Below are 56,052 nucleotides of genomic sequence, written 5' to 3' on the forward strand. Positions count from 1 at the left end.
GGCGCCGATCAGCATGTGGCCGGTCAGAGTCATTTTGCGTCACCTTGCGACTGAAGGTTGGCGATCAGTTCGTCTGTAGTGGTGATGACATGAGCGAAGGTCGGGCCGTTGAGTTCGTGGGCGGCGTGCATCATTTCCTCTTTGAACGCGGCGGTCGCATCGCGCACCAGCGTGACGTGATAGCCGAGTTCGGACGCATAGCGCGCGGTGGCTTCGATGCAGGTGTTGGCCAGCAGGCCGACGATGATCACGTGAGTGATGCCTTGCTGCTTCAGGCGAAAATCCAGGTCGGTGTTGGCGAAACCGCTGGAGCCCCAGTGTTCCTGGACCACGATGTCGCCGTCCTTCGGCGCGAAATCCGGGTGCCATTCGCCACCCCATTCGCCGCGCGCGAAGTGGTGCATGTGCATGATCTTTTGTTGGGTCGGGGTTGGATGATCCCAGTTCTCGTAGTCGCCTTTTACCCAGCGGTGATGCGGTACGATGACGACCGGAATCGGCAGGGCCCGCACGGCGCGATCGAGTTTGCGCAGGTTGTCGAGCAGGCCGTTCTGCTCGGCCATCGGTTTGAGCAGCGGAAAGATCTTGCCGCCGTCCGAGAGAAAATCGTTGTACGGATCGACCAGCAGGTAGGCGGTTCTGTCGAGCGGATAGAGAGGTTTCGACATGACGATGTACTCCGGCAATGAGAGTGATCGATGCTCAGGGCTTGTTCCCGCATCGTGTTGATATGATAATCATAGTAACTGTGAAAGAGGCAAGCCCTGATGGCTGTAAACGATAGTCTTCCCGACACGCTGTGCCCGATTTCCCGGGCCGAGTCGATCGTCGGCGACCGCTGGACGGTGCTGGTTTTGCGCGAATTGTTCATGGGCAGCCATCGCTACGACGAGATCCTGGCCCAGACGGGCGGTACGCCACAGATGGTCGCCGCCCGTCTGAAAAGCCTGGAGGCGGACGGGCTGGTCGAGCGCCGCTTGTACAACGAGCGGCCGAAACGCTACGAGTACCACCTCACTGCAAAGGGTGAGGCGTTTTACCCGGTGGTGATTGCGTTACGTGCCTGGGGCGAGACCTGGTGCAAGTCGCCGGAGGAAGGGCTGGCGGTGAACATGACCCACAAGAACTGCAACCACAGCGCCGGCCTCGGACCGATGTGCGATCACTGCGGTGAAGTGTTGCGCCGTGAGGATTTGATCAGCCAGCCGCAAGAGGCGTACGCCGCGGAACGACAGGCGCGGCGTGAGGCGTTCAAGGCGAAATAGATGGCTCCATCCAAAACAAAAAAGGCCCTCATTTGCGAGGGCCTTCGTGTGTCAGCGCAGAACGAATGGCTTACAGACTGCCCGCCAGTTTTCCGGAAGTCAGCCGCCGACGATAAGCACTGTCACGAGTCGCCAGCCAGAAATACAGCGGCGAGGTCACCAGCAAGCCAACCACCCACGACAGGTCCGCGCCGTTGATGTGCGCCGACACCGGCCCGACGTACAGCGGCGTGTTCATGAATGGAATCTGCACCGCGATACCGATCGCATACGCCAGCAAGGCCTGCGGGTTGTAGCGGCCGTAGATGCCGCCATCGACCTGGAAGATCGAGCCGATGTCGTACTGGCCTTTGTGAATGGCGTAGAAGTCGATCAGGTTGATCGCGGTCCACGGCACCAACACCACCAGCAGCACCAGCACCATGTCGACAAAGTGGCCGATGAAGTCTGCCGACGCGCCGACCGCAGCGAAGCAGCAGGCCAGCAGCACGATGATCGAAATCACTGCGCGGCTCTTGGCGGTCGGAATCCAGCGGTAGGCGAAGGTCTGCACAAGGGTGATCAACGACAGCACCGCGCCGTAGAGGTTGAGGGCGTTGTGGCTGATGACGCTGAGCAGGAACAGCACCAGCATCAACGGGCCGATGGCGCCGGTGGCGAGTTTCACCGCGTCCATGGTGTCCATGCCCACCGGTGTTGCCAGCACGGCAACGGCGCCGAACACGAACGACAGGCTCGAGCCCAGCGCCGATCCCAGATAGGTCGTCCAGAAAGTCGCCGCCACCGGCACATTCGCCGGCAGGTAACGCGAGTAGTCCGACACGTAAGGCGCAAACGCGATCTGCCACAGCGCCGCCAGCGACACCGTCGCAAGCCAGCCCGAGATGTTGAAGCTGCCGCGAGTGAGGAAGTCATCGGTCTGGATGTGGGTGAGGATGTAGCCGAAGCCGACCACGATGCCGATCCCCAGCACCCAAGTGCCGATGCGGTTGAGCACGTGGATGAAGCGGTAACCGATGATCCCGATGATTCCCGAGCCCAGCGCGCCGATGACGATGCCGACCGGCACCGGAACGCTGTCGACCACGCCATGCAGCGACTTGCCGGCCAGCACGATGTTGGAGGCGAAGAAGCCGATGTACATGACGCCGGCAATCAGCACCACCAGCAATGCGCCGAGGGAGCCGAACTGCGCGCGGCTCTGGATCATCTGCGGAATGCCCATCTGCGGGCCTTGCGCCGAGTGCAGCGCCATCAGCACACCGCCGACCAGATGGCCAACCAGAATGGCGACGATGCCCCATACCAGATTCAGGTGAAACAACTGCACGCCGAGGGCGCCGGTGACGATGGGCAACGGCGCGATATTGCCGCCGAACCAGAGGGTGAACAGATCCCGAACCTTTCCGTGGCGATCTTCGGGCGGCACATAGCCGATCGTATGTTTTTCAATGAGCGGTGCGGACGTTGTTGCAGAGGTGGCCATGACGAACTCCAAGGCAAGGACGAGTACGTGGACGTACTTCAGTGAGCGCCGGCACGGACGGCGCATTTCTTGTTGGGGTTGATCATGGGCAAGGAAAGGGGAGAGATAAATTAGTAGTTTTGTTGCTTCAGGCGTTAAAAAAACGAGGCTCTCCGGTCAGGTTGAAACGCTCTGTTTCGGGCGTTTCAGCGCCATGAACGACAACGCAGCTGACCTCCATCGGAGCAGCTGTCTGTCGGTGTTATTGCGGCTCGGCTGCGGACTTGATCCAGCAGCCAGACCGGTCTTTCAAAGGCGAATAGACGCCAACATTCGATGCAACATTTCATCGCAGGCCGTGAGCTGATCGACGCTGACGAACTCGTCCGGCTTGTGGCCCTGATCCATGCTGCCGGGGCCGCACACCACCGTGGGAATCCCCACTGCGTCAAACAAGCCACCTTCGGTCCCAAACGCAACAGTACCGAAATCGTCCGAACCACAGAACGTGGCGATCAATTGCGCAGCCTTGCTTCGGGCATCGGTGGCCAGCCCCGGATAGGCCGACAGTTCGCTGAAACGGATATCGCTCTGCTCGCTGACGGCCCGCATGCGCGGCAGCATTTGCTGTTCGGCATAGGTCTTGAGTTGCTGCGCGACGACCGCCGGATCCTGCGAGGGCAGGGCGCGGATTTCGAAGTCGAAACGACAGTCGGCGGGGACGATGTTCAACGCCTTGCCACCGTTGATCACGCCGGTTTGCACCGTGGAGTACGGCGGGTCGAAACGCGGATCGAGGTGCTCGTCCTTGAGTTGCCGGCCGATGCGTCCCAGCTCGCCGATCAGCTCGGCGGCGCACTCGATGGCGTTCACTCCGAGCGGCGCGTAGGCCGAGTGACAGGCATGACCCTGGACATCGCAACGCATTGCCAGTTTGCCCTTGTGCCCGAGCACCGGTTTGAGTTCGGTCGGCTCGCCGATGATGCACAGCAGCGGTTTGACCGGACGCTGCTCCAGCACCTTGAGCAACGAGCGCACGCCGAGGCAGCCGACTTCTTCGTCATAGGACAAAGCAATGTGCACCGGCAGTCGCAACGGTGCTTCGAGCAACGACGGCACCAGCGCCAGCACGCAGGCGATGTAGCCCTTCATGTCCGCCGTGCCGCGACCGTAAAGCTTGCCGTCACGCTCGCTGAGTTCGAACGGCGGCAGCGTCCACGGCTGGCCATCGACGGGCACCACATCGGTGTGCCCCGACAACACGATGCCCGGCTGATCGGCCGGGCCAATCGTGGCGAACAGATTGGCCTTGCTGCGCTCATCGTTGTAGATCAGCTCGCATGGCACGTCGAAACTTTCGAGGTAGCTGCGCACGAAGTCGATCAATTGCAGGTTGGACTCGCGGCTGGTGGTGTCGAACCCCACCAGCGTCTTGAGCAACGCGACGCTGTCGCTCATCGGTCGTCTCCGGCAACCCCGTAGCCCGGCGCCTTGGCCGGATCGAGGGCGCGGTCGATGTAGTCCTGCAACTGCGGGCGATAGGCGTCCCACAGTTTTTGCAGTTGGCCGATCGGGTCTTCATCGGCCCAGTCCACCCGCAGGTTGACGATGGGCCAGGTCAGTTCACCCACCACGACCACGGCTGCCGAATGCACCGGACCTGCTTCACCACCCAAGGCCTGGGCGGCGTGCAGGGCTTTGATCAGGCGATCGGCCAATTGACCTTCGCCTTCTTCGAACGCGCTGACCATGGCTTCGATCACCGAGCGCCCGGCGAGCATGTTGCCCGCCGCCACGCATTGCTCTCCCGACACGGCGTTGTGCACGCCCAAGGTTTGCGCGCCGCTGAAATGCGCGGTCTGGCCGAGGTGGTTAATGGCCGTGATCTGCCGGTACTGACTGTAGCCGTTGCGGGTCAGCACCTTGTCCAGCGCCGCCTCGGGCGCCAGACCTTGCTCCATCAGGGCGAGCACTTCCGGGCCGAGCGACGGCAGAGTGATGTTCTGGCTCGACACCGCACCAACCCCCGGCAACAGCCACGGGCAGCGGGCGCCGACGGCGATGCTGGAGGAGCTGATGGCGATGCCGAACTGACCGGTTTCGGGGCAGCGGGCGGCGATGGAAAATGTCATGTGTGGCCTCCTTTCGCTAAGGTCGAATTACTCGGGAATCACCGCAACCACATCAATTTCCATCAGCCACTGCGGCTGACCCAAAGCCGACACCACCAGCCCGGTGGAGATCGGGAACACGCCCTTCAGCCATTTGCCGACTTCCTGATACACCGGCTCGCGGTAGCGCGGGTCGATCAGGTAAGTGGTGGTCTTGACGATATGGCTCAGGTCGCTGCCGGCCTCTTCGAGCAGTTGCTTGACGTTGCGCATGGCCTGTTCGGTCTGCGCGCGCGGGTCGCCGAGACCGACCAGTTCGCCATCGAAATTGGTCCCGACCTGACCACGGACATACACGGTGTTGCCGGCGCGCACGGCCTGGCACAGGTCGTTGTCCAGGGTCTGGTTCGGGTAAGTGTCCTTGGTGTTGAACATGCGGATGCGGGTGTGGGTTGGCTGACTCATGTGCGGCTCCTGACGAATTCGGACCCGGCGCGACGGGCGCCGGGATTGAAGAGGGAAATCAAGCGTCGACGGTGTCGACAGCGTTGTTGTGCAGCGCGGCTTCGCGTTGTTCGGCATCGCGATAGGCCAGGTATTTGCGCTGGGTGGCGATGTGATCGGCCACGTGCTTGGCGTCGTGCCACACGCCCCAGATGAACGACGAACCGCGTCGCGACTGCCACGGCAGACCGAGGAAATACACGCCCGATTCGCTGGACACACCGCGCTGGTGTTGCGGCTTGCCGTTGTCGTCGAACGCGGCGACTTTCAGCCACGAATAGTCCACGGCAAACCCGGTGGCCCAGATGATCGAGGTGATACCGGCGGCGGCCAGATCGAGATCGGCCAGCGGGTTTTTCACGCATTCAGGATCCGGATAAGTCTCGCGGGCTTCCGGTTCCAGCGGCAGGTCGAGGCCGTTGCGTTCGATGTAGGCGTCGGCGGCATCCAGCAGCGCGAGGTAGTTCTCGTCGCCACGCTTGAGGTTGTCGCGCAGGTCCTGTTTGAAGGTCACCACGCCGTCGCTGAACGATTCGGTGACGCCGACCAGGGTCATGCCGCGATGGGCCAGACCACGGAAGTCGATGGTGCGGCCACCGTGGGCACCGCTGACGGCGATGGTCACGTGCTCGCGGCCGGGTTTCATCGCGGCTTGATCCCACTCGCCGAGCACGCCCAGCCACCAGCAGAAATCACGGTTGCGGTAAGCGCGGGGAGGGCGGTCGTGGGCGCCGACCGAGAGGTAAACCTGCTTGCCCGAGCGCTGCAATTCATCGGCGATCTGCACGCCCGACGAACCGGCACCGACCACCAGCACTGCGCCGGCCGGCAACTGCTGCGGGTTGCGATAATCAGCCGAGTGAATCTGCAGCAGACGCTCATCTTTCGGTGCAATGGCCGGGATCACCGGACGCTGGAACGGGCCGGTGGCGGCGACGACGCGGGCCGCTTCGATCACGCCCTCGGAGGTCTCGATGGTGAAGCCCGGGCGACCGACATTACGCACTACGCTTTTCACATCGACGCCGGTGCGGATCGGCGCGTTGAATTTCTTTGCATACGCTTCGAAGTAATCGGCGACACGTTCCTTGTGGGCAAAACCGTCCGGATCGACATCATCGAATTCCATCCCCGGAAACCGGTCGTGCCACGCCGGACCGTTGGCCACCAGCGAGTCCCAGCGCCCGGTGCGCCAGCGTTCGGCAATGCGGCTGCGCTCCAGCACCAGGTGCGGCACACCGAGTTTGCTCAGGTGTTCACTCATGGCCACACCCGCTTGACCGGCGCCGACAACAAGCGTGTCTGTTTTTATTATTTCAGTGGTCATCTCTGATCCCTTCTCACGAGGCCGTTGGATTCAGGTCGCTGTCGACCTGTTCTCTGTGCTTGGGATCAGACTAGGGAGGGGGTGGTTATCGGTAAAATATTATTAAGCTGGCATGTGAAGATAAAAACGTGATGCAGAGGCCTGAAAGCTCCGTAAATACGGGGCTTCACCTTGGCACCGGAATCCGAGACAACAAAAAAAAGGACCGCCGACAGGATAGTCGACGGCCCTTTTCAAGGCGTGTTCAGATCACAAGGACTCAGCGATCGAGAAACGCCAGCAGGTCTTCATTCAATTGCTGCGCATGAGTCACCGCAAAGCCGTGCGGCGCACCTGCGTAGACTTTCAGTTCAGCGCCCTTGATTTGCGCGGCCGCTTGTTTGCCGGTGGTTTCGAACGGAACAATCTGATCGCCATCGCCGTGAATCACCAACGTCGGCACATCGATTTTCGCCATGTCCGGGCGGAAGTCGGTTTCCGAGAATGCAGTGACGCAATCCACGGTGCCTTTGAGCGAGGCCAGCAGGGCGATGTTCAGGGTTTGGGTCAGCACGCCATCGGAGACTGTCTGACCCTGATTGGTGCCGTAGAACGGGGCATTGAAGTCCGCGATGAACTGCGCACGATCCTTCAGCAGGCCAGCCTTGATTCCGTCGAACACCGACTTGTCGACGCCTTCGGCAAAGTCCGGTTTCTTGCCGAACAGCGGTGTCACCGCGCCCAGCAACACCAGTCCGGCAACGCGCTCGCTGCCGTGGCGTGCGATGTAGCGGCTGACATCGCCGCCGCCCATGGAGAAGCCGACCAGGGTCACGTCACGCAGATCCAGGTGCTCGATCAGTTGCGCGATGTCATCGGCGAAGGTGTCGTAGTCGTAGCCGGTCCACGGCTGCTCGGAACGGCCGAAGCCACGACGGTCAAAGGCGATGGTGCGATAGCCGCGGCTGCTCAGGTATTCCATCTGGTATTCCCACATGTCAGCATCCAGCGGCCAGCCGTGACTGAACAGCACGGGCTTGCCGCTGCCCCAGTCCTTGAAATAGATCTCGGTGCCGTCTTGGGTCGTGAACGTGCTCATGAAAACTCCTTGGGTGTGGGCCTGCGAGGATGCCGTGATGGCAGCGTTCACTATCGCGACAAAGGGCATTGGCCACTTGTACGCAGGTGCTAAGTTTCGAGCCGCACGCGTTAACGATTTGACGGCATGAGTTGTAAGATGCAACCGCATCGAACCTGCCGTTTTGCCGGAGACACCCGAAATGAAGCGCAAAAGCCTTGCGGGCAATGCCTGCCCGATCGCCCGGACACTCGATCTGATCGGTGACTGGTGGTCGTTGCTGATCATCCGCGATGCGCTGGAAGGCATCAGTCGTTTCAGCGATTTCGAGAAGAGCCTGGAAATCGCCAAGAACATGTTGAGCACCCGGCTCAAAGGGCTGGTCGAGCGCGACATCCTGCGCTTGGTGCCAGCGTCCGATGGCAGCGCTTACAAGGAATACGTGCTGACCGAAAAGGGTCGGGCGTTGCAAACTGTGATCGTTGCGTTGTCGCAGTGGGGTGGGGAGTTCATGTTCGAGCCTGGCGAGCCGGGGTCGGTGATGGTGGATGCGCAGAAGCGTCAGCCGATCAGGAAGCTTCAGTTGCTGTCGGCCGATGGTCGGGTGCTGGCGCCGGAAGATGTGGCGACGAAACTGGCGGTTGAGCATTGAGATGATGTGATTCACCGATTCCGGAAGACTTTTACTGATGCCGCTGGTCGGCAATACATATTTAGTAATGACAAAAATTGACGTCAGAATAGTGGCTCATTACTATCGCGCCACTATTCTGATATCAGTTTCCGTCTCGAGGGATCGAACATGTCCTCACCCGCCCTCGTGGCGAGGTTGTGCCTGGCTTTGCTATGCCTTTCTCCACTCCAAACCGCACTTGCAGCACCCACCCCCGGTGAAACCGACCTGATCCGCGAACGCCAGAATCGTCTGCTCGAAGAGCAGCAGCGGCGGCTCGAAGAGCTCAAGGATCTGCCCGGTAAAGAGGCCAAGCCGGCGCAGCCGGAAGCCCCCGCCGACACACGTTGCTTTCAGATCAACGACATCGAGCTCAAAGGCGCCGACAGCCTGTCGGAGAACGACAAGAGCCGTTTGCTCAAGCCCTACATCGGCCAGTGTCTCGGTGTGCCTCAGCTGAATGAAGTGCTGAAGGTCATCACCGATCACTACATCGAGAAGGGTTGGGTGACCAGCCGTGCTTATCTGCCACAGCAGGATCTGTCCGGCGGGCACCTGAAAGTGCTGGTGGTCGAAGGCAAACTCGAGGGCTTGAAAGGCGCCGACAACAGCAAGCTCTCTGAGCGTGAGTTGTCGATGGCGTTTCCCGGCAAGGCCGGTGAGCTGGTGAACCTGCGCGAGATCGAGCAAATGGTCGATCAGCTCAATCGCCTCCCTTCCAACCAGGCCAAGATGGAGCTGTCGCCAGGCAAGAACGTCGGCGGCAGTGAGGTGCTGGTCACCAACACCCCGCAGAAACCATGGCGCGCCGGACTGTCGCGCAGCAACGATGGCCAGCGCAGCACGGGTGAGCAGCAATGGGGCACGACATTCGACTGGGACAGCCCGCTGGGTCTGGCTGATCAGTTGAGTCTGCGCGGCGGTCACGATGCGATGACCGATCACCAGCACACCTCCAACAACGCCATGCTCAACTACAACCTGCCGTGGGGCTGGTGGAACTTCAGCTACACCTACAGCCAGAGTGAGTACCGCTCGCAAATCGCGGCCAACGGCTACAACTTCAAGCAGACCGGCGACAGCGAAAACCATCAGCTGCGCGCCGAGCGGGTGATCCACCGCGACTCGGTCAGCAAGACCTCCCTCAACGCCGGCCTGTCGTATCTGCGCACCAACAACTTCATTGAAGACAGCAAGCTCAAGCTGAGCAGCAACCGCATCAGCGAAGCGCAGTTCGGCTTCAACCACGGGCGGCGTATCGGCAGCGCCTTCGTCAACTTCGACGCCGGCATGCAGGAAGGCATCGGTGCATTCGACGCTCAGGGCAGTCACGACCCGGGCCCCGGCGAGCCGGATGCGCGTTACCGCAAATACACCGCAACCCTGAGCTATCTGCAGCCATTCAAAGTGTGGGGCGAGTCCTTCACCTTCAGCAGCCTGATGACCGGCCAGCGCAGTGAAGACGTGTTGTTCAGCCCGCAACGTACCAGCCTCGGCGGGTCGTCTTCGATCCGTGGCTACAAGGATCAATCGCTGTCTGGTGACAGCGGTGGCTACTGGCGCAATGACCTGCGCTGGTCGCGCCCGATCAACGCCGAATGGCTGCGCCCGGTGTTCGCGGAATACGGCACCAGCCTCGGTTACGATCAGGGCGTGATCCGTGGTGACCGCTACAACGGTGACCAGCATGGGCGCATGTCGAGCAACTCGCTGGAACTGTTTGCCCGGGGCGAACACGTTGCGGCCAGCGTGACCTTTGCCCACTCCCTGGAACGCCCTGACGTGCTGACCGAGCGCGAAGCGCCGATCTATTTCCGCGTGGATTTCTTCCTCTAGTTTTTGCCCTTTCCGAGATTCTGATATGGACTTCCGCCAACTGGCCTTTCTGGCCAGTCAGCCTTCTGCTGCCGTAAAAAACCGTGAACACTTCTGGGGCATGCCCAAACGCGGACTGGCGTTCCTGCTGGCCAACGTCATGTTCTGGCAGCCGATGTGGGCGCAGGCAGACGGAATCGTGGTCAGTGCGCCCGGCACCACGCTCGACCGGGCAGGCAATGGCGTGCCGATCATCAACATCGCCACGCCCAACGGTGCGGGTCTTTCGCATAACCAGTTCCACGATTACAACGTGGATGCTCAAGGCGTCATCCTCAACAACGCTACGAGCCGCACGCAGCTGACGCAGATCGGCGGAATCATTCTCGGCAACCCGAACCTGCGCGGTGCGGCGGCGCAAACCATCCTTAACGAAGTCAACGGTGGCAGTCCGAGTCAACTGCGCGGTTACACCGAAGTGGCGGGGCAGTCGGCGCGGGTGATCGTGGCCAACCCGTATGGCATCAGTTGCAACGGCTGCGGCTTCATCAATACGCCGCGTGTGACATTGACCACCGGCAAACCTGTGCTCGATGGCGCGGGTCGACTGGACCGTTTTCAAGTCGATCAGGGCAGCGTCTCCATCGATGGCAAAGGTCTGGATGCCAGCGCTGTCGACAGCTTTGAAATCCTCACCCGCAGTGCGCAGATCAACGCGCAGATCCACGCCAAACGCCTGAACATCACCACCGGTCGCAACGATGTAAACGCCGAAACGCTCAACGCCACCGCGCGTGCCGATGACGGCAGCGCCAGACCGCAACTGGCGATCGACTCTTCGGCGCTGGGCGGGATGTACGCCGGGGCGATCAAACTGGTGGGCACCGAGGCCGGTGTCGGCGTGAAACTGGCAGGCGAACTGGCGGCCAGCGCCGGGGATATCCAGATCGACGCCAATGGCCAACTGACGTTGGCGAAGGCCACGGCCAGCAATGCGGTCGACATCAAGGCCAACATTCTTGAGGCGCAGCAGGCCGTTTACGCGGGCACGCAATTGACCGTGCAAACCGCTAAGGATCTGGTCAACCAGCAAAGCCTTGCCGCCAGGGACAGCGTTCGCCTGACCAACGTCGGCACATTGACCAACGCCGGCGTGATTGAAGCCGGAGTGAATGCGGATAACAGCCGTAACAGCAATGGCGATGTGTCCATCAACAGCGGCTCGGTGAGCAACCGTGGCAGCGTATTGGCCAGTCGCTCGCTGAGCGCAAGTGCCGCAGGTGTGCTCGATAACCAGAACGGTATCGTCCAGGCCAAAGACGTCGCGCTAAGCGCCACTCGGTTGCTCAACCAAGGGGCTGACGCCCGGATTTACGGCGAGACCAGCCTGGCCTTCAACGTCCCGGCAATCGTCAACCTCAGTGGTCTGATCCGCTTCGCCGACGGCCAGGCGGCAACGCTCTCCGTCGACAGTCTGGACAACCGCAAAGGTCGTATCGAAATCGCCGGCGGCAGTCTGAAACTCAATGCGCGGGCGCTGCAAAACGATGACGGCAAAATCATCGCCGGACGTCTGGATATCGATACCCGGCTACTCGACAACGCTGGCGGCCTGATTGCTGCCAGCCAGGGCGAAACCAAGGTCGTCGCCCACGAACGTCTGAACAATGGCAAAGGCAAGATCCAGGCAAAGACCGACCTCGTTGTGTCGGGCGCCGAGTTGCTCAATCAGGGCGGCACATTGGCCGCCGATTCGATTCGGATCACCGGCACCCGACTGGATAACAGCAGCAAGGGTGTCATCAGTGCCGAAAACGGCAATCTTGATCTGGCACTGGATCAGGACCTCGATAACCACGCTGGCAAGCTTCAAGCCTCGGATCGATTGAGCGTCGCTGCCCAGAGCATAGACAACCGTAATGCCAGCCTGACCGGCAAATCCCTTGAGGTCACCAGTCGCGGCAAGCTCGACAACTCCCAAGGCACGATTTCATCCGATGACAGCGTGCTGGCCAGCGAAGACCTGGACAACACTCAGGGCCTGATTCAGGGCAACACGTCCCTGAACCTGACTGCACGCGATCTGGACAACACCAACGGCCAACTGCTCGGCGGTGTTGTCGATGCGACGCTGGACAATCTCACCGGCAATGACAAAGGCGCGATCAGCGCCGAGACCGGCAAGCTCACGCTGGTCGTCAACCAGCACCTGAACAATGCCTTGGGTCGACTGCAAGCCAGCCAGGGTGACGTGGATGTTCACGCCGGCAGTATCGACAACCGCAAGGGTGTGGTGGCTGCGCAACAGTTGCTGTTGGTCGCTCGCAATGGCCACATCGACAACCGGGGCGGGCGGGTGATCGGCGATCGCCTCGACCTGCAAGCCGCCAGCCTCGATAACGGCGAGGGCGGTCTGTTGGCGGCGGGTGTTGACGGCGCTCGGCTGATTCTCAAGCAAAACGTTACCGGTCAGTCGCAACTGCTCAATCAAAAAGGCCGGATCCAGAGCGATGCCGACCTGTACATCGAAAGCGATACGGTCGACAACAGTGCCGGTGTGTTGCTGGGCAAAACCATCGAAGTCAACGCCACGCAGCTGAACAACAGCGACAAGGGCGGCATCGTCGGCACGGGCGGCGACATTGCGCTGAAAATTGCCGGTGTCTTCAAAAACGTCACGGGCGTGGTCGACGCCGCTGAGCAACACCTGCTGCTCGAACAACTGGTCGAACTCGACAATCGCGGCGGCACATTGCGCGGGCAGCGCCTGGACATCACCAGTACGTCCATCGACAACCGTGATGCGGGCCAGATTGTTGCCGGTAGTGATGGTCTGAAAATCGTCGGCAGTACCGTACTGAATCAGCAGGGTGCGATCCTCGCCAATGGCAGCCACGCAGAACTCGCGCTGGGCACCGGCAACCTGCAAAACCAGGGTGGCACGCTACAGGCTGACACGCTCGACATCACCAATGCCGACCTCGACAACAGCGCAGTCAACGGCAAGGCCGGCTTGATCTCCAGCCTGCTGGGCGATTTGCAGCTGACCGTGACACGCCTGATCAACCATGGCGGCAAGCTCTTCGGCAAAGGTCAGGTCACTTTCGATGGCACCCGTCTGGATAACGCGGGTGGTGAGATCAGCGGCAATCGGCTGGGTCTCGAAGCGGTCAGCCAGATTCTCAATCAGGGCGGACTGATCGAGTCGGCGACGAATCTGCAACTGATCGGCGACCAACTGGATAACAGCGCTGGCGGGCAGATACGCGCACTTGGCGGCACCTTCAGCAAGATCAAACTGAACGGCAATCTGAACAACCAGAACGGCGCCATCGAGATCGGCAGCCAGGATCTGCAGCTTGGCGGTGCCCAGCTCAACAACCTCAGCGGCAGCGTTCGTCACGCCGCGCAAGGGTTGTTTGACCTGGATCTGAATAACCTGACCGGCTCCCAGGGCAGCCTTACCGGTCTGGGCAACGGCGTCTGGGATGTTGCGGCGGTCAATGGTGTGGGCACCTGGCAACTCAATGGGGGGCTGACTTACACCAGTTCGCAGGATTTGAACCTCAATGTCGGGGATCGCATCGCCAGTGCTTCGGCGCTGAACCTGAATGTCGCCAATCTGAACAACGCCGGGCAACTGCTCAGCGATGGCGATCTGTCGCTGACCCTTGGCGGCAACCTGATCAACAGCGGTCGAGTGTCGGCTCAGCAGAAACTCACCATCAACGCCAGCGACGTGATTCAACAGGACGGGCGGCTGGTCAGCGGTGGCGATACCGTGATGACCTTGCGCGGCACGCTGGACAACCTCGGTCGGCTGATCGCCAACCAGAACCTTACGGTGACGGCTGCCCGGATCGACAACAAAGGCACTCTGGGCGCCCAGGGCAATCTCGAATTCAACGCCGCCAACGGCATCTCCAACGGAGCCGATACGCTGCTGTTCAGCGGCGGCACGATGAAGTTGCATGGCAACAGCCTGAGCAACTATTACGGCGATATCTACAGCCGGGGCAATCTCACGGTCGACGCCGTGGGTGGTGGTCGTGCTGCGTTGTTCAGCAACTTGTCGGGGACGGTCGAGGGCGAGGGAGATATCGACATCAATGCGATGTCGGTGGAAAACGCCAAGTCGGTTTTCGAAATGTCGCAGGGCGGCAGTTCCGGCTCCATCAGATGGATTTGCGGGCAGCATTGCGGTGGCCACGATGGCTGGAAAAAAGGCACGATCATTATTGATCGGACCTATAACGATGTGGTTCTCAAAGACTCGACCGCATCACGCTTCGTCGCGGGCAAAAACCTGACGATTCATGCCAGCAATGTCGAAAACCGCTACAGCTTGATGGCTGCGAACGGCAACCTAACGGTAACCGCCGACCGCTCATTAAACCTCGGCGCGGAATCGCGCTCCGGCACTTCGACAGAATCGATTGGCACGCCTGGCAGGATCGACAATAGTCTGTGGGACCGGATGGAGTTCATCGAAGTCCCGGCGTTCAACGCGCAGACGCAGCAGGGGAATTTCGATGAGGCACGCTTCAACGAGTTGGTCGCCGTAACCAATGACAGTCGCTTCTCCCACCCTAGCAACGTACCAATAAACTGGTCTCCCAATGGCAACACCTTGTATCCGGCCACCCTGCAGGCGGGAGGAACGGTAAGCCTCAACGTCACTGACTCCATCCAGAACGGCAAGCTCTACAACAATACTTACGATCAGCTCACCGGAAATCTGGACAGCGAAAAAGCCACCGGTGTGGGTGTCGTCGACATCAATCTGGGCAAGCGCAGCAGCGCCGCCAGCGTTCAGGTCGCCAAGGACGTCACTCGCATCGAAAAGGTGGATGCGGACGGCGTGAAGCAGATCAGCTTCGTCCCGGTTGATTTCCGTGGGGTGCCGTTTGCTGCCGTAGATCCAACCGCGTCTTCGACATTCAGGCTTCCGAAAGGCCCTTACGGCATGTTCGTGCAGAGCCCGAATCCGCAGAGCCGCTACCTGATCGAAACCAATCCGGAGCTGACTCAGAGCGCGCCATTCATGAGCTCGGACTACCTGCTGGGTAAGCTCAATTTCAACGCCGATGAGGCCGCTCGCCGCCTCGGCGACGGTCGCTACGAATCGCGTTTGATCAGCGATGCAGTGTTGGCTCAGACCGGCCAGCGCTTTCTGGCCGGTGGCTTGAACAACGATTACGAGCAATTCCGTTACCTGATGGACAACGCGCTCGCCAGCAAAAACGAGCTGAATCTGACGGTGGGTGTCACCCTGACGTCGGAGCAGGTGGCGGCGCTGACGCATGACATCGTCTGGATGGAAGAGCGCGTCGTCGACGGTCAGAAAGTGCTTGTGCCGGTGCTGTATCTGGCGCAGGCCGAGTCGCGCAACGTGCGCGGCGGCAGCCTGATTCAGGGGCGTGATCTGGAAATGATCGCCGGCAACGACCTGGTCAACGTCGGCACTCTGCGGGCCACCAACAACCTCACGGCAGATGTCAAAGGCAGCCTCTATAACGGTGGTCTGGTCGAGGCCAACGAACGCCTGAGCCTGATGGCCACCGACAGCATCCGCAATGCGCTGGCCGGTGATATTCGCGGTAATCAGGTCAGCCTGAGCACCCTCAAGGGTGACATCGTCAACGACCGGACCGCCGTGACTTACAGCCCGGGGCAGGGTTTGCGCACTTCCCTTGATGACGGCGGCAACATCAGCGCCCGCGATACGTTGAGCATCAAGTCCGGCCGTGACTTGACCAACTCCGGCACGATCAACAGCGGCGCCGATGCAGACCTGAGCGCGACCCGCGACATCAACTTACTGGCGGTTCAGAACGTCAACGAGATCCACACAATCGAGAACGGCGGACATCGCTCGACCGTCACCACAACCGTGGAAAACCTCGCGTCCAGCGTGAAAAGTGGCGACAACCTGAAGCTTGACGCCGGTCGCGACATCAACGTCCTCGCCAGTATGGCACAAGCCAAAGGCGATCTGCTTGCCGACGCGAAACAAGACTTGAACATGGCTTCGGCGAGCGACGAACACAATGTCGAAACCAACAGCAAAAGTGGCAAGAAACGCGTCCACGAAGAAGACAATCACACCGTCCAGAAGGCCGCTGAGTTCATCGCCGGTGGCGACGTCAAAACCAACTCCGGCCGCGATACCACATTGGTGGCGAGCAAGATCAGCGCGGGCAATGAAGCCTATGTGTATGCGGGTAATGACCTGAGTCTGCTGGCAGCGCAGAACAAGGATTACACCCTGTACGACATGAAGGAGAAGGGTGGTTTCGGCGCCAAGAAAATGCAGCGCGACGAAGTTACCCAGATCACTCATGTGGGGAGCGAGATCAAGACCGGGGGCAATCTCACGCTGGTTAGCGAGGGGGATCAGCGCTATCAGGTGGCGAAGCTTGAAAGTGGCAAGGACATCACGCTGGACAGTGGTGGGGCGATTGTTTTTGAAGGGGTGAAGGATTCTCACGACGAGAGCCATACCAAAAGCGATGGAGATGCTTTTTGGACTTCGTCAAAAGGCCGGGGCAATAACGATGAAACGCTGCGTCAGAGTCATCTGATCGCATCTGGAAAGCTTACGATCAAAGCTGTAGACGGGCTGAAGATCGATATCAAACATGTCGATCAGCAAAGCGTGCACCAAGCCATTGACGCAATGGTCGAGGCCGATCCTCAACTTGCCTGGCTCAAGCAGGCAGAAGCGCGAGGAGACATCGACTGGAGGCAAGTCAAGGAAATCCACGAGTCGTTCAAATATCAAAACTCGGGCCTTGGGCCAGCTTCGCAACTGATCATTGCAATCGTGATGGCAGCAGTTATCGGTCCGATGTCGAGCATGATTCTGCAATCCGTTGCGGTTACCGCAGCGACAAAGGCCGCCGTCAGCACCATCGACAACCGAGGCAATCTGGGCAAGATTGCAAAGGACGTTACCTCCAAGGAAGCGCTTAAAAGCTATGTCGTGGCGGCAGCAACCGCGGGCGTTACCCAAAGCCTCAACTACGACCCAGGCGCAATTGGACTGAATCCCGAGAGCTTGAAGATTGTGGCGATCAAGGTGAGTTCGGATGCCTTGATCAAAACCGCTGTTTACGGCGGCAGCCTGAAAGACAATTTTGCGAGTTCTGCAGTGGGCACCGCTGCGGCCATCGGTGGCGCCTATGGGGCCGGGAAAATCGGTGATCTTTCCCTGAAAGACGGGAGCGTTGGGAAAATCCTCCTGCACGCCGGATTGGGCGGTTTGCTGGCTGAGGCCACGGGCGGTGACTTCCGTACGGGTGCCATCGCAGGGGGCGCCAACGAAGTGTTGATCGGTCTTCTTGGAGAGAGGCTCCTTCCTAAAAATCTCGTAAAAGGAAGCGCCGAATACGCTCAGGCTCAGGCGAACCTCCTCGCACTCTCGCAGGTCGTGGGTGTGTTGGGAGCGGCAGCTTCCGATGGCGATCTGGGCGTCGCAGCGACGGTGGCGGCAAACGCAACGCAATACAACTTCCTTGGGAAGCACGACAAGGCGGAACGTGATAACGCACGTGAGGAGTTCAAGGAAACAGGAGCAATAGATCCTGCTAAGCGACTGGTGCGACTGGAAGGCGCGGATCACCGAAGTGATGATCTGCTCGCCAAGTTCCGCCTGGACAGAAATTCTCTGACACCACAGGAGCGCACGGAGTTAGCAGCTTACCTCCAAGTGTACGCCGCCCAAGAGATGGAAAACTCGACGTTGGCAGAGGTCAATGCCCGGGTCAGCAAGCTAATCAGCAATGGCCCCGAGAACCCGGAGCTATACCGTTACGCCGGGACCACCGAAGCCAAAAATGCTTTTGCCGATGCTCAGCGTGCCATGGCCGGTGGATGGTTCGATCAATTGGTCTGGACCCGGACAAAAACTGAAAACGAACTGATCTTCAAGGACGCTCAAGGCTACTTACGCATCAATAACGAACAGCAGGGTTTGTCGAATCTTGGAAATCCGGCTTTGTACGGATTGACCGGTCCACTGGGTACGAGCATTCGTATCGCTGCCGCCGTCGACGGTGTTTTCCAGATCGGATTTGGTACCAAGCAGGCGATCAATGGCGACATCTGGAACGCGGCCGGGAACATCGTAGTTGGCGCGCTCGGGGTAGCAGGTGCTGGCCTTCCGAATGTTCAAGGGCCAAAAGTTGCGGTAACTGGAGAGCTTTCTGTAACCAACTCCAAGCCCGGTAAGCAGATTGCGGAAGTTGTAAGGCCGGAAGTGCCCAAAAATGCGAACGCAACAAGCATGCTTACGGATTCGGAAACCGCTGCGCTGCTCGAGAGAAATGTAATAGGAGGAACGGCTAAGGGTGCTGCACCCAAAGTGGCGGCAGAGGGAACGGTAGGAGGACAGACCTTCCAGGACGTCAATCAAACCTCTCGTCCGCTTAATGAGGCGGACCCAAAAATACCGTCGTTGATCACGGATAGAATTGCAAACAAAGCCGCTACGAACACTGGCAAGCTTTATCCAAATGGAAATATGAAAGATGCCCACGCTGAAATCGGAGTGATTCAGCAAGCATATAGCGCTGGTAAAACCGCGGGAGCGGACATGTCCATGACAGTCGCTGGAAAGGACGTATGCGGATTCTGCAGAGGCGACATAGCCGCTGCCGCAGAAAAGGCTGAGTTGAAATCTTTAACCGTAAGCGCTATAGATGATAAAACAGGATTGCCGAAAAACTACTACTGGGAGCCAGGTATGAAGTCTATTAAGGAGAAAAAATAGATGGTGATCGGAGGGTATACGCTTAGTCCTGAACACGGTAGATTACAAATACCTCTTGTTAATCAGCCGACTATGGAAGATGTTAAATCCATTATATTTGAGTATAGTAAATTCGATGGCGTCACTTCGTTGTCTATTACCCCTGTACCTGAAGCTGGACCTTACGAAATAAATCTTTATTCTGATTCTGGAAACTACCTTCTAATGTTAAATCAATACCTGGATGATGGGGAACACGTCGTACGTACCCTTAATAATGCGTCAGCTGGAACACAACTGATTGACGTTTTGGGTGATTGCTATCAGGCGAGTTTGATTACAAGAGATATAGGGATTGTTATTTCTTGTTTTCAAGAGTTTTTAAGCTCTGGTGATGTAAGTTCATTAGTGCTAAGTGTTTAGATTGGGAGTGTGTAAGTAGGATAGAAAGAAAAGGGTGCGGATTTATTTTATTTAATTCATCTGTCCACTTTTCTTAAATTCTTACACCAATCTGGAAATGGGCATGCTGTCGTCTATGGTCCCGAACGGAAAAGAGGACGGATTTATTTGATTATTAACGCTGCTGAGCCTGGGTCTTTCAATCCTAATTGGTTAAAGTTTTGGGGGCAGCAATGATTATTAGTGGTGGTTTTGGGCGACTGGGTAAATTTCGGTTTTGGTGCGATGAGCCTCATGTTTCTGATTGTAGATGGCTCAGAGTTCATAAGTCTGATTTCGCTGGTGTAAATGACCGGGCTGAACTGGCTGGAGTGCGAAGCATAGTGCTCGAAGCAATGGAGCCTAGGGGTGCCAGGACCTTGTACGCGATGCTTGGGTTGCATTACCTAGCGGAAACTGGAGAGTTTAGAGTAAACGTTGTTAACCACTCACCGAATTCTGCAGTCTATGAGGGCTCTCTTATAGATGATTTTGAGGTGGCGTATTTTGGTTTGCCAGCAAATTATGCAGCCGCATCCGTTGCTGGCATGAAACGCGGGCTAGCGGATACCGTTGGTGCTGATGGAGGTCGGGTAGATATTTGTTGTGCGGCATATGGAAATGTTTCTTCAAGTGAACCTTTTTTTGAAAAGCTAGGCTTTACCTTGGCTCACCTTTTACGGTTGTCATGTGATGATATTTCAGAGGGTTTGATTGGTTCTTATCTTTAATTTTTTCTATTAATTTATAACTAATTAGTAAAAGTAGAAAAAGGAACAAAAGGAAAGTGGGATTTATTTGATTTGTCTTTTGATTTAATAAATCTGCCCCCTTTTGTTGCCCCTTTCGTTGCTCTTGTTGTCCGTCCCCTTTTGTCTACTCTTTTGTTTGCTTGGAGTGATTGCTAACGTAGAAACAGGAAAGCCAAGATGAAGAGCGTTCGGGATATTTTTCACGAGTTAGTGCTGCGAGGAGTGATTTCAGAGCCTAATCTTGTTGGTTGCTCCGAAGTGGATATTGCATCAGTTGAACAACATTTTGGTTGTGAAATTCCGTTGGCATATCGTGATTTTTTGACGATTGCGGGACGTTCGGCTGGTAAGATTTTTTGTGGTGTAGATATATTTTATCCGAGATTGTTTAACCTCAAACTGGAGGCGGAAGAGTTGCTTGATGAGTTAAGTCTCTCTGGCCTTCTACCTGCGGATGCTAAGGTCTTCTGCATGCATCAAGGATATGAAGTTAACTATTTTCTGCCCGTCTCTGACGATCCGCCAGTGTTTCAATTCTTTGAAGGTCAAAGTTCGATCGCTAAAGCTTGGGATAGCTTTTCAGGCTTTTTAATAACATCAATAGAAAGTCATCTTGCACAATGGCCAAACTTAAATTGACACGGCTCAAGGTATGGCTTCGAATGCAATGGTAAAGTAAAAGGGGAGCAGGTCTGTTAATTGGTTCTGGAAGTGGAAATTTCCCAGTGAAAAAAATGAAAAAATGGGACTGAAAAAAGGGGGGCGGATTTAATTAATTAAATCCGTCCCCTTTTCAAAAAGTGGCTTGTAAAATGACCAGCAAAAGCTCTTACGAAGAAATGCGTTTTTGGCTGCTTGATTGTTATTATTAGTATTGCCGGGCAAAACTTATAGGTGAAAAGCAGTGGGCTCCTGATGAGTTTGAGTTTGGGTATGCGTACGATCAGATTTATGATGCAGCTGCACCAGCACTTGAGCGACTTATGGTAGAGGTTTTGGTCATTGTTTTGGCTGCAGGGAGGGCTCCTGCTGCTGAAAAATACCATCGTCAGCAAATTGCAAATTTATTGGCTGAAACCGACTTGAAAGTGATTTTTAATGATGCAAATGAAGATGAGATAGAGGGGCTCTTACTGGATATGAAGGTCCTTCAGCTAGTGTAAAATACTACGGGGGAGGAGACGACAAAGAGGCTCGAAAAGGGGACGGATTTATTTGAATTAATAAATCCGTCCCCTTTTTTACCCAAAAACGGGAATCGCTTGCCTGGAGGAGGGCATCAGGTGAACTTTATGGATAAATCGCCTCGAACTAACCCAGAACTCTATGAAGTTGATATGGGCTCAGTGAGGTCGCTTAAGTGATAGATTTGGTTAGTGAAGTTGTTACAAGGCGCGAGTTCGGTAACGGGTTAGTGTCTGAGCAATTTGTTCGCTGGGATGGAGCTAGTAGCAGCTTTGATGAAATAAAGCAAAATATCCGGTATGCGCAAGAGCACAAGGTTGTAAGTTTTCGGCAAAAAATGGTTCTGGAGAGTGGTGCGGAGATTCATATCCCGATACTTGAAACGCTTCATATCTTACCTGGTAGGTCCGGGGTTTTAGTGATTTTTGAAAAGGAACCTTCTAGGTTTAGTGTTCCACACGCTCCTTGGTTTTTCAGTTTTCCTAATAATGCTGCAATCTACAACGTTGACGGAAAATTACGTTATCAGCTCTTTAATCCGTATGGTGAAAGTAGCTATATCGGTGCAATCCATTCAGGTGCGATGCCCGATCATCCTGATACGTTAGGTGTTTTGATCGGTACGATTGGTCATGACCCAGAGTGGCTTTATTTAGTTGACCCCGCTGGTCCAACATTAATATCTACAGGGAAGTGGATTCGTTATTAGGTCGGAGAGAAAGGGGGGCTTATTTATTTGATTTAATAAATCTGTCCCCTTTTGTTTTCAGCCAAGTTTCTGATGCTGGTAAAGGGCTTATCGGGTCCGGAAATGGGAATTTTGTCGCTCAATCTGTACCCAATAAAGCTGGAGACTTGGTTTGTTGGGGATTAGATACGGAATGCAAAATTCTAGATAATATTGCTGACCAGTTGGGGAGAAATACCTCCGCAAGAGGAACAGTAAGTATCCTTACGGAGAAAGCGGCTTGTGCCAGCTGTCTGAATGTGGCTGAGCAGTTTAAGGCAAAGTACCCCAATATTGCCGTCAATATTCTTGATAATCAGGGTGTTATGTTGCGCCCCCCGAGGAAGACGCCGTAATGGAAGATAGAGTGACTTATGGTGAAATCCGAGCTTGGTTTCTGGGTAGCTATTATAGCTATTGCAAGGTCAAGCTCAGCCACCAAAGCTCATGGGCTGAAGGTGAAAGTGAAGTGGGTTATGCCTATGGCGAGCTTGAAAGCTCATTTGAATTGCCTATTGAAAAGTTAATGCTAGAAGTTATAGCACTTATTCTTTCGGCAGGGCGATCTCCGAAAAAGGTCCAGAAATATCATCTGGATACCATCTCTAAATTGTTAGGGGAGATTGAACTGTCCTCTGTCTTGGAAGATCTGCCTTCTGATGAAGTGGCAGAATTTAAAGGTGATCTTAGGTTGTTAGGTATATATTAGGAAAAAAGGGGGGCGGATTTATTTGCTTTAACAAATTCGTCCCCTTTTTAGTCCGTCACCTTTTTGGTCCGAATATTAGGCTTTCAGGTGGTGCGCATCACGCATCACATTGACTTCATGGATAAAATCCCCCTACAACTCCTGAGTCATATGGTGATGAAAGCTTGAGGTTGTTGAAATGAATGATCTTGTTTTCTGTGTTCGGAATGAGATAGTCCATGCTGATGGAACAGTTTTTGAAGAGTTCTACGACTGGCAGGGATGCAAGACTGATTTTGAAGTTGAAATGAAACACCTTAAGTATGTAAAGGTTAGTCCAGTGGTAGATATGGTGACTTTTATAGTCGTTGAGGATGGTGAAGAGGTCCGATTCCTTGCTGCTGGTATTCCCTACATACTCCCTGATAGGACAGGAGTGTTGGTGGTGTTTGAGCAAAAACCTAACAAATTCAAATGCTCCAAGGCTCCATGGTTTTTTGGGTACCCAAACAATGCCGCGATTTATAATGCTGATGGTTCATTACGTTATCAGTTACGCAATTCGTACGGTGAAGGTAGTTATGTTGGTGCAATCCATTCAGGTGCGATGCCCGATCATCCTGAAACGTTAGGTGTTTTGATCGGTACGGTTGGTCATGAGCCAGAATGGCTTTATTTGGTTGATCCCGCTGGTCCAGCGTTAATACCTACAGGAAAGTGGATTCGTTATTAGGTCGGAGAGAAAAAAGAGAAAGAGAAAAGGGGGGCTGATTTATTTAGAGAAAAGGAGACGGATTTATTATATTTAATAAATCTGTCCCCTTTTGTTTTCTGTGAGGTAATTCCTCGTTGTCAAAACTGCATCAACATGTTCGGAGAAGAATGATGGAGATGGATCAGGAATTTTTGGAGCTCCATGATTTGGACTGGTTTGCGTCGAGCCTGGACGGAACGGTATTGCATTTCGCGACAGGTGGACGCGGTTTTGTTCCGGATTTTGTAAGGCAATCAATTTCAGCCTACGAAGAAGTATATGATTACATTCTTACAATGTCTGCTGGTTGTGGCGTTGAAATTGTTGAGAAAAACCTACCAGGGTTTAATAGCGATATAGAGCGCCAACGTTATTTGAAGTCTTTTTCTGAAATGGCCGGTAGAGGGGTCTTTAGTTATGATGTTTTTGATGACGGAGGATATAGGCTGATAGCTAAGCCGGCCGTTCCTTTAAAATTGTCGGATCTCCCAGGTCAAGTGAGGCATTGTGTTTTTCAATCCTCGATGCATGCACTTAGCATGGTTTTGCCGTTGGATATTGAGCGCAAACGGGAAAAGCGAGAAGACAGCCATTAGCCAAAGGAAAAGGAGACAGATTTATTCGATTAATAAATCTGTCCCCTTTTTTACTTTTTTAATATCGGTGCAATCCATTCAGGTGCGATGCCCGATCATCCTGATACGTTAGGTGTTTTGATCGGTACGGTTGGTCATGGCCCAGAGTGGCTTTATTTAGTTGACCCCGCTGGTCCAACGTTAATACCTACAGGAAAGTGGATTCGTTATTAGGTAGGAGAGAAAAGGGGAGGGAATTAATAAATCTGTCCCCTTTTGCTATTTTTGTTAGTTAATGTTTTTGATAATGGTGGTCTAATTCGTCCAGCCAAGAAAAAAGGAACCTGAGATGTTGCACGAAGAACGCGTTACTTACGAAGTCCTTAAGTCATGGGCGCTGGAGTGTTATTACGAGGGGTGCCGTGATCATGCAGTGAGGAAGGGGTGGCCTCATGAGCAGATAATGGGATATGTCGATTATCAATTTGAAAACGTTTTTGAGCGGCCAGTAGAGAGCTTCATGTGGCGGGTCATCTTGTTGGTTCTATCTGGCGGATGGCATCAGGAATGGTATTTTCGAGCGCGCCAACTGCTTGAAGAGCAAGTGGCAAAAAATGGAATTGATAATATTTTGGTGGGAGTGCCTGCCGGTGAATCAGAGTTTTTTCGACATGACCTGAAAGTGTTAAAACTTATCTGACGGAGAAATGATATCCGAACTATCGATTAGTTGATTCTGGTAGCACAGAAGAATGGTCCGTTTAAATAGGTGCTAAACATGATCTCAATGATACCGTCTATGACAATTGAGCTTCTTCGACGGCTCACTGGCAAGCGAGTCTCTAAGCTTGTTAGGTATAGCTGGTGGCCTGCCTCGGAAGTTTCTGCTCAGTGTGGTATCGAGGAAGAATTAGCCTTCTCATTAACTGCCGGACCTTTAGCTATCTATTTTGAGGATGGCGTAATTCTTGGCTTTTCGAGTGACCCTTCTCTGAATAGTGTCATCGTTTGGGATGAAGCAGCGAGGGTTGTGGGTCAAGGTCCGGCCTCTTTGGATAGCGATGAAGAACTATTCGCTATCTCCGAGTCTGGAAGGTTATCTACTGTTTTTTGGAAGCGATTGATCCGCTGCTGTGTAAGCAATGTAACGATACTTAAGCGTGTGCGCATGAATGCGGTGGAGAGCCAGTGCCCAAGCGAAGTTGGCTTGCGCTTTAGTTTTTCAGGCGGCAAGAGTTTTGTAGTGTCCCATGGGCTGCATGACAATTCTGATGATTTTTCAGTGCTAGAGGAAACTCAGTTGAAGGGAGTCGAGTTGGAGGAGATCTCGATAAATTAAAGGTGCAAAAGAGGGGGCACCGTATCGGTTTGAAAGGGGTAGCGGATGCGGACAGATTTATTGGTCTTAGTAAATCTGTACCAGGTTTTCAAATTTTTCATCAGTACGTGCCAGGTGAAGGTAACAATGGTCAAGAAACGAGGGTTAACCATTGAGTAATGTCGACGCGTTGAATGGGCTTTTGCGCGAATATGTTTATGTGGAAAGTCTTCATCTGGACTCGGAAGATGGACTTTCCAGTTATAACTTGTTAATGACGTTGGCGAAGTCTTCGCGTCCCGGAGCAAAGAATATAGTGATCACTTTTTTTTAACGTAGGTGGTTTGGAAATAAGGGGGTGGTGGTGGTTTGACACAGTTCATGGATCTTTATGTGTCGGGGGTTGAAGGCGGGCTGGATTGTATTCGGTATGAGCTGATTGATGAGGATGACGAGAAAATTGCCTCTGATTTTTACTCCTTCAAATAGCCCGGCGAAGAGTAGTGTAGAGTGGAATAGCCTGTGAAATGCCAGGAAAAATGTGCGGATTTATTCGATTTTATATATCTGTCCACTTTTGATTGCTACTAATCATGTTCCCTACGCATGCCAGGATGTAAATATGTCTATCGTTCAGAAGGGTGTTGTTGTCGCTGGCGAATATTCTGGTTGGAGTATTTTTGTTGTTGATGACAGTGATGGCGACACTGCTGGGTATTATCTTTACTTAAAAAGTGATGCCGAGGGGTTTGATTACTGGTTTGAGTATGAGGCCGGGCTTCAAGCTCAGCTAGCTGATTTTGAAGTGAAGTGGATGGATTGATATACGAAGGGCGAAAAAATTTAAAAAAAAGGGGTCGCGTAATAGCAAGAGTGGAGGAGTGACTAATTAATTTATTACTATGCCGCCGAGGACAAAATGATAAATAATTTGGTTTGGCTAGAGAGTCTCAAAGATTCGTTTTCTTCAACTGGCTTAGATTGTGAAGATCTTTACCATTTGATAGAGGCTGCTACGGTTAGAGGGAAGACTAATTTTCCAGCGTTTATTCACGACGCTTCGCGGGGGTATGGATTTTCAGTGAGTGAAGGCTTTTTTTACTCCCTTGATCAGGACTGGGATGATCCAGAAAATTTTGGTGAGGTCTGTTTCTTTTTGGGCGAAGTGGAGACTTCAAACATTCCGGTGGCTGACTACGTTTTCCTTATGATAATTGCAGCTGATATTTACTCTTATTTCTATCCAGACGAAAGGGTTAGTGTTTTAAGATCTGCTGAAAAATTAGAGGAGCGTTACTCAAAAAAAGGCTTTAAGTCTAGTTGAATGTTTTTTTAGATTAGAAAAGGTACGGGTTTATTTGGTTTAATAAATATGTCCCGTTTTGTGTCAATCCATTCATTCATTCAGGTGCAAGAATGATTAAGCAGTCTTCGTACTACAGCAATCTTCCAGATTCAATGTCCGTCGATGACTTGCGTGAAGAGTTTCTTTATCTTGTCGGTGGAGTGCATGCCTATAAACAGAAAGCCGTTTTTATGGAAAATCTCCTGGAGCTAAGCGATAGGCAGTGGCATACATATACAGGTTTGTGTGAGGAGTTAAAAAAGAAAGTTGAGGGGGTTCTGATCTCTTCGTGGGACGGCTTTGATTTCGATGCGGCTGATGCAGCAATTAGCGTTTGTTCGCGTCTTGGGCTCGTGAGCTTTTTTGAGTTTATGAAGAATCAAAGCGCGCTCGATATGTCACCGGATGTTTTTGCGCAAATCAAAAGCGCAATCGTCGAGTTTGGCAGCGATGTTGGTAATCCATATAACGGTATGCCAGTCGAATGAGCTGAAGGGTAGGTGACTTCACTCTGCTCCACCCAACCTCAAAATTTAGCGCCAAGAAAAAGAATAAGCTTCCGAAGCGTTGCACAAAAAAACGCCCTGGATTCTCAGGGCGTTTTTGGCAGATACAATCAGCAGAGTGGTTAACGAAACGCCGGCACCACATGCTTGATAAACAACTCCAGCGACTTCTTCTTCTCCGCATGCGGCAAGCTGTTGTCACACCAGAAACTGAACTCATCCACCCCGAGTTCCTGGTAGTACTTGATTCGCGGAATGATCTCTTCCGGCGTGCCGATCATGGCCGTCTTGTGCAGGCTCTCCAGCTCAAACTCTGGCCGTCCGGCAAATTTCTCTTCCGGGCTCGGCGCCAGGAAGCCGTTCACCGGCACTTCTTTGTTGCCGAACCACGCATCGAACGTGCGATAGAAACGTGAGATGGCTTTCGCGCCCACCTTCCAGCCTTCCGGGTCATCCGCCGAGTGCACGTGGGTATGACGCAGCACCATCAATTGTGGACGCGGCACATCCGGGTTGTTGTCCAGGGCAGTCTGGAACTTGTTTTTCAGGTCGAGGACTTCTTCGTCGCCCTTCATCAGCGGCGTGACCATCACGTTGCAGCCGTTGGCCACGGCGAAGTTGTGTGAGTCCGGGTCGCGGGCGGCGATCCACATCGGCGGGTTTGGCTTCTGGATCGGTTTCGGCACGCTGGTGGAGGTGGGGAATTTCCAGATCTCGCCGTTGTGGGCGTAGTCGCCTTGCCACAGCGCGCGCACCACCGGGACCATTTCCCGCAGCGCTTGACCACCGCTTGAGGCGGGCATGCCGCCGGCCATGCGATCGAATTCCACCTGATAGGCGCCACGCGCCAGGCCCACTTCCATCCGGCCATTGCTGATCACGTCGAGCAAGGCGCATTCACCGGCGACCCGCAGCGGGTGCCAGAACGGCGCGATGATGGTGCCGGCGCCCAGGTGAATGGTGGTGGTTTTGGCCGCGAGGTAGGCCAGCAACGGCATCGGGCTCGGCGAGATGGTGTATTCCATCGCGTGGTGTTCGCCGATCCACACGGTGCTGAAACCGCCGGCCTCGGCCATCAACGTCAGTTCGGTCAGGTCTTCGAACAGTTGACGGTGGCTGACGCTTTCGTCCCAGCGCTCCATGTGTACGAACAGGGAAAATTTCATGACGCTACCTCGAATCTCTTGGGAGTCGGCCGGTCGCTTGCCGGCCTGTTTAAGTGCAATCGTGCGGGTCAGGCGAAGGCGGGCAGGGTGCCCATCTTGCCGTGGCAGTACACCAGCGGGCCGGCGTCCTGCTGAGGGACGATGAGGTTTTTCACCGCGCCGACCATGATCGCGTGGTCGCCGCCTTCGTATTCGCGCCACAGCTCACATTCGATGATAGCTGTCGCGTTGGCCAGGATCGGGTTGCCCAGTTCGCTCAGCCTCCACTCGATGCCCTGTGCCTTGTCCTTGCCTTTGCGGGCGAAGGCATAGGCTTCGCTCTGCTGACCGCCGGACAGCACGTGAATGGCAAAACGTTTGTTCTTGATCAGGACGGGGTAGGAATCGGAACTGTAGTTGGGGCAGAACAGCACCAGGGCCGGGTCCATCGACAGCGAACTGAAGGCGCTGGCGGTCAGGCCGACGATCTGGCCGTCGTCATCCAGCGTGGTGATGACGGTAACGCCGGACGGGAACGAGCCCATGACTTGTTTGTAGACGGCAGCATCGATCATTGGTCAATCCTCGAGTGCGGTGAAGCGTGTTTTTATGTGTTTATGGGTCTGATGGTATACCGTAATACATCGATTGCAAGCGCTTTTTTGGTGAAACGATAAACGTGGTTCATCCGTTGGAAACTCAGCATTTACGGGGCTTTGCTCTAGCCGTAAACGCTGGCTATCAGGGAGGATGCCGGATCAGATGCCGTCGCAAACAGCGGATCAGTCTTGTGAAAATTTTGGAATACCATAATATGGTCTGCATCTGAGGGGCGGCCACGAAGCACCCCCGGTTTGGCTTCATACAACGATAAGAACAGACCCAATCGAGTTCATTTATATGTCCCAGATGTCCCGGCAAGATCCGTTGATCGAGAATCACACGGTCGACTACGTCCCACTCGCGGAACGCCACGGGAAGGCCCGCGACCTGTTCACCCTATGGTTCAGCACCAACATTGCGCCACTGCCGATAGTCACCGGCGCGATGGTGGTCCAGGTGTTTCATCTCGACCTGTTCTGGGGGTTGCTGGCGATTGCGCTGGGGCACATGATCGGCGGTGTGGTGATCGCCCTGGCGTCGGCGCAAGGCCCGCGCATGGGCATTCCGCAAATGGTCCAGAGCCGTGGCCAGTTCGGGCGTTACGGTGCGCTGTTGATCGTGTTCTTCGCGGCGATCATCTATATCGGCTTCTTCATTTCCAACATCGTGCTGGCCGGCAAATCCATCGTCGGTATTGCGCCGTCGGTGCCGGCGCCGTTGAGCATTCTGATCGGCGCCCTCAGCGCCACGGCCATCGGCGTGATTGGCTACAACTTCATTCACACGCTCAACCGCATCGGCACCTGGGTGATGGGCAGCGCGCTGCTGGCCGGGTTCATCTACATCTTTGCCCATGAGTTGCCGGCGGACTTCTTAACCCGTGGCAGCTTCAATCTTTCGGGATGGCTGGCGACGGTGTCGCTGGGGATCATCTGGCAGATCAGCTTTTCGCCGTACGTCTCCGACTATTCCCGTTACCTGCCGGCGGACATCGGGATCGGCAGACCATTTATCGCGACTTATCTAGGCGCCACGCTGGGCACGATACTGTCGTTCACCTTCGGCGCGGTGGCGGTGCTGGCAACCCCGGAAGGCACCGAAGCGATGGCGGCGGTCAAGCAGTCCACCGGTTGGCTGGGGCAGATTCTGATGGTGCTGTTCCTGCTCAATATCATCAGCCACAACGCGCTGAATCTGTATGGCGCGGTGCTGTCGATCATCACCTCGATCCAGACCTTTGCCAGCCAATGGACGCCGAGCATCAAGGTGCGGGTGATCTTGTCGAGCGTGGTGCTGGCGGGCTGCTGCGTGGTGGCGCTGGGCGCATCGGCGGATTTCATTTCCGAGTTCATCGGGCTGATTCTGGCGTTGCTGCTGGTACTGGTGCCATGGGCGTCGATCAACCTGATCGACTTCTATCTGATCAAGCGCGGCAGTTACGACATCGCCTCGATCTTCCGCGCTGATGGCGGCATTTATGGGCGTTTCAACCTGCACGCAATCATTGCCTACTTCATCGGCATCATCGTGCAGCTGCCGTTTGCCAACACGTCGTTGTATGTCGGGCCGTACGCCAACTTGGTGGAAGGTGCAGACCTGTCGTGGCTGGTCGGCCTGATCGTGACATGCCCGCTGTATTACTGCCTTGCGACCCGTGGGCAGACGCAGCACAGCAGGGCGGCGCGGTTGGGTTTTACCGACTGAGGGTTCGCAGGCGGTTCAAACAATGCCCGGCACTTCGTCGGGCATTGTTGTTTCCGCATTCCGGCGGTCATGCAAATTGGCCATTTCGATCCCCTTTTGGCCAACGGGCTACTGTGCCGCGTCTACGCTGTCAGGAAGAATCGAAGCCACAACTAGATGCTGCACCTTCCTTGCCCTTGGCTGATTTGCAAGCCGCTGCCGTGTACAGAACATAAAAACCATCGACTCACGCTGCATTCGGGGAAACACAACATGGTCACGATGAAACGCATTCTGGGCGCCACTGTTTGCGGGCTGACGCTGCTGGCCAGCGCCGTACAGGCCGAACAGCGCGAACTGCGGGTGTACAACTGGGCGGATTACATCCTGCCTTCGGTGCCCAAGGATTTCGCCGCCAAAAGCAACATCAAAGTGACCTGGGACACCTTCGACACCAATGAATCCCTCGAAGCCAAACTGCTGACCGGCAACTCCGGCTATGACCTGGTGGTGCCGTCGAACCAGTTCCTCGATACCCAGATCAAGGCCGGCGTGTTCCAGAAACTCGACAAGTCCAAGTTGCCGAACTGGAGTCACCAGGACCCGGCGCTGCTCAAGCTGCTCGACGCCAACGACCCCGGCAACCAGTACGGCGTGCCCTACATGGTCGGCACGGTGCTGATCGGTTTCAACCCGGCCAAGGTCAAGGCGGCGCTCGGCGAGAATGCGCCAGTGGACAGTTGGGATCTGGTGTTTAAACCGGAGAACATGGAGAAGCTGAAATCATGTGGCGTGGCGATGCTCGATTCGCCATCGGAAATCCTGCCGCAGGCCCTGCATTACCTGGGCCTGGACCCGAACAGCCAGAACCCGGCCGACTATGAGAAAGCCAAGGACCTGATGCTCAAGGTTCGCCCTTACGTCACCTACTTCAACTCGGCCAAGTACATGACCGACATCGCCAACGGCGACATCTGCGTGGCCATCGGTTACTCCGGCAGCTTCTACCAGTTCGGCAACCGCGCCAAAGAGGCGGGCAACGGCGTGGTGGTCGACTGGCGCCTGCCGAAGGAAGGCGCGCCGATCTGGTTCGACACCTTCGCCATTCCGAAGAGCGCGAAGAACGTCGAAGAGGCCCACGAGTTCCTCAACACCTTGCTCGATCCGAAGGTCATCGCTTCGATCAGCGACTTCCTCGGCTACCCGAATGCCAACAAGGATTCGCTGCCGCTGATCAACAAGGAAATCACCGGCAACCCGAACCTGACGCCGACCAGCGAAGCACTGAAGAAACTTTACGTGGTGCAGCCGTTGCCGCAGAAACTGGAGCGGGTGCGGACCCGGGTGTGGACCAGTATCAAGTCGGATAAATAAGCTCAAAGCCGAGGGAGCGAATCCGTTCGCTCCCTCGGCCGTTATTTCGCCTGACTTTCTTCAGGCGACTTGTCCTTCGTCAGGATCAGACTCAGCACCACCGACGCCAGAATTAGCCCGCCAACAATCGCCAGCGACCACTCCACCGGCATGTGAAACCACGGCATCACCGTCATTTTCCCGCCGATGAACACCAGCACCAGCGCCAGCCCATACTTGAGCAGATGAAAACGGTCGGCCATGTCCGCCAGCAAAAAGTACAGTGCCCGCAGCCCCATGATCGCGAAGATGTTCGAGGTGAAAATGATGAAAGGATCGGTGGTCACCGCGAAAATCGCCGGGATGCTGTCGACCGCGAACATCAGGTCGCTGGCCTCGATCAGCACTAGCACCAGAAACATCGGCGTGGCCCAGCGCACACCGTTCTGCAGCACGAAAAAACGCTCGCCGTGAAAGCCGTTGGTGATCCGCAGATGCCCGCGCACCCAGCGCAGGAGCGGGTTGTTATCGAGGTCCGGTTGCTGCTCGGCGAACACCAGCATCTTGATCCCGGTGATGATCAGGAACACGCCGAACACATACAGCAGCCAGGTGAACTGCGACACCAGCCATACGCCGGCAAAGATCATCGCTGCGCGCATCACGATCGCCCCGAGCACGCCGTACAGCAGCACCCGGCGCTGCAACTCCGGCGGCACGGCGAAGTAGCTGAAGATCATCACGAAGACGAACATGTTGTCGATCGAAAGCGACTGCTCGATCAGGTAACCGGTGAGGAATTCCAGGGTCTTGACCTTGGCGATTTCGGGCCCGAATTCGCCGTTGAGATACCACCAGAGCAACCCGGCGAAGGCCATCGCCAGCATGCACCAGGCGATCACCCAGGATGAGGCTTCCCGTACCGAAACCCGATGCGCCTTGCGCCCACCGAAGACGAACAGGTCGACGGCCAGCATGGCGAGGACAAAAACGATGAAGGCGACCCACATCCAGGGTTCGCCGATGTTGATGGGGTGCATGCCGTTCTCCCTGTCTTTATGTTTTTCGGGGTAGACGGGGCCATGCTAGTAGGAGCCTTCCGGCAAAGAAAAATCGTTTATTTCGTGGGTATTGTTCGTGAATAACGAAGTGTCGGTCGACACGGGCAGAGCGCGGGTAATACTTCATTCAGCACTTCTTTGCTAACCTCGCTGTCGAGTCAGTCCACCACTTTGGGAGCTACGATCATCGACACGCCAGATCCTCAAGCCGTCTGCAGCCCGATCACCAGCGCTGCCATATTCATCGTGGCGACCCTAAACGCCGAGGCCGAAGCCGCCGAAAAAGTCCGCGGCTGGTGCGCCGATATCGCAGGGCTGACGCGCTCGGTTGGCAAGCGCGTTCCTTCGGGCAACCTATCCTGCGTCTGTGGTTTTTCGTCCAGCGCCTGGGATCGCCTGTTCGGCAGTCCGCGCCCGGCGTCCTTGCATGACTTTCGCGAGTTCGGTGTGGAAGGGCGCCGCGCTGTTTCCACTCCTGGCGATCTGTTGCTGCACATTCGTGCCGATCAGATGGATCTGTGTTTCGAGCTGGCGACGCAGTTGCTGTCGGCGCTGGATGGCGCCGTGACGGTGACCGACGAGGTGCAGGGTTTCCGCTATTTCGACATGCGCAGCATCATCGGTTTTGTCGACGGCACGGAAAATCCGGTCGGCCGAAAGGCCGAGCATTTCACCCTCGTGGGCGATGAAGATCAGGTGTTTAGTGGTGGCAGTTACGTGCTGGTGCAGAAGTATCTGCACAACATGAAGGCATGGAATGAGTTGCCGGTCGAAGCTCAGGAACGGGTGATCGGGCGCACCAAACTGTCCGATATCGAACTGGATGATTCGGTCAAACCGAGCAATTCCCACAGCGCGCTGACGACCATCACCAAGGACGGCGAAGAGGTGAAAATCCTGCGCGACAATATGCCGTTCGGCCGGCCCGGTGCGGGGGAGTTCGGCACTTATTTCATTGGCTACGCGCGTTCGCCGGAGCCGCTGGAACAGATGCTGGAGAACATGTTTGTCGGCAAGCCGCCGGGCAACTACGACCGGTTGCTGGACTTCAGCACGGCGGTCACCGGCAGTCTGTTTTTCGTGCCTTCGGCGGATTTGCTGGAAGAGTTGGCAGAGCGATAAAAAAACGGCGGGATCAATCGATCCCGCCGTTTTGCATTTACTTGCCTGCCGCCAGCGCTGGCGTGCGTGGTGGCACCAGACGCATGGAACCGGTCGCCTCAAACGCCGCTGCCAGACGCAGCAACGTCGAGTCGTCATAGGCGCGACCGGCAAACGTCAATCCCACCGGCATGCCGATGTCGGCCATCACGCCCATCGGCACGGTGACGGTCGGCACGCCGAGGTGGCGGATTGCGAGGTTGCCGTTGGCGACCCAGATGCCGTTGCTCCAGGCGATGTCCGCCGAAGCCGGGTTGACGTCAGCGTCGGCCGGACCCACGTCGGCGTTGGTTGGGAACAGCACAGCGTCGAGGCCGAGTTTATCCATCCAGTCTTCGAGGTCGAGCTTGCGGGTCTTCTCCAGACCGCGCAGGCCGTCCGGCAACGTCGGGATCTGATCCCACGGCGTGATGCCGCGTTCGGCCATGCGCACGTATTCGTCCATGCCGGCAGCGAGGTCGCCTTCACGGTTGGGCAGGGTGCCCGGGTCGTGCGGGAAGATTTTCGGCCCGTCGACGTCTGCCAGACGGTTGAGTTTCGGGTCGCCGTTGGCGCGCAGGAAATCATCGAAGGCCCAGGCCGACAGGTCCCACAGTTCGTGGTGCATGAACTCTTTGGAGACGATGCCGCGATTGAACACGGTCGGCGCACCCGGACGATCGCCTTCGCAGTTGGAGACCAGCGGGAAATCCACTTCAATCACTTCGGCGCCGGCGGCTTCGAGGGCCTGACGCGCCTGTTTCCACAAATCGATCACCGAAGCGCGGGTGTTGATGCGTTGCCCGGTCGGGCCGCCGATGCCCGGCTCGTCGCTGGTGCCGGCCTCCGGGTCGGCGTTGATGTACATGCGCGGCACGCCCAGGCGTTTGCCGGCCAGTGCATCACTTTTCACGGCGAGTTCAAGGTAGGAAGCAGGGCGCACCGAGGCGACGCTCGGGATCGGCACCCAGGGTTGCAGGCGCCACAGGTCGCCACGGGTGTCGGTGTCTTCGGCGACGACTACGTCGAGCACTTCCAGCAGGTCGGCCATGGTGCGGGCGTACGGCACCACCACGTCCATGGTCGGCGTCAGCGGCCAGTTGCCGCGTACCGAAATTACCCCGCGCGACGGGGTGTAGGCGCACAGGCCGTTGTTCGAGGCAGGGCCGCGACCGCTCGACCAGGTTTCTTCCGCCAGACCAAATGCCGAGAAGCTTGCAGCGGTGGCAGTGCCGGCACCGTTCGACGAGCCGGAAGCAAACGGCGCGGTCAGGTAGTCAGCGTTGTACGGGCTTTCGGCGCGGCCATAGACGCCACGCTGCATCCCGCCATTGGCCATCGGCGGCATGTTGGTCTTGCCCAGGCAGATCGCACCGCCCGCCCGCAGGCGCTCGATGGTGAACGCGTCGCGCTGGGCAACGAGATCGGCGAAGGCCGGGCTGCCGGACGCGGCGGTCAGGCCTTTGACCAGATAGCTGTCCTTGGCGGTGTAAGGGATGCCGTCCAGCGGGCCGAGGGTTTCGCCCTTGGCGCGACGGGCATCGGAAGCTTGCGCTTCTTTCAGTGCTTCAGGGTTGCGCACGATCACTGCGTTCAGGGCAGTGGCGGTGTCCGGGCCGTCAAAGGCGTCGATGCGCGCCAGGTAGGCCTGGACCAGTTCAACCGCGGTGGTCTGGCCGGATTCGAGCGCCGCGCGCAATTGGGCAATGGAAACTTCAGTGACTTCGATCATGCTGTTACCGCCGACAGGTTCGCTAAAGGGTGGTTGATCATTGTTATCGTCGAAAGATGTCAAAGATTCTTGATGGGCGAAACTCTACCCTGAAATTTGTCCAATGGCATGCATAAAGTCGATAAATATCGGTTAATTTCATCGGAAAAACTCTCCCGGTGTCTCGCCGAACTGTTGGCGAAACGCCGCGATAAACGCCGACGTCGAGTCATAACCACAGGCCAAAGCCACGTCGGTGACGCGTTCGCCGCGTTCCAGCGGTGTCAGCGCACCCAGCAAACGCAGGCGCTGGCGCCAAGTGCGGAAGGTCAAACCGGTGTCGCGCAGGAACAGCCGAGTCAGAGTTTTCTCGGTCACGCCGAATTTTTCACTCCAGTGCGCCAGGGTGGTCTGCTGTTCCGGATGTTGCTCCAGGCTCTGATAGATCTGACGCAAACGACTGTCTTGCGGCAGTGGCAGCATCAGATCGATGGGCGGAGCATCGGCGAGTTGATCGAGGATTACCTGAGCCAGGCGCCCGTGCGGGCCGCTCTGGTCATATTCGACAGGTATCTGACTGAAGGCCCGGATCAGCTCACGCAAAAGATCACTGACGCCGAGCACATGACACCGCTCCGGTGCCCAACTGGCGACGCTGCAATCGATGTACAGGCTGCGCATTTCCGTGTGCGGCGAACTGAATACCCGATGCGGCATGCCCGCCGGAATCCACACCGCACGCTCCGGCGGCGCAACGAAACGACCGACGGCGGTCTGCACTTCGAGCACGCCCTGGATCGCGTAGGACAACTGCACCCACGGATGACTGTGACGGCGGGTCAACGCGCGATTGGGCAGAGATTCGGTACGTCCGTACAGCGGACGCGGCAGGCTGGGCAGCCCGGGAATGCTGCGTCTGACGCTCTTGTCGTGTCCTTTTGGCGGCATCTGTGGTTTCTTCGGCGTTAGTCGGTAAATTCCAGTCACGTTAGAGTCGCTGCCACGTACTGGCAACCCCCGGATGAACAAACCATGACGCGCCCACGATTTTTGCCCGACAACTTCACCCTGACCCTGATCGGCGTGGTGCTGCTGGCCAGCTTCCTGCCCGCCAGCGGCCAGGTCGCGACCGGTTTCGGCTGGCTGACCAACATCGCCATCGCGCTGCTGTTTTTCCTGCACGGTGCCAAGCTGTCTCGCGAATCGATCATCGCTGGCGCCGGCCACTGGCGCCTGCATTTGCTGGTGTTCGGCCTGACTTTTGTCCTGTTCCCGCTACTGGGGCTGGCGCTCAAACCGCTGTTGTCGCCGCTGATCGGTGATCAGCTGTACATGGGCATGCTGTACCTGTGTGCGCTGCCGGCCACGGTGCAATCGGCGATTGCCTTCACGTCGCTGGCACGGGGCAATATTCCGGCGGCGATCTGCAGCGCGGCGGCGTCCAGCCTGTTCGGGATTTTCCTCACGCCGCTGCTGGTGACGCTGCTGCTGAACGTCCACGGCGACGGCGGCTCGACCCTCGACGCAATCGTGAAAATCAGTGTGCAACTGCTGCTGCCGTTCATTGCCGGTCAGATCGCCCGTCGCTGGATCGGCGCCTGGGTCGGTCGCAACAAGAACTGGCTGAAGTTCGTCGATCAGGGCTCGATTCTGCTGGTGGTCTACGGTGCGTTCAGCGAAGCGGTGAACGAGGGCATCTGGCACCAGATTCCGGTGATCGAACTGCTGGGGCTGGTCGTGGCGTGCTGCGTCCTGCTGGCGCTTGTGCTGCTGGCGTCCACAGTGCTGGGCAAACTGTTCGGTTTCAATCTGGAAGACCGCATCACCATTCTGTTCTGCGGCTCGAAAAAGAGCCTGGCCACCGGTGTGCCGATGGCGCAGGTGTTGTTCGCCGGCAGCACGATTGGCGTGCTGATTCTGCCGCTGATGCTGTTCCATCAGATTCAACTGATGGTCTGCGCAGTGCTGGCGCAGCGCTATGCGAAACGCCAGGAATCGGTGCCTGAACTGATGGCGCAGGTTGATCCTTGATCCTCATCGAGCGGGCCAGCGGGTATGCAGGAACTCCTGCAAAAATTCGGTGAAGGCCTTGACCTTGGAAGTCATGGCGGCGCGCTCCTGCACACAGGCATAGATCTCGAGCGGCGCGGCGCTGGCAAAGGTCGAGCCGCCCGGTTCGAATAAAGAGACCAGTTGACCACTCTCCAGATAGGGCGCGGCAACGAATTCCGCCAGTCGGGTGATCCCGGCACCATGAGCAGCCATTTGCGCCAGGGCGTCGATATCGTCGCTGATGGCGGTCGCATTGATCCCAGCCTCAAAGCGCTGACCCTGCTCAACGAACCACCAGCGCAGTAACCGTCCGTCCAGCGGATAGCGAAACGCCAGGCAGGCGTGTTGCTGAAGATCCGCCGGAGTCGACGGGCGACCGGCCTTTTGCAGATAGTCAGGGCTGGCGCAAATCACGAACGGTACCGTCGCAACCTTGCGCGCGATGATGCCGTCTTCCAGTTGCGGCTCAATGCGCAGACTCAAGTCGATACCTTCGTGGAGGTGATTGATTTTGCGGTCGGACGTCGAGAGCTCAAGCGTCAACTGCGGGTAGCGTTCGGCGAAACCGGCAATGACCGGGGCCAATACATGGCGCCCGAACCCGGCGGTGGAGGCGATACTCAAGTGTCCCTGGAGTTGCGTCTGCGCGTGGCTGATGGCGCTCTGCGCGGACTCCAGATCGAGCGCGATACGTTTTACTTTCTCGAAATACACCGAACCGCTCTCCGTCAACGCCATGCTGCGGGTGGTGCGTTGCAGCAGGCGTGTGTCGAGGTGATTCTCAAGACGACCAAGGGTCTGACTGACGGCGGCGGCACTCACCCCGAGGGTTTTGGCGGCCCCGACAATCGATCCCGCCTCAACGACTTTGATAAAACAATCGATTGCACCCAAGAGGTTCATGCGTGGATCCTGGCAAAGAAAATTCATAAGATTTTGTTTATAAAGTGCTCACGGCAATCAGTCTAGTTACGGGGTGGCAGACTTGTTAGGGTGCTCGGCGCCTATCCACTTCGGTCAACAAGGACTGACATGAATCAGAGACTCTCTCCAAGAAACACAGTATTCAGCCCGCGCAAGCTGTCGGCCCGTGCCATGCCGTACATATTCGCGTTGTACATGGCGATCATCATGGCGTTTCTGATGTCGCTGGTAATCACCGCCTCCAATTTCGGAATTGATGCCGATTACCTTAGCAATACGCTGCACGCCTACAAACTGGCGATGCCCGTGGCGTTTCTGTGCATTCTCGTGGTCCGGCCGATTGTGGTGAAACTGGTAGCACTGACCGTCCACCCGCAAGGCTGAACTGGAGGCAGGCTACAAGGCTCCGGAATATTTCACCGCCGCCGCTGCCCGCGACGGCACGTTGAGCACCCGCAACAACGACGACACATGAATCCGCACCGTGAACGGCGAAATATCCAGTTCACGGGCGATTTCCTTGTTGGTCTTGCCTTGGGCGATCAGCCGCAGCACCTCTTGCTGACGCGGGGTGAGGGCGGTGCCGGTGTCCAGCGGCAGCAGGCCGGACGGGGCGAATTTCACCAGTACCTCACCTTCACGAATCGCCCGGATCGCCTGACCCATCTCATCGGGTGCGATGTTCTTGCCGATGAAACCATCGATGCCGGCCGCCATGACGTCGCCGATCAGCGCCTCGTCATCGACCATCGACACCACGATCAGCGTGGTTCGCGGCAAACGTCGGCGCAGTTCCGCGAGCTGGCTGACACAGGTCAGGCCGGGAAAACGCAGGTCGAGGATCAAGGTGTCGGGCTCATCACCGGCCGGCAGCAGGGCGAGCACGGCGTCGAGGTCGCCAGCTTCTTCGATCAGGGCTTCGGGCAGCAGACGCTGGACGGTGCGCAGCAACGCTTCGCGAAACAACGGGTGATCGTCGGCTATGATGATTCGGCACGCCATGGCGCAACCCTCCCTGGGTCTGCATTGCTCATGGCATGCACCTTAGCATCGGGCGAAGGCATTGCCTGTTGATTCGTGCGTTTATGACGACTGCTGCACAAGGACGTTCCCCCATGAAGTTCGAAAAGAACACCGAGCTTGACCAGGCCAATCTGCGCATCATCATCGCCAGCATCGCGCTGGTTTACATGGCCGTGCTCGGTTTCCTGCCGGGCCAGCGCTTCGATACCTATCTGCCGGTGGTCACTTACATTTCCCTGTTTTTGCTGGCCTCCGTCGTGCTGCGCCAGGCCATCGTGCGCTGGCCGGGACATTATCCGGCGCGGCGGATTTTCGGCATGCTTCACGATTACACCGGCACCAGTTTCGGGCTGGTGGTCGGCGGCGAGGCGGCGTTGCCCATTTATGCCGTCATGGTCTGGGTCAATCTCGGTAACGGCATGCGCTACGGCTCGCGCTACCTGGCGATCGCCACGGTGCTGGCGTTGCTGGCGCTGCTGGCGGTCTATCGGTTGACGCCGTACTGGCAGGCGCAACCGTTCATGGTGTTGATGCTGATGATCACCAGCACGGTGATTCCGGTGTATGCGCACTTGCTGCTGGAACGCACGCGCAAGGCATCGGAAGAAGCGGTCGCCGCCAATCTGGAAAAGTCGCGTTTCCTGGCCCAGGCCAGCCATGACCTGCGTCAGCCGATCCACTCCATCGGGTTGTTTACCGCGTGCCTGCGCGAGTCGCGGCTGGGCGAAGAGGAGCGGCGGCTGGTGGACAGCATCGACCGCTCGCTGCTCAACGTGTCGCAGCTGTTTCGCTCGATTCTCGATCTCTACACCCTCGACAACGGGCGGATTCTGCCCCGCTTGCAGACGCTTGAGCTGGGTGAATGGCTGGCGGATCTGATCCGCCAGAATGCCGAAGCTGCACGCTGGGCAGGTGTGGAGCTGCGTTTGCGGCCTTGCGAGCACTGGGTGCGCACCGATCCGGCGTTGCTCGCGACGATGGTGCAGAACGTGCTCTCCAATTGCTTCAAATACGGCGCGCACCGGCCGGTGCTGATCGGTGTGCGCAAGCGCGGCGCGGGGGTGGCCATCGCGATCTATGACCGCGGTAACGGCATCGCCGAAGAGCATTTGCCCAAGGTGTTCGAGGAGTTTTATCGGGTGCGCCAACTGCGGGACAAGGACGTTGAAGGGGTGGGTCTGGGGCTGTCGATTGTCCGGCGTCTGGGGCAATTGATCGGTGTCGACGTCGCGATCCGCTCACGGCTGGGGCATGGCACGGCGGTGACCTTGCATGGACTGCCACTCGCGCCGCCGCAGGTGCCTGTCAATCGTGAGGAGGCACGGCAAGTCGGGCTACTTACGGGGTTGAAAGTTTGTCTGGTGGAGGATGATCGCAACGTTCTGTTGGCGACCTCGGCGTTGCTCGAACGGTGGGGCTGCGTTGTGCAGGCCGAGCTGAGCGGGCAGGGCATGGTCACCGACTGCGACATCATCGTTGCCGACTATGACCTCGGTTCCCACAGTACCGGCATCGAGTGCATCGACGAGGTTCGCCGTCAGCGCGGTTATGCGGTGCCGGCCATGATCATCACCGGGCATGACATCGAAAAAATCCAGGCGGCCCTGCATGATCGGCAGATCGCCATTCTGTCCAAGCCGGTACGCCCGGCCGAGCTGCGCGCGACCTTGCGTGCGCTGCGCGACCGGCAGACCGAAGTGGTCAGCGCTTACACAGATAGTCCTGCGTGATGGTGGTTTGCAGGCAGTTGTACTGACCCATGGTGCGGCAGATGTTTTTCTCCGAGCCCGATACTTCGGCGCTCTTGTAGCCCCAGACTTTGCAACGGTCTTCAGCCGTGGCCAACCCTTGAGCGGCGGAAGTTTGCCCGCTCTCGAACTGGCCCAGTTCATAGGAGACCTGGACAACGCCGTCGGTCTTGCTGCCGCCGGTGGCTTCCCATTGTTTTGGAGTGGCGCAACCGGTGAGAACGACGGCCGCGAGGCTGAGGGTGGCGATGAGTGTTTTCATGATCGAACGGAATCCTTTACCGGATGAGAAGAGGCACTGGAACGGTTTTTCTGCGCCGGATTACTGGTACGGAATCGGCGAAGCGCCTTTGGGCAGGCAAGACAGCGGAGGCGTCATGATGCCCATGCTGGCCACCGCGATGATCGCGCCGCTGGGCAGCTCGCAGTTGTATTCGCCGGCGGCGGTGTAGGCGGTGTAGTAGGTCAGGGTGCTGTCATTGCGGATGTTGCCGATCTTGGTGACGGGTTGGCCGATAACAGTCTGGGCGCGTTCGCGCATGCTGTCTTCGGTGGGTTTGGCGGTCTGGCAACCGCTGGCGCCGAGGAGCAGGGCACCGAGAACCGTGATCTTGGCGAGGCTGAGCTGCAGTTTCATGGTGTTTCTTCCTTGGTGTTGTTGTTTTTCCAGGCACAACGATCCCGCGCACTGCACAGCGGCAATGCTGGGAAGCGTCGGGGGTTGCGAGGGAATATAACGCCAGGGATCGGGGTGGTCGATTAGCACAAATGTGCTAGTACGGCGCAACCAGCGGTGGGCTGGTTGCGCCGATAGCGGTTATTGAGGACTGTTGAACTGGTCCGAATAGCTGCCGCTCATGAGGGCGGAAGCCACCTGGTCGGAGCCGACGCCTGCGCGGGAATAGGCGAGCCGGTTGGCACCGACTTTGTCTGCGCCATCGGCGGCGAGGGCGCCGGCGCCGACGTGGTCGGAGCCGTCAGAAGCTACTGCGCCGGCGCCGACATGGTCGGAACCGTCAGAGGCGACCGCTCCAGCGCCAACATGATCGGAACCGTCAGAGGCAACGGCCCCAGCACCTACGTGATCGGCGCCGTCAGAGGCGACTGCACCTGCACCAACGTGATCGGCGCCGTCAGAAGCTACAGCTCCAGCGCCAACGCGATCCGCGCCATCAGAGGCGACAGCGCCTGCACCGACATGATCGGAACCGTCAGAAGCAACGGCCCCTGCGCCGACATGGTCTGAGCCGTCAGAGGCAACTGCTCCGGCGCCGACGTGATCCGCGCCATCAGAGGCGACAGCGCCTGCGCCGACATGATCGGAGCCGTCTGAAGCAACGGCGCCAGCACCGACATGATCTGCGCCATCAGATGCGACTGCACCAGCGCCAACATGATCGGCACCATCAGAAGCAACCGCCCCCGCACCCACATGATCCGCCCCATCCGACGCCAATGCCTGCGCCTTCGCAGCCCAGACATTGGGCATTGCCACCGTTGCCGCAACTGCCAGGACGAGGCCCGGCCAAAGCGTGTGCTTCATGATTTTCTCCACGCCCCATCAGCCAAACAGCAACCGAGCGTTACCCGTCATTCGTTCATTGACGGAAGGCTCGTCGGCCCGGGGTCAACCAGATTGGTGAATGGCACGGGGGCACCGGAAGGTGCACGGGTGTCGACGGTTTACAGGAAATCTGGACAGCGAACTGAAAAGTATAGTTCGCCCTCGGCGGAAGGCAGGCTGAAGGGTCGTGAAGGCGATAGTCGGTTCGCTTCCTTGAAGGCCTGCGCTAGAAAACAATCAGTCTAAAAACCGCGTAGCGCAATGTAGCGTGTTCGCTAGGCTCAAGAATGTAGGCGAAGACGCAGACTGATGCGCAAGCGGATAGCGAGGAAGCGTTGGGCGCGTTCCGAAGGGTACACGGTTAGAAAGAACCCCGCGCTGGGTTCCAGCCCTTATGCCGTGTGAAGCAGCAGAGCACATTGCCTGTACTGTGGGAGTCCTGAGAAACCTCGTAAGCCAGAGACCAGCACTGGCCGCCTACTCAAACACCAAAGCCCGCCTCGTGCGGGCTTTGACGTTCTCGGGCCTTAGATACTGGCCAACGCCTGCGCCAGATCCGCACGCAGGTCTTCGATGTCCTCGACACCCACCGACAGACGCACCAGGCTGTCACCGATGCCGAGCTTGGCACGGGTTTCCGCCGGGATGGTCGCGTGAGTCATGATCGCAGGGTGCTCGATCAGACTTTCCACACCGCCGAGGCTTTCGGCCAGAGCGAAGATCTGCACGTTCTCCAGGAAGCGCCGAGCGCCCGCCAGATCACTGTTCAGATCCAAGGAAATCATCCCGCCGAAACCACGCATCTGACGCTTGGCCAGTTCGTGCTGCGGGTGGGATTCCAGACCCGGGTAGTAGACGCGTTTGACCTGCGGCTGCTGCTCCAGCCAGCGCGCCAGCTCCAGTGCGTTGCTGCAATGACGCTCCATACGCAGCGCCAGCGTCTTCACGCCGCGCAGGGTGAGGAACGCGTCGAACGGGCCGGAGATGGCGCCGACAGCGTTCTGCAGGAAACCCAGACGCTCGGCCAGCGCAGGATTGTCACCGACCACCGCGATCCCGCCGATCACGTCGGAGTGACCGTTCAGGTATTTGGTGGTCGAGTGCAGCACGATGTCGAAACCCAGTTCCAGCGGCCGCTGGATCCACGGGCTGGCGAAGGTGTTGTCGGCCACGCAGATGATTCCGCGGGCCTTGCAGATGCGCGCGATGGCGGTGAGGTCGGATAGGCTCAGCAACGGGTTGGTCGGCGTTTCCACCATGACCATACGTGTGTCGTCCTGCAACGATGCTTCGAACGCCGACAGGTCGGCCAGATCGACGTAGCTGAACCGATGCCCGGCACTGCGCTGGCGCACCTTGTCGAACAGGCGGAACGTGCCGCCGTACAGGTCATTGCCGGAGACGATGTGTGACCCGGCGTCGATCAGCTCGAGCACGGTGGAAATGGTTGCCAGCCCGGACGCGAAGGCGAACGCCTGGGTGCCGCCCTCCAGATCCGCCACGCAACGCTCCAGGGCAAATCGCGTCGGGTTGTGCGAGCGGCCGTAGTCAAACCCCTTGTGCACGCCGGGGCTGTCTTGCAGGTAGGTGGAGTTGGCGTAGATCGGCGGCATCAGCGCACCGGTGGTCGGGTCCGGCGTTTGCCCGGCGTGGATCACGCGGGTGGCGAAGCCCTGTTGACGGGCGTTCTTGTCGTGCTGGCTCATGCCAGGGATCTCCGTAATTGATTGAGCATGTCGACGCGGGTGATCAGGCCGTGGAAGCCTGACGCGTCGGCGATGATGGCCACCAGGCCGCTGCTGAGCACGGCTTCCAGTTCAGCCAGCGTGGCGCCGGGGGCGAGGGTTTGCAACTTGTCGGTCATCGCGCTGGCGACGGGTTTGCTGAAGAGCGAGGCGTCTTCGTGTACCCGCACCAGAATGTCCGACTCGTCGATCACGCCGACCAGTTGCTTGCCATCCACCAGCACCGGCAGTTGCGAAACATCTGCCAGGCGCATGCGCTGGAAGGCGGTCATCAGCGTATCGTCCGGTCCGACGCTGACGACTTTGCCGTCTTCGAAACGTCGGGCAATCAGGTCGCGCAGGTCGCCGTAGCGTTTGCGCTGCAGCAGGCCCTGATCGGTCATCCACTGGTCGTTGTAGACCTTCGACAGGTAACGGGTGCCGGTGTCGCAGACGAAGCTGACCACGCGTTTCGGCTCGGTCTGTTCGCGGCAATAACGCAGCGCGGCGGCCAGCAGGGTGCCGGTGGACGAGCCACCCAGAATGCCTTCGGCTTTCAGCAACTGACGGGCGTGATCGAAGCTCTCTTCGTCGCTGATCGAGTAGGCGCTGCGCACGCTCGACAGGTCGGTGATCGACGGAATGAAGTCTTCGCCGATGCCTTCCACCGCCCAGGATCCGGCGGTGCCCAAGTGCTTGCTGCGGCTGTATTCAGCCATCACCGAACCGACCGGGTCGGCCAGGACCATTTCAAGGTCCGGTTGCACGCGTTTGAAGAAACGGGTCAGGCCGGTCAGCGTGCCGGCCGAGCCGACGCCGACCACGATCGCGTCCAGGTCATGCTCGGTCTGGGCCCAGATTTCCGGCCCGGTGCTGCACTCGTGGGCCAGCGGGTTGGCCGGGTTGTTGAACTGGTCGGCGAAGAACGCGCCGGGAATGTCCTTGGCCAGACGCGCGGCGACATCCTGGTAGTACTCGGGATGACCCTTGCCGACATCGGAGCGGGTGATGTGCACTTCGGCGCCCATGGCCTTGAGGTGCAGGACTTTTTCGGTGGACATTTTGTCCGGCACCACCAGCACGACGCGGTAGCCCTTGGCGCGGCCGACCAGGGCCAGGCCCAGACCGGTGTTGCCGGCGGTGGCCTCGACGATCGTACCGCCCGGTTGCAGTCGACCATCGCGTTCAGCGGCGTCGATCATGGCCAGACCGATGCGGTCCTTGATCGAACCGCCGGGGTTCTGTGATTCGAGTTTGAGAAACAGGGTGCAGGGACCGGTATCGAAGCGGGTGACTTGTACCAGCGGCGTATTGCCGATCAGCCCAAGTACGGCAGGGCGTGAATCCTTTGACATCTCTTCACCTCTTTGTGGTGTTGATCGCGTTCCATTCGCGGGGAAAAAGCTCGCGTGCAACATAGGCTCTGACCTGAGCTGTCGCAACCTTTAAACGGCCGGAAATAAAGCCATTTCGATCTAACGATAGAACGAAATCGGAGAGGGGAAGGAAGTGATTTGCAGGGGTTTATACGCAGGCGTCATCGAGTATTGAAAGGGCGCCTTCGGCGTCACGAAGCGCTTGATCCGGCAGTGAAAATCCTGCAGCGAAAACCGCTCAGTGGTTGCTCATCAGACCGTGCAGCACACCCAGCCGCAAGCCGGGTTCGGACGGCACCATTTGCGAGATCCCGAACACTTTGAACGCTGCCAGCATGACCACCAGGCCGCCGGGCAGAATGCTCTGGCGGTGGGGTTGCAGGCCGGCCAGTTTCAGCTGTTGAACATTGCTGACTTCCAGCAGGCGCAACGACAACCGCAACAGGCCGCCGTAGGTGATGCCGCTCTCGCCATGATCGTTCAGGCGATTGGCCTTGAGCACTTTGGCGAGCATCCGTGCGGTGCCCGAAGAGCCGATCGTCTGCTGCCAGCCCTGAGCGCGATAACGGCGGGCGACTTTTTCGAATTGCAGAATGGCCACCCGTTCGGCCTCTTGTAGCGCACCCGCGGAAATCTCGCCGTTGCGAAAGTAACGCGTGCTCAAGGTGCCGCTGCCGAGGGCGATGCTTTCGGTCAGCAGCGGTTGCGAACCCTGGCCCAGAATCAGCTCGGTGGAACCGCCGCCAATGTCGACCACCAGACGCATGTCATCGGCGACCGGCAGAGTGTGGGCCACACCGGCGTACACCAGACGCGCTTCTTCATGGCCGGAAATCACATCGATGCGAAACCCCAGATGCCGTTCCGCGCTGGCCAGAAACAGCTGCGCATTGTCCGCCTCGCGCACCGCGCTGGTGGCCACCGCACGCACACGACCGGGCTCGAAACCGCGTAGCTTCTTGCCGAACCGCGCCAGCGCCTGCCAGCCGCGATCCAGCGCCATTTCATCCAGTGCCCGACCGTCGAAGCCTTCGGCCAGTCGTACCGGCTCGCGCAAGGTCTTGACCTCCTGAATCATGAAGCCCTTTCTGCTGCGCACCGACTGGCCGATCATCATGCGAAAGGCATTGGAACCGAGGTCGATGGCGGCAAACAGCGAGGTGTCTTCTTTCATGGGGATCCTTGCAAATCATCCGTCGGGAGGCGCGGGACGGTTTGCGAGGATTCTGCCGCGGGTTCGATGACAACCTGATGACGCGGGCGGGGCGGTTCAGTGAATTCATCGCTGTCATGACACTGTCATTATCGGCTGCCCATACTTGCCCCCAATACATCGCGTGCTTTTCATGATTCGGCTGCCTTCCGGGCAGCTTTTTTTTGCCCGCGATTTACCGGGCACGCAAATTTGCAATCCCGGGCGATGCACGATTAATATACGATCCATATACACTTCGTATCGGATATTGCCATGGGCATCGTAAAGATTTCAGAGGACATGCACGAGAATCTGCGCATCTCCAGCAACGCACTCAGCCGCTCGATCAACGCGCAGGCCGAACACTGGATGCGCATCGGCATGCTCGCCGAGCTGTATCCCGATCTTGATCACCACGCTATTTGCCGGTTGCTGATTCGCGCCGAACAGTCGGGTGGTCTGGATCTGCAGCAGGTCTGCGCACTGGCGGATGCCGCGCAGAACGCCTCGGTCAAAGAGGCGGCCAAGGCATGAGAAACCCGATCAAGATCAACACCCAGGCCGAAATCGCCCAATCCCGCGAGGCCGGCAGACTGGCCGCCGAGGTGCTGGCGATGCTGGTGCCGCACGTCAAGGCTGGCGTGACAACCGATCAACTCGACCAGTTGTGCAACGACTACATCGTCAATGTGCAGAAGGCGATACCGGCCAACGTCGGTTACCACGGCTTCCCGAAAACCGTCTGCGCGTCAGTCAACGAAGTGGTCTGCCACGGCATTCCTTCGAAGCGTGTGCTGAAGGACGGCGACATCGTCAACCTCGACATCGCGGTGATCAAGGACGGCTGGTTCGGCGACACCAGCCGCATGTACGTGGTCGGCGAGCCGACGCCCGAGGCGCGGCACCTGATCAAGACCACTTACGACGCGATGTGCGCCGGTATCCGCGTCGTTCGGCCGGGCGCCACGTTGGGTGACATCGGGCATGCGATCCAGACGTTGGCGGAGAAGGAAGGGTTCAGCGTGGTGCGCGAGTACTGCGGGCACGGGATCGGCAAGGTCTATCACGATGAACCGCAGGTGCTGCATTACGGTTATCCGGAGCAGGGCTTGAAGCTGAAGGCGGGGATGATTTTCACCATCGAGCCGATGCTCAATGCCGGCAAGCGGCATGTGAAAAGTCTGGCGGATGGCTGGACGGTGGTGACCAAGGATCAATCGTTGTCGGCGCAGTGGGAGCACATGATTGCGGTGACGGAAGACGGATTCGAAGTGTTGACCGCGTGGCCTGACGAAATTGAAGGTTTTGCGGCTATCAAGTGAGACCGAGTCGTCTGCTGGCCCTCACCCCAGCCCTCTCCCGGAGGGAGAGGGAGCCTACCGAGTTGTCTGGCGCACTACATCGACCTGAAAGACCGTGTTGATTGTGGATTCAAAGCAGCTCCTTCAGGTCGGCATATCTCTTCAATATCCCCCAATCGGCTCCCTCTCCCTCCGGGAGAGGGCTGGGGTGAGGGCGGGCAGGCGACTCGGTGTTAATGAGCCCCCGCCGCTTTGTTCAAATCGCTCTCAGCCCACTCGGTATAGACGCAAGCATCCGCCGTCGCCCAACGCACCCGAACCGGATCTCCAGCCTTCAGCGGCATCCCCGCCGCCGACAATGCTTTCACGGTCATGGACGTGCCACCCGAAGTCACCACACTGCAAGTCTGACTCTCACCCAGAAACAACACCTCGACCACCTTCGCCGAAACCTCGTTCCAGCCGGCTCCCAATGGCTCACTCGCCGCCTGCTGCACACTCAACGCCAACGCCTTCTCCGGACGCACCATCAGCAAAACATCCTGCCCGGTCTGCAATCCAGCGGTCAGGCGAATCGACAGCGCCTGCCCCTCAAAATTCGCCGCCGCATTACCCTGCGCCTTGAGCTTGAGAAAGTTCGAGTTACCCAGAAACGACGCCACAAACGCATTTGGCGGATTCTGATAAAGGTCATAACCGCTGCCGAGCCCGACAATCTTGCCGTGACTGAAAATCGCGATGCGCTGGGACAGGCGCATGGCTTCTTCCTGGTCGTGAGTCACGTAGACGATGGTGATGCCGAGGCGGCGGTGCAGCTGGCGCAATTCATCCTGCAAGTCTTCACGCAGTTTCTTGTCCAGCGCACCGAGCGGTTCGTCCATCAGCAGAATGCGCGGTTCGTAAACCAGCGCCCGGGCGATGGCGACTCGTTGCTGCTGGCCGCCAGACAGTTGCGAAGGGCGGCGATGGGCAAATTGTTCGAGCTGCACCAGTTTCAGCATCGCATCGACGCGTTTGTCACGCTCGGCTGCAGCGAGTTTGCGGATCGCCAGCGGGAACGCGATGTTGTCGCGTACCGACAGATGCGGGAACAGCGAATAACGCTGGAACACCATGCCGATGTCGCGCTTGTGCGGCGGCACGTTCACCAGCGACTGGCCGTTGACCAGGATCTCGCCGCTGCTCGGGGTTTCGAAGCCGGCGAGCATCGACAACGTGGTGCTTTTGCCCGAGCCGCTGGAGCCGAGGAAAGTCAGGAATTCGCCGTCCTTGATGTCCAGCGAGATATTGTCCACGGCCGCAAAATCGCCGTAGTGCTTGTTCAGGTTGCGCAGGCTGACCAGGAGTTTGTCGCTCTGCTGGGATGCGTCTTTGATCACGGCACTCATGTCGTACTCCTGGGCGCTCAGGCGCTGATTTCGTTGCGCCGGCGCAGGGCGGCGGCGATCACCATGACCAATACCGACAGGCCGATCAGCAGCGTCGAGGCGACGGCGATCACGGGCGTCAGGTCCTGGCGCAGGGTGGTCCACATTTTCACGGGAAGGGTTTGCAGGGTCGGGCTGGCCATCATCACGCTGAGCACCACTTCGTCCCATGAAACCAGGAAGGCGAAGAGGGCGCCGGCCACCATGCCCGGACGGATCGCCGGGAAGGTCACCTTGAACACCGCTTGCAGGCGTGACGCACCGCAGATCACCGCCGCATCTTCAATCGACTGATCGAACAGCTTCAGCGAATTGATGATCGAGATGATGGTGAACGGCAACGCGACGATCACATGGCTGACGACGAAGGCGAACATCGTCCCGGTGTAGCCGAGCTTGAGGAACAGCGCGTACACCGCCACCGCGATGATCACCAGCGGCACGATCATCGGCAAGGTGAACAGACCGTAGAGCATTTCCCGGCCGGGGAAGCGTCCGCGCACCAGCGCAAAGGCCGTCGGCAAACCGAGGACGACGGCGCAGATCGTGGTCAGCACCGCGACCTTGAGGCTGGCCAGCGCTGCGCTCATCCAGTCGGCGTTGGAGAAGAACTGCACGTACCATTTCAGCGTCCAGCCCGGTGGCGGGAACACCAGCCACTGGGACGAACCGAACGACAGCAGGACGATGAACACGATCGGCAACAGCAGGAACAGGCCGATCAGCCCGGTGGTGAAATACAGGCCGAAGCGCATCCGGCGACTCATGGCATTGGGCGTCAGGAGCATGTCGGCTTACCTCGCGTTACTGGCGCCAACCGGGGATTCCGGTTGCAGCTTCAGGTAGACGTAGAACAGCACCAGGGTGATGACGATCAGCAACGCGGCGCCGGCGCTGGCCAGGCCCCAATTGAGGAACGACTGCACCTGCTGAATGATGAATTCCGGCAGCATCATGTTCTGCGCCCCGCCCAGCAGCGCCGGGGTGACGTAGTAACCGAGCGACATCACGAACACCATCAATCCGCCGGACGCCAGACCCGGCCGGCACAGCGGCAGGAACACCCGGAAGAAGTTGGTCCAGGGACTCGCGCCGCAGATCGAACCGGCCTGCAGGATCATCGGGTCGATGGCCTGCATGGTCGCCTGCAACGGCAGCACGATGAACGGGATCATGATGTAGCTCATGCCGATCACCACGCCGGTCAGGTTGTGCACCATTTCCAGCGGCTGATCGATGATGCCCATGGCCATCAGGGCTTTATTGATGACGCCCGACGCCTGCAACAGCACCAGCCACGAATAGGTGCGGGCGAGGAGGCTGGTCCACATCGACAGCAGCACGATGTTGAGGATCCAGCGGCCCCAGCCCCGTGGCACCAGGGTGATTGCCCAGGCCAGCGGAAAGCCCAGCAGCAGGCTGAAAATCGTCACCAGTCCCGCCACCGAAAAGGTATTGAACAGCACCCGCGCATACGCCGAGTTGGCGAACAGTTGCTCATAGTTGCCAAGGCCCGGCACCGGTTCGAGCACGCCGCGCAGCAACAAGCCAATCAGCGGTGCGAGAAAGAACAGACCGAGAAACAACAGCGCCGGCGCGAGATTGCCGGCGCCGCGCCAGCGTTGCTTGAGGGACGGGGCTTGCGCCATTGCACTCGCCTTGCCTGAAGCCGGGCCGGCAGCGCTTGCGGCGCTCCCGGTGGCAGTGGAGGGACGGGATGCGGTGGCCGCCATTTTCATTTGACCAGCCATTCGTTCCACCGTGTCGCGATGGCCGGACCGTTCTTGGCCCAGTACGCGAAATCAAGAGTGATCTGATCCTTAGCGTAGGCAGTCGGCAGGTTCGGGGCCAGCGTCGAGTCCAGACGCGCCACGCTGTCGACGTTGACCGGGGCGTAGGCGGTCAGGTTGGAGAAGTCAGCCTGACCCTTCGCGCTGCTGGCGCTGGCCAGGAACTTCATCGCCGCGTCCTTGTTTTTCGCGCCCTTTGGCACGACCAGAATGTCGGCCATGACCAGGTTCTGTTTCCAGCTCACGCCGACCGGTGCGCCGTCTTCCTGCAGGGCGTGGATCCGGCCGTTCCAGAACTGGCCCATGCTCGCTTCACCGGAGGCCAGCAGTTGCTGCGACTGCGCGCCGCCGCCCCACCAGACGATGTCTTTCTTGATGGTGTCGAGTTTCTTGAAGGCGCGATCGAGGTCCAGCGGGTAGAGCTTGTCGGCTGCTACGCCGTCGGCGAGCAGGGCCAGTTCAAGTACGCCGGGGCTTGGCCATTTATAGAGGGCGCGTTTGCCGGGGAAGGTCTTGGTGTCGAACAGCGCGCTCCAGTCCTGCGGCTTGTTAGCGCCGAGCTTGCCCTCGTTGTAGCCGAGGACGAAGGAGAAGAAGAACGAGCCGACGCCGTGGTCGCTGACGAAACGCGGGTCGATCTTGTCGCGCTGGATCTGTTTGAAATCGAGGGGTTCGAGCAGGCCTTCGGCGGCGGCGCGCAGGGCGAAGTCGGCTTCGACGTCGACCACGTCCCATTGCACGTTGCCGCTCTCGACCATGGCCTTGAGTTTGCCGTAGTCGGTCGGGCCGTCCTGCACGACGGTGATGCCGCTGGCCTTGCTGAACGGATCGGCCCAGGCCTGTTTCTGCGCATCCTGGGTGCTACCGCCCCAGCTGACAAAGTTCACACTCTCGGCGGCCATCGCGGCCTGACCGGTCACGCTCAGCAGTCCCGCAAAAAAGATCGCGGTTGCAGCTTTGTTCAACACCATTTTTACGCCCTCATTGTTGTGTTTTTGAGCGGGCTTGCGTTGTTGCCCGCCTGTCGGGAGCAGTAGCTGGACGGTTTTTCAGGTCGTCCGGTCTATGGAATATCATATTATGGTATTCCAAACTTTGTGCAAGCACTTTGCCTTACCGGCTATCTGGCAAACAGGGTCATTCGGTGAATGGAATGCTCTCAACCACCTCAAGATCGTACCCAGTCAACCCGGCATATTTTAGCGGCGGGCCCAAGTGGCGCAGCTTGCCGACGCCCAGGTTCTGCAGAATCTGCGCCCCGGTGCCGACTTCCGAATAGATCCGCGATTGCGAACGACTGAACTGCCGAGGCGGCTGAGTCAGTTGCGGAATGCGCTCCAGCAGCGCCTGGGACGACTCATGATTGGCCAGCACCACGACCACGCCATGCCCTTCGGCAGCGACCCGTTGCAGTGCCGCCCACAACGTCCAGTTCGATGGCCCGCTGTACTCGGCGCCAACCAGATCCCGCAGCGGATCGATCACATGCACCCGCACCAGCGTCGGTTCCTCACGGCGCAATTCACCCATGACCATCGCCATGTGCACGCCGCCTTCGATGCGATCTTCGAAGGTGATCAAACGGAACGTGCCATGCACCGTCGGCAACTCCCGTTCGCCGATGCGCTCGATGGTGTGTTCGGTACTCAGGCGATAGTGGATCAGGTCGGCGATGGTGCCGATCTTGATCCCGTGTTTGCGGGCGAAGACTTCCAGATCCGGACGACGCGCCATGGTGCCGTCGTCGTTCATCACCTCGACGATCACCGAGGCCGGCGTGAAACCCGCTAGCCGCGCCAGATCACAACCAGCCTCGGTGTGACCGGCACGGGTCAGCACGCCACCTTCCTTGGCGCGCAGCGGAAAGATATGGCCGGGCTGCACCAGGTCTTCAGCGCGTGCGTTCGGCGCCACCGCAGCGGCCACCGTACACGCGCGGTCGGCGGCGGAAATGCCGGTAGTCACGCCGACCGCCGCTTCGATGGAAACCGTGAACGCGGTGCTGAACACGCTGCCATTGCTCGGCACCATCTGCTCCAGCCCCAGACGCTGGCAATGATCGTCAGTCAACGTCAGACAAATCAGGCCCCGAGCCTCACGGGCCATGAAACTGATCGCCTCGGGTGTGCAACGATCGGCGGCCAGCAGCAGGTCGCCTTCGTTTTCCCGATCTTCGTCATCGACCAGCAACACCATTTTGCCGAGGCGATAATCTTCGATGATTTCTTCGATGCTGTTGAAGGCCATGCTGGACTCTCGATGTGGATGAATTTCGTGGTATACCATAATACAAAATCAACCAAGAGGTCACTATGAAGGCGTACTGGATTGCACACGTGGACATCAACGATCCCGATCACTACAGCCAATACACCCAGCGCGCGCCGAAAGCGTTCGCCGAGTTCGGCGCGAAGTTTTTAGCCAGAGGCGGGCGCAGCGAAGCAATGGAAGGGCGGGCGACGCCACAGCGCAGCGTGGTGATTGAATTCGACAGTTATGAGCAGGCCGTGGCGTGCTACCGCTCGGCGGCGTATCAGGAAGCGAAGAGCTATCGCGAGGAATGGGCGAGGGCGGAGATTGTCATCGTTGAAGGGATGGCGCCGTAAACAGTCTGATCGTTCCCACGCTCTGCGTGGGAATGCAGCCCGGGACGCTCCGCGTCCCTGAAGTGCCGAACGCGGAGCGTCCGAAGAGGCATTCCCACGCGGACGGTTCGACGCCTCGACGTGGGAACGATCAGAAAAGGAGGAAGGTGACTATCAACGCATGAAATGAATCTTGCCGCTGTCGTCATTGCCCATGTACATGCCATAGACCCCGGCCTGGCGCTCCTCGATGTAGCGTTCGAGGATCTGCCGGATCGCCGGGTAGTAGATCTGCTCCCAGGGGATGTCTTCGGGGGCGAAGAATTTGCAGGCGAGGGTTTCCGGACCGTACTCGCCAGTGATTTCCAGCGCGAGTGCGCGGAAGATGATGTAGACCTCGCTGATCTTCGGCACGCTGAAGATTGAGTACGGCGAGACGATCTCCGCGCGTACGCCGCTTTCTTCCCAGACTTCGCGCAGGGCGGCCTGTTCGGTGGTTTCGCCGCTTTCCATGAAACCGGCGGGCAGGGTCCAGGTGCCGGGACGCGGGGGAATTGCCCGTTGGCACAAGAGGTATTTGCCGTCCTGCTCGATGATGCAGCCGGCGATGATCTTCGGGTTTACATAGTGGATGTAGCCGCAACCGCGGCACATCAGGCGCTCGTGCGTATCGCCCGGCGGCACTTGCTGACCGAGGTCAGCGCCACCGCATTTCGGGCAAAAGCTCGGGCTGAACATGTCAGTGACCTATGCGCGGTTCTTTCAGCGCGATGGGCAGGGTGATTGGCGGTGTGTCGCCGGTCTCTTCCTGTTTGCGCTTGAGGTAATCGAGAGCGACGGCAGCCGCAGCGCGCACGTGATCGACGCACGCCTGATGCGCCGCCAGCGGATCGCCGCTCTTGATCGCCTCGACCATTTTTTCCATCTCGTGATTACTGGCGCCGCGACGGTTTTCCTGGGACACCGACGTTGCGCGCAAGTAGCTGATGCGCGCCTGCAACTGCCGCAGCTGAGTGGCTGCGACATGGTTGCCGGAACCTTCCAGCAGCACGTCATAGAAACCCTGCACCGAGTCGATCACCTGCTGCAACTCGCCGTCCTTGAGCGCCTTGCGGTTCTCGTCGAGGGCTTTTTCCAGGGCCTTGATGTCCTTGGCCTTGGCGCGCAGGGTGAACAGCTGGACGATCAGGCCTTCGAGCACGCAACGCAGTTCATAGATGTCGACGGCATCGGCGAGGGTGATGATCGCCACGCGCGGGCCCTTGGCGTCGGCGAATTCCACCAGACCTTCGGATTCCAGGTGACGCAAGGCTTCACGCACCGACGTACGGCTCACGCCCAGGCGATCGCACAGATCGCGCTCCACCAGGCGATCGCCCGGCAGCAG

55 protein-coding genes (2 of these 55 only partly in view) are annotated in these 56,052 nt (G+C 57.9%); 27 read left to right on the forward strand and 28 right to left on the reverse strand.

Annotated elements, in window-relative coordinates; all coding sequences use genetic code 11:
• A protein-coding gene (locus L6D82_RS15530; protein ID WP_236190212.1) for an aldehyde dehydrogenase (NADP(+)) crosses the window boundary here: on the reverse strand, positions 1 to 33 show its 5' end (the start). It extends 1,533 nt beyond the left edge of the window; only the first 33 of its 1,566 coding nucleotides appear in the window; it begins with the start codon at positions 31 to 33; its stop codon lies off the left edge, out of view.
• Complete coding sequence (locus L6D82_RS15535; protein ID WP_011334648.1) at positions 30 to 668, reverse strand: cysteine hydrolase family protein; 639 nt, start codon at positions 666 to 668, stop codon at positions 30 to 32. Before L6D82_RS15535 ends, L6D82_RS15530 begins: the two co-directional genes overlap by 4 nt.
• A 99-nt stretch (positions 669 to 767) precedes the next feature.
• Here L6D82_RS15535 and L6D82_RS15540 point away from each other — a divergent pair, with 99 nt between their 5' ends.
• Positions 768 to 1,265 carry a winged helix-turn-helix transcriptional regulator gene (locus tag L6D82_RS15540; protein ID WP_236190220.1) on the forward strand — a complete coding sequence of 166 codons (498 nt, stop codon included), beginning with the start codon at positions 768 to 770 and terminating at the stop codon, positions 1,263 to 1,265.
• Positions 1,266 to 1,335: 70 nt separating this feature from the next.
• On the opposite strand, the gene L6D82_RS15545 is transcribed toward L6D82_RS15540, so the two are convergent.
• The 6 genes from L6D82_RS15545 to L6D82_RS15570 form a co-directional block, all read right to left on the reverse strand.
• A complete protein-coding gene (locus L6D82_RS15545; RefSeq protein ID WP_007950463.1) occupies positions 1,336 to 2,751 on the reverse strand; it encodes a purine-cytosine permease family protein in 1,416 nt (471 codons plus the stop codon).
• A gap of 288 nt (positions 2,752 to 3,039) precedes the next feature.
• The gene (gene argE, locus L6D82_RS15550) at positions 3,040 to 4,188 is read right to left on the reverse strand and encodes an acetylornithine deacetylase (protein WP_236190222.1); all 1,149 of its coding nucleotides are present in this window, start codon (positions 4,186 to 4,188) and stop codon (positions 3,040 to 3,042) included.
• Positions 4,185 to 4,862 carry a DUF1028 domain-containing protein gene (locus L6D82_RS15555; protein ID WP_039766940.1) on the reverse strand — a complete coding sequence of 226 codons (678 nt, stop codon included), beginning with the start codon at positions 4,860 to 4,862 and terminating at the stop codon, positions 4,185 to 4,187. Before L6D82_RS15555 ends, argE begins: the two co-directional genes overlap by 4 nt.
• Before the next feature lie 27 nt (positions 4,863 to 4,889).
• Entirely contained in the window at positions 4,890 to 5,306 is a 417-nt protein-coding gene (locus L6D82_RS15560; RefSeq protein WP_007950460.1) for a RidA family protein, read from the reverse strand.
• A gap of 58 nt (positions 5,307 to 5,364) precedes the next feature.
• Positions 5,365 to 6,672: a flavin-containing monooxygenase gene (locus tag L6D82_RS15565; RefSeq protein WP_102718666.1), complete on the reverse strand. Its 1,308-nt coding sequence runs from the start codon at positions 6,670 to 6,672 to the stop codon at positions 5,365 to 5,367.
• 259 nt (positions 6,673 to 6,931) lie between these two features.
• Positions 6,932 to 7,750: an alpha/beta fold hydrolase gene (locus tag L6D82_RS15570; protein WP_085746212.1), complete on the reverse strand. Its 819-nt coding sequence runs from the start codon at positions 7,748 to 7,750 to the stop codon at positions 6,932 to 6,934.
• Positions 7,751 to 7,931: 181 nt separating this feature from the next.
• On the opposite strand from L6D82_RS15570, the gene L6D82_RS15575 reads away from it, so the two are divergent.
• From L6D82_RS15575 to L6D82_RS15650, 17 genes are all read left to right on the forward strand, one after another.
• Entirely contained in the window at positions 7,932 to 8,381 is a 450-nt protein-coding gene (locus tag L6D82_RS15575) for a winged helix-turn-helix transcriptional regulator (protein WP_085746213.1), read from the forward strand.
• A 150-nt stretch (positions 8,382 to 8,531) separates the two neighbouring features.
• Positions 8,532 to 10,238: a ShlB/FhaC/HecB family hemolysin secretion/activation protein gene (locus tag L6D82_RS15580; RefSeq protein WP_102687099.1), complete on the forward strand. Its 1,707-nt coding sequence runs from the start codon at positions 8,532 to 8,534 to the stop codon at positions 10,236 to 10,238.
• 25 nt (positions 10,239 to 10,263) lie between these two features.
• Entirely contained in the window at positions 10,264 to 18,990 is an 8,727-nt protein-coding gene (locus L6D82_RS15585) for a two-partner secretion domain-containing protein (protein ID WP_236190223.1), read from the forward strand.
• The gene (locus L6D82_RS15590) at positions 18,991 to 19,392 is read left to right on the forward strand and encodes a DUF6911 family protein (RefSeq protein ID WP_236190226.1); all 402 of its coding nucleotides are present in this window, start codon (positions 18,991 to 18,993) and stop codon (positions 19,390 to 19,392) included. It begins immediately after the preceding gene.
• A 398-nt stretch (positions 19,393 to 19,790) separates the two neighbouring features.
• Positions 19,791 to 20,141 carry a hypothetical protein gene (locus L6D82_RS15595; protein ID WP_236190227.1) on the forward strand — a complete coding sequence of 117 codons (351 nt, stop codon included), beginning with the start codon at positions 19,791 to 19,793 and terminating at the stop codon, positions 20,139 to 20,141.
• A 198-nt stretch (positions 20,142 to 20,339) separates the two neighbouring features.
• Entirely contained in the window at positions 20,340 to 20,801 is a 462-nt protein-coding gene (locus L6D82_RS15600; protein ID WP_236190229.1) for an SMI1/KNR4 family protein, read from the forward strand.
• A gap of 344 nt (positions 20,802 to 21,145) precedes the next feature.
• Complete coding sequence (locus L6D82_RS15605; RefSeq protein ID WP_236190231.1) at positions 21,146 to 21,325, forward strand: hypothetical protein; 180 nt, start codon at positions 21,146 to 21,148, stop codon at positions 21,323 to 21,325.
• 197 nt (positions 21,326 to 21,522) lie between these two features.
• Positions 21,523 to 22,056, forward strand: coding sequence for a hypothetical protein (locus L6D82_RS15610; protein ID WP_236190232.1), 534 nt, complete (start codon positions 21,523 to 21,525; stop codon positions 22,054 to 22,056).
• Complete coding sequence (locus L6D82_RS28690; protein WP_373870907.1) at positions 22,041 to 22,430, forward strand: deaminase domain-containing protein; 390 nt, start codon at positions 22,041 to 22,043, stop codon at positions 22,428 to 22,430. Before L6D82_RS15610 ends, L6D82_RS28690 begins: the two co-directional genes overlap by 16 nt.
• The gene (imm2, locus tag L6D82_RS15615; RefSeq protein WP_236190234.1) at positions 22,430 to 22,783 is read left to right on the forward strand and encodes an Imm2 family immunity protein; all 354 of its coding nucleotides are present in this window, start codon (positions 22,430 to 22,432) and stop codon (positions 22,781 to 22,783) included. Before L6D82_RS28690 ends, imm2 begins: the two co-directional genes overlap by 1 nt.
• A 178-nt stretch (positions 22,784 to 22,961) precedes the next feature.
• A complete protein-coding gene (locus L6D82_RS15620) occupies positions 22,962 to 23,495 on the forward strand; it encodes a hypothetical protein (protein WP_236190236.1) in 534 nt (177 codons plus the stop codon).
• Between the two features lie 152 nt (positions 23,496 to 23,647).
• On the forward strand, positions 23,648 to 24,112 hold the full coding sequence (locus L6D82_RS15625; protein ID WP_236190253.1) for a hypothetical protein: 465 nt from the start codon (positions 23,648 to 23,650) through the stop codon (positions 24,110 to 24,112).
• Between the two features lie 328 nt (positions 24,113 to 24,440).
• Positions 24,441 to 24,791, forward strand: coding sequence for a hypothetical protein (locus tag L6D82_RS15630; protein ID WP_236190255.1), 351 nt, complete (start codon positions 24,441 to 24,443; stop codon positions 24,789 to 24,791).
• Between the two features lie 99 nt (positions 24,792 to 24,890).
• A complete protein-coding gene (locus L6D82_RS15635) occupies positions 24,891 to 25,430 on the forward strand; it encodes a hypothetical protein (protein ID WP_236190257.1) in 540 nt (179 codons plus the stop codon).
• A 601-nt stretch (positions 25,431 to 26,031) separates the two neighbouring features.
• Positions 26,032 to 26,232, forward strand: coding sequence for a hypothetical protein (locus L6D82_RS15640; RefSeq protein WP_236190259.1), 201 nt, complete (start codon positions 26,032 to 26,034; stop codon positions 26,230 to 26,232).
• A gap of 96 nt (positions 26,233 to 26,328) precedes the next feature.
• A complete protein-coding gene (locus tag L6D82_RS15645) occupies positions 26,329 to 26,733 on the forward strand; it encodes a hypothetical protein (RefSeq protein WP_236190261.1) in 405 nt (134 codons plus the stop codon).
• Between the two features lie 92 nt (positions 26,734 to 26,825).
• Positions 26,826 to 27,242 (forward strand): ubiquitin family protein, encoded by a 417-nt coding sequence (locus L6D82_RS15650; RefSeq protein ID WP_236190263.1) that lies wholly within the window; start codon positions 26,826 to 26,828, stop codon positions 27,240 to 27,242.
• Positions 27,243 to 27,382: 140 nt separating this feature from the next.
• Here L6D82_RS15650 and L6D82_RS15655 read toward each other — a convergent pair whose 3' ends face one another.
• Positions 27,383 to 28,426 (reverse strand): LLM class flavin-dependent oxidoreductase, encoded by a 1,044-nt coding sequence (locus tag L6D82_RS15655; protein WP_007950451.1) that lies wholly within the window; start codon positions 28,424 to 28,426, stop codon positions 27,383 to 27,385.
• A 68-nt stretch (positions 28,427 to 28,494) separates the two neighbouring features.
• A complete protein-coding gene (locus tag L6D82_RS15660) occupies positions 28,495 to 28,980 on the reverse strand; it encodes a flavin reductase family protein (RefSeq protein WP_236190265.1) in 486 nt (161 codons plus the stop codon).
• A gap of 325 nt (positions 28,981 to 29,305) precedes the next feature.
• Between L6D82_RS15660 and L6D82_RS15665 the strand changes: the two genes are divergently transcribed.
• Both L6D82_RS15665 and L6D82_RS15670 read left to right on the forward strand, forming a co-directional pair.
• Positions 29,306 to 30,712 (forward strand): purine-cytosine permease family protein, encoded by a 1,407-nt coding sequence (locus L6D82_RS15665; protein WP_236190275.1) that lies wholly within the window; start codon positions 29,306 to 29,308, stop codon positions 30,710 to 30,712.
• A gap of 252 nt (positions 30,713 to 30,964) precedes the next feature.
• Positions 30,965 to 32,065, forward strand: a complete 1,101-nt coding sequence (locus L6D82_RS15670) for a polyamine ABC transporter substrate-binding protein (RefSeq protein ID WP_276574277.1) — start codon at positions 30,965 to 30,967, stop codon at positions 32,063 to 32,065.
• A 41-nt stretch (positions 32,066 to 32,106) separates the two neighbouring features.
• Here the strand turns inward: L6D82_RS15670 and L6D82_RS15675 are convergent, their stop codons facing one another.
• A complete protein-coding gene (locus L6D82_RS15675; RefSeq protein WP_085746219.1) occupies positions 32,107 to 33,084 on the reverse strand; it encodes a TerC family protein in 978 nt (325 codons plus the stop codon).
• A 192-nt stretch (positions 33,085 to 33,276) separates the two neighbouring features.
• Between L6D82_RS15675 and L6D82_RS15680 the strand changes: the two genes are divergently transcribed.
• Positions 33,277 to 34,227, forward strand: coding sequence for a Dyp-type peroxidase (locus L6D82_RS15680; RefSeq protein ID WP_219733706.1), 951 nt, complete (start codon positions 33,277 to 33,279; stop codon positions 34,225 to 34,227).
• A gap of 37 nt (positions 34,228 to 34,264) precedes the next feature.
• Here the strand turns inward: L6D82_RS15680 and L6D82_RS15685 are convergent, their stop codons facing one another.
• Complete coding sequence (locus L6D82_RS15685; protein ID WP_236190277.1) at positions 34,265 to 35,977, reverse strand: amidase; 1,713 nt, start codon at positions 35,975 to 35,977, stop codon at positions 34,265 to 34,267.
• 138 nt (positions 35,978 to 36,115) lie between these two features.
• The gene (locus L6D82_RS15690) at positions 36,116 to 36,904 is read right to left on the reverse strand and encodes an AraC family transcriptional regulator (RefSeq protein ID WP_085746222.1); all 789 of its coding nucleotides are present in this window, start codon (positions 36,902 to 36,904) and stop codon (positions 36,116 to 36,118) included.
• A gap of 84 nt (positions 36,905 to 36,988) precedes the next feature.
• On the opposite strand from L6D82_RS15690, the gene L6D82_RS15695 reads away from it, so the two are divergent.
• Positions 36,989 to 37,987, forward strand: coding sequence for a bile acid:sodium symporter family protein (locus tag L6D82_RS15695; RefSeq protein WP_085603035.1), 999 nt, complete (start codon positions 36,989 to 36,991; stop codon positions 37,985 to 37,987).
• A 3-nt stretch (positions 37,988 to 37,990) separates the two neighbouring features.
• Here the strand turns inward: L6D82_RS15695 and L6D82_RS15700 are convergent, their stop codons facing one another.
• Positions 37,991 to 38,911: a LysR family transcriptional regulator gene (locus L6D82_RS15700; RefSeq protein ID WP_102718127.1), complete on the reverse strand. Its 921-nt coding sequence runs from the start codon at positions 38,909 to 38,911 to the stop codon at positions 37,991 to 37,993.
• Positions 38,912 to 39,040: 129 nt separating this feature from the next.
• Here L6D82_RS15700 and L6D82_RS15705 point away from each other — a divergent pair, with 129 nt between their 5' ends.
• Positions 39,041 to 39,316 (forward strand): DUF2798 domain-containing protein, encoded by a 276-nt coding sequence (locus L6D82_RS15705; protein WP_102718128.1) that lies wholly within the window; start codon positions 39,041 to 39,043, stop codon positions 39,314 to 39,316.
• 12 nt (positions 39,317 to 39,328) lie between these two features.
• On the opposite strand, the gene L6D82_RS15710 is transcribed toward L6D82_RS15705, so the two are convergent.
• Positions 39,329 to 39,934: a LuxR C-terminal-related transcriptional regulator gene (locus L6D82_RS15710; protein ID WP_102688313.1), complete on the reverse strand. Its 606-nt coding sequence runs from the start codon at positions 39,932 to 39,934 to the stop codon at positions 39,329 to 39,331.
• A gap of 113 nt (positions 39,935 to 40,047) precedes the next feature.
• Here L6D82_RS15710 and L6D82_RS15715 point away from each other — a divergent pair, with 113 nt between their 5' ends.
• The gene (locus tag L6D82_RS15715; RefSeq protein WP_236190283.1) at positions 40,048 to 41,685 is read left to right on the forward strand and encodes an ATP-binding response regulator; all 1,638 of its coding nucleotides are present in this window, start codon (positions 40,048 to 40,050) and stop codon (positions 41,683 to 41,685) included.
• Here L6D82_RS15715 and yecR read toward each other — a convergent pair.
• The 6 genes from yecR to L6D82_RS15745 all read right to left on the reverse strand — a co-directional run bounded on the left by yecR (position 41,657) and on the right by L6D82_RS15745 (position 47,541).
• Positions 41,657 to 41,965, reverse strand: a complete 309-nt coding sequence (gene yecR / locus L6D82_RS15720) for a YecR family lipoprotein (RefSeq protein WP_236190285.1) — start codon at positions 41,963 to 41,965, stop codon at positions 41,657 to 41,659. The genes L6D82_RS15715 and yecR overlap by 29 nt on opposite strands.
• A gap of 60 nt (positions 41,966 to 42,025) precedes the next feature.
• The gene (locus L6D82_RS15725; RefSeq protein ID WP_039766904.1) at positions 42,026 to 42,340 is read right to left on the reverse strand and encodes a hypothetical protein; all 315 of its coding nucleotides are present in this window, start codon (positions 42,338 to 42,340) and stop codon (positions 42,026 to 42,028) included.
• Between the two features lie 503 nt (positions 42,341 to 42,843).
• A complete protein-coding gene (locus L6D82_RS15730; RefSeq protein WP_236190287.1) occupies positions 42,844 to 43,137 on the reverse strand; it encodes a hypothetical protein in 294 nt (97 codons plus the stop codon).
• Positions 43,138 to 43,794: 657 nt separating this feature from the next.
• A complete protein-coding gene (locus L6D82_RS15735) occupies positions 43,795 to 44,973 on the reverse strand; it encodes a cystathionine gamma-synthase (protein ID WP_085746225.1) in 1,179 nt (392 codons plus the stop codon).
• A complete protein-coding gene (locus L6D82_RS15740) occupies positions 44,970 to 46,346 on the reverse strand; it encodes a pyridoxal-phosphate dependent enzyme (protein WP_039766899.1) in 1,377 nt (458 codons plus the stop codon). The genes L6D82_RS15735 and L6D82_RS15740 overlap by 4 nt, the downstream gene beginning before the upstream one ends.
• 259 nt (positions 46,347 to 46,605) lie before the next feature.
• A complete protein-coding gene (locus tag L6D82_RS15745) occupies positions 46,606 to 47,541 on the reverse strand; it encodes a Ppx/GppA family phosphatase (protein ID WP_236190289.1) in 936 nt (311 codons plus the stop codon).
• Positions 47,542 to 47,835: 294 nt separating this feature from the next.
• On the opposite strand from L6D82_RS15745, the gene L6D82_RS15750 reads away from it, so the two are divergent.
• On the forward strand, positions 47,836 to 48,096 hold the full coding sequence (locus L6D82_RS15750) for a ParD-like family protein (RefSeq protein WP_011334623.1): 261 nt from the start codon (positions 47,836 to 47,838) through the stop codon (positions 48,094 to 48,096).
• Positions 48,093 to 48,884: a type I methionyl aminopeptidase gene (gene map / locus L6D82_RS15755; protein WP_236190299.1), complete on the forward strand. Its 792-nt coding sequence runs from the start codon at positions 48,093 to 48,095 to the stop codon at positions 48,882 to 48,884. The genes L6D82_RS15750 and map overlap by 4 nt, the downstream gene beginning before the upstream one ends.
• A 212-nt stretch (positions 48,885 to 49,096) precedes the next feature.
• Here the strand turns inward: map and L6D82_RS15760 are convergent, their stop codons facing one another.
• The 5 genes from L6D82_RS15760 to ribBA form a co-directional block, all read right to left on the reverse strand.
• The gene (locus L6D82_RS15760; RefSeq protein WP_102718133.1) at positions 49,097 to 50,251 is read right to left on the reverse strand and encodes an ABC transporter ATP-binding protein; all 1,155 of its coding nucleotides are present in this window, start codon (positions 50,249 to 50,251) and stop codon (positions 49,097 to 49,099) included.
• Positions 50,252 to 50,268: 17 nt separating this feature from the next.
• Positions 50,269 to 51,078: an ABC transporter permease gene (locus L6D82_RS15765; RefSeq protein ID WP_236190301.1), complete on the reverse strand. Its 810-nt coding sequence runs from the start codon at positions 51,076 to 51,078 to the stop codon at positions 50,269 to 50,271.
• A 6-nt stretch (positions 51,079 to 51,084) separates the two neighbouring features.
• Positions 51,085 to 52,029 carry an ABC transporter permease gene (locus tag L6D82_RS15770; protein ID WP_236190402.1) on the reverse strand — a complete coding sequence of 315 codons (945 nt, stop codon included), beginning with the start codon at positions 52,027 to 52,029 and terminating at the stop codon, positions 51,085 to 51,087.
• Positions 52,026 to 53,051 carry an ABC transporter substrate-binding protein gene (locus L6D82_RS15775; protein WP_134023306.1) on the reverse strand — a complete coding sequence of 342 codons (1,026 nt, stop codon included), beginning with the start codon at positions 53,049 to 53,051 and terminating at the stop codon, positions 52,026 to 52,028. Before L6D82_RS15775 ends, L6D82_RS15770 begins: the two co-directional genes overlap by 4 nt.
• Before the next feature lie 166 nt (positions 53,052 to 53,217).
• Positions 53,218 to 54,327, reverse strand: coding sequence for a bifunctional 3,4-dihydroxy-2-butanone-4-phosphate synthase/GTP cyclohydrolase II (gene ribBA, locus L6D82_RS15780; protein WP_064597259.1), 1,110 nt, complete (start codon positions 54,325 to 54,327; stop codon positions 53,218 to 53,220).
• A gap of 65 nt (positions 54,328 to 54,392) precedes the next feature.
• Between ribBA and L6D82_RS15785 the strand changes: the two genes are divergently transcribed.
• A complete protein-coding gene (locus L6D82_RS15785) occupies positions 54,393 to 54,686 on the forward strand; it encodes a DUF1330 domain-containing protein (RefSeq protein ID WP_085746231.1) in 294 nt (97 codons plus the stop codon).
• A gap of 153 nt (positions 54,687 to 54,839) precedes the next feature.
• On the opposite strand, the gene L6D82_RS15790 is transcribed toward L6D82_RS15785, so the two are convergent.
• A complete protein-coding gene (locus tag L6D82_RS15790; protein WP_011334615.1) occupies positions 54,840 to 55,403 on the reverse strand; it encodes an NUDIX hydrolase in 564 nt (187 codons plus the stop codon).
• Between the two features lies 1 nt (position 55,404).
• Positions 55,405 to 56,052, reverse strand: the 3' portion of a protein-coding gene (locus tag L6D82_RS15795; protein ID WP_039766879.1) for a GntR family transcriptional regulator. Its footprint extends 105 nt past the window's final position; the window shows 648 of its 753 coding nt (coding positions 106-753); the start codon falls outside the window, past its right edge; its stop codon occupies positions 55,405 to 55,407.

The sequence above is a fragment of the Pseudomonas paraglycinae genome (assembly GCF_021601625.1).
Taxonomy (GTDB): Bacteria; Pseudomonadota; Gammaproteobacteria; order Pseudomonadales; family Pseudomonadaceae; genus Aquipseudomonas; species Aquipseudomonas paraglycinae.

Excerpts from the sequence above, each read along its gene's own strand:
- L6D82_RS15785 (WP_085746231.1), top strand. The coding sequence starts at position 54,393 with ATGAAGGCGTACTGGATTGCACACGTGGACATCAACGATCCCGATCAC.
- L6D82_RS15730 (WP_236190287.1), bottom strand. The coding sequence starts at position 43,137 with ATGTGGGTGCGGGGGCGGTTGCTTCTGATGGTGCCGATCATGTTGGCG.
- L6D82_RS15790 (WP_011334615.1), bottom strand. The coding sequence starts at position 55,403 with ATGTTCAGCCCGAGCTTTTGCCCGAAATGCGGTGGCGCTGACCTCGGT.
- map (WP_236190299.1), top strand. The coding sequence starts at position 48,093 with ATGAGAAACCCGATCAAGATCAACACCCAGGCCGAAATCGCCCAATCC.
- L6D82_RS15535 (WP_011334648.1), bottom strand. The coding sequence starts at position 668 with ATGTCGAAACCTCTCTATCCGCTCGACAGAACCGCCTACCTGCTGGTC.
- L6D82_RS15760 (WP_102718133.1), bottom strand. The coding sequence starts at position 50,251 with ATGAGTGCCGTGATCAAAGACGCATCCCAGCAGAGCGACAAACTCCTG.
- L6D82_RS15575 (WP_085746213.1), top strand. The coding sequence starts at position 7,932 with ATGAAGCGCAAAAGCCTTGCGGGCAATGCCTGCCCGATCGCCCGGACA.
- L6D82_RS15725 (WP_039766904.1), bottom strand. The coding sequence starts at position 42,340 with ATGAAACTGCAGCTCAGCCTCGCCAAGATCACGGTTCTCGGTGCCCTG.
- argE (WP_236190222.1), bottom strand. The coding sequence starts at position 4,188 with ATGAGCGACAGCGTCGCGTTGCTCAAGACGCTGGTGGGGTTCGACACC.
- L6D82_RS15590 (WP_236190226.1), top strand. The coding sequence starts at position 18,991 with ATGGTGATCGGAGGGTATACGCTTAGTCCTGAACACGGTAGATTACAA.
- L6D82_RS15650 (WP_236190263.1), top strand. The coding sequence starts at position 26,826 with ATGATTAAGCAGTCTTCGTACTACAGCAATCTTCCAGATTCAATGTCC.
- ribBA (WP_064597259.1), bottom strand. The coding sequence starts at position 54,327 with ATGGCCTTCAACAGCATCGAAGAAATCATCGAAGATTATCGCCTCGGC.
- L6D82_RS15660 (WP_236190265.1), bottom strand. The coding sequence starts at position 28,980 with ATGATCGATGCTGCCGTCTACAAACAAGTCATGGGCTCGTTCCCGTCC.
- L6D82_RS15665 (WP_236190275.1), top strand. The coding sequence starts at position 29,306 with ATGTCCCAGATGTCCCGGCAAGATCCGTTGATCGAGAATCACACGGTC.
- L6D82_RS15630 (WP_236190255.1), top strand. The coding sequence starts at position 24,441 with ATGTTGCACGAAGAACGCGTTACTTACGAAGTCCTTAAGTCATGGGCG.
- L6D82_RS15585 (WP_236190223.1), top strand. The coding sequence starts at position 10,264 with ATGGACTTCCGCCAACTGGCCTTTCTGGCCAGTCAGCCTTCTGCTGCC.
- L6D82_RS15675 (WP_085746219.1), bottom strand. The coding sequence starts at position 33,084 with ATGCACCCCATCAACATCGGCGAACCCTGGATGTGGGTCGCCTTCATC.
- L6D82_RS15765 (WP_236190301.1), bottom strand. The coding sequence starts at position 51,078 with ATGCTCCTGACGCCCAATGCCATGAGTCGCCGGATGCGCTTCGGCCTG.
- L6D82_RS15670 (WP_276574277.1), top strand. The coding sequence starts at position 30,965 with ATGGTCACGATGAAACGCATTCTGGGCGCCACTGTTTGCGGGCTGACG.
- L6D82_RS15605 (WP_236190231.1), top strand. The coding sequence starts at position 21,146 with ATGGTAGAGGTTTTGGTCATTGTTTTGGCTGCAGGGAGGGCTCCTGCT.
- L6D82_RS15655 (WP_007950451.1), bottom strand. The coding sequence starts at position 28,426 with ATGAAATTTTCCCTGTTCGTACACATGGAGCGCTGGGACGAAAGCGTC.
- L6D82_RS15770 (WP_236190402.1), bottom strand. The coding sequence starts at position 52,029 with ATGAAAATGGCGGCCACCGCATCCCGTCCCTCCACTGCCACCGGGAGC.
- L6D82_RS15570 (WP_085746212.1), bottom strand. The coding sequence starts at position 7,750 with ATGAGCACGTTCACGACCCAAGACGGCACCGAGATCTATTTCAAGGAC.
- L6D82_RS15685 (WP_236190277.1), bottom strand. The coding sequence starts at position 35,977 with ATGATCGAAGTCACTGAAGTTTCCATTGCCCAATTGCGCGCGGCGCTC.
- imm2 (WP_236190234.1), top strand. The coding sequence starts at position 22,430 with ATGGAAGATAGAGTGACTTATGGTGAAATCCGAGCTTGGTTTCTGGGT.
- L6D82_RS15565 (WP_102718666.1), bottom strand. The coding sequence starts at position 6,672 with ATGACCACTGAAATAATAAAAACAGACACGCTTGTTGTCGGCGCCGGT.
- L6D82_RS15715 (WP_236190283.1), top strand. The coding sequence starts at position 40,048 with ATGAAGTTCGAAAAGAACACCGAGCTTGACCAGGCCAATCTGCGCATC.
- L6D82_RS15705 (WP_102718128.1), top strand. The coding sequence starts at position 39,041 with ATGAATCAGAGACTCTCTCCAAGAAACACAGTATTCAGCCCGCGCAAG.
- L6D82_RS15690 (WP_085746222.1), bottom strand. The coding sequence starts at position 36,904 with ATGCCGCCAAAAGGACACGACAAGAGCGTCAGACGCAGCATTCCCGGG.
- L6D82_RS15695 (WP_085603035.1), top strand. The coding sequence starts at position 36,989 with ATGACGCGCCCACGATTTTTGCCCGACAACTTCACCCTGACCCTGATC.
- L6D82_RS15625 (WP_236190253.1), top strand. The coding sequence starts at position 23,648 with ATGGAGATGGATCAGGAATTTTTGGAGCTCCATGATTTGGACTGGTTT.
- L6D82_RS15545 (WP_007950463.1), bottom strand. The coding sequence starts at position 2,751 with ATGGCCACCTCTGCAACAACGTCCGCACCGCTCATTGAAAAACATACG.
- L6D82_RS15775 (WP_134023306.1), bottom strand. The coding sequence starts at position 53,051 with ATGGTGTTGAACAAAGCTGCAACCGCGATCTTTTTTGCGGGACTGCTG.
- L6D82_RS15540 (WP_236190220.1), top strand. The coding sequence starts at position 768 with ATGGCTGTAAACGATAGTCTTCCCGACACGCTGTGCCCGATTTCCCGG.
- L6D82_RS15710 (WP_102688313.1), bottom strand. The coding sequence starts at position 39,934 with ATGGCGTGCCGAATCATCATAGCCGACGATCACCCGTTGTTTCGCGAA.
- L6D82_RS15700 (WP_102718127.1), bottom strand. The coding sequence starts at position 38,911 with ATGAACCTCTTGGGTGCAATCGATTGTTTTATCAAAGTCGTTGAGGCG.
- L6D82_RS15560 (WP_007950460.1), bottom strand. The coding sequence starts at position 5,306 with ATGAGTCAGCCAACCCACACCCGCATCCGCATGTTCAACACCAAGGAC.
- L6D82_RS15645 (WP_236190261.1), top strand. The coding sequence starts at position 26,329 with ATGATAAATAATTTGGTTTGGCTAGAGAGTCTCAAAGATTCGTTTTCT.
- L6D82_RS15640 (WP_236190259.1), top strand. The coding sequence starts at position 26,032 with ATGTCTATCGTTCAGAAGGGTGTTGTTGTCGCTGGCGAATATTCTGGT.
- L6D82_RS15740 (WP_039766899.1), bottom strand. The coding sequence starts at position 46,346 with ATGTCAAAGGATTCACGCCCTGCCGTACTTGGGCTGATCGGCAATACG.
- L6D82_RS15620 (WP_236190236.1), top strand. The coding sequence starts at position 22,962 with ATGAATGATCTTGTTTTCTGTGTTCGGAATGAGATAGTCCATGCTGAT.
- L6D82_RS15735 (WP_085746225.1), bottom strand. The coding sequence starts at position 44,973 with ATGAGCCAGCACGACAAGAACGCCCGTCAACAGGGCTTCGCCACCCGC.
- L6D82_RS15555 (WP_039766940.1), bottom strand. The coding sequence starts at position 4,862 with ATGACATTTTCCATCGCCGCCCGCTGCCCCGAAACCGGTCAGTTCGGC.
- L6D82_RS15745 (WP_236190289.1), bottom strand. The coding sequence starts at position 47,541 with ATGAAAGAAGACACCTCGCTGTTTGCCGCCATCGACCTCGGTTCCAAT.
- L6D82_RS15600 (WP_236190229.1), top strand. The coding sequence starts at position 20,340 with ATGAAGAGCGTTCGGGATATTTTTCACGAGTTAGTGCTGCGAGGAGTG.
- L6D82_RS15580 (WP_102687099.1), top strand. The coding sequence starts at position 8,532 with ATGTCCTCACCCGCCCTCGTGGCGAGGTTGTGCCTGGCTTTGCTATGC.
- L6D82_RS15635 (WP_236190257.1), top strand. The coding sequence starts at position 24,891 with ATGACAATTGAGCTTCTTCGACGGCTCACTGGCAAGCGAGTCTCTAAG.
- L6D82_RS15750 (WP_011334623.1), top strand. The coding sequence starts at position 47,836 with ATGGGCATCGTAAAGATTTCAGAGGACATGCACGAGAATCTGCGCATC.
- yecR (WP_236190285.1), bottom strand. The coding sequence starts at position 41,965 with ATGAAAACACTCATCGCCACCCTCAGCCTCGCGGCCGTCGTTCTCACC.